Annotated in this window: 51 protein-coding genes; 11 read left to right on the top strand and 40 right to left on the bottom strand. The window is 32.2% G+C overall.

The window, feature by feature from the left end; all coding sequences use genetic code 11:
- Positions 1 to 645: 645 nt before the first annotated feature.
- The 12 genes from G4D72_RS05045 to G4D72_RS04990 form a co-directional block, all read right to left on the bottom strand.
- On the bottom strand, positions 646 to 1,098 hold the full coding sequence (locus G4D72_RS05045; protein ID WP_166076530.1) for a hypothetical protein: 453 nt from the start codon (positions 1,096 to 1,098) through the stop codon (positions 646 to 648).
- A 255-nt stretch (positions 1,099 to 1,353) separates the two neighbouring features.
- Positions 1,354 to 2,196, bottom strand: coding sequence for a hypothetical protein (locus G4D72_RS05040; RefSeq protein ID WP_166076529.1), 843 nt, complete (start codon positions 2,194 to 2,196; stop codon positions 1,354 to 1,356).
- A 10-nt stretch (positions 2,197 to 2,206) separates the two neighbouring features.
- A complete protein-coding gene (locus tag G4D72_RS05035) occupies positions 2,207 to 2,971 on the bottom strand; it encodes a DUF4339 domain-containing protein (protein ID WP_166076528.1) in 765 nt (254 codons plus the stop codon).
- Between the two features lie 76 nt (positions 2,972 to 3,047).
- Positions 3,048 to 3,458 carry a hypothetical protein gene (locus G4D72_RS05030; RefSeq protein WP_207784860.1) on the bottom strand — a complete coding sequence of 137 codons (411 nt, stop codon included), beginning with the start codon at positions 3,456 to 3,458 and terminating at the stop codon, positions 3,048 to 3,050.
- A gap of 146 nt (positions 3,459 to 3,604) precedes the next feature.
- Positions 3,605 to 4,000, bottom strand: coding sequence for a PDDEXK-like family protein (locus G4D72_RS05025; RefSeq protein ID WP_166076527.1), 396 nt, complete (start codon positions 3,998 to 4,000; stop codon positions 3,605 to 3,607).
- A gap of 2 nt (positions 4,001 to 4,002) precedes the next feature.
- Positions 4,003 to 4,482, bottom strand: a complete 480-nt coding sequence (locus tag G4D72_RS05020; RefSeq protein WP_166076526.1) for a hypothetical protein — start codon at positions 4,480 to 4,482, stop codon at positions 4,003 to 4,005.
- A 49-nt stretch (positions 4,483 to 4,531) separates the two neighbouring features.
- A complete protein-coding gene (locus tag G4D72_RS05015; protein ID WP_166076525.1) occupies positions 4,532 to 5,761 on the bottom strand; it encodes an MBL fold metallo-hydrolase in 1,230 nt (409 codons plus the stop codon).
- Between the two features lie 246 nt (positions 5,762 to 6,007).
- Positions 6,008 to 6,157, bottom strand: coding sequence for a hypothetical protein (locus G4D72_RS05010; protein ID WP_166076524.1), 150 nt, complete (start codon positions 6,155 to 6,157; stop codon positions 6,008 to 6,010).
- Positions 6,158 to 6,160: 3 nt separating this feature from the next.
- Positions 6,161 to 6,610 (bottom strand): hypothetical protein, encoded by a 450-nt coding sequence (locus G4D72_RS05005; RefSeq protein ID WP_166076523.1) that lies wholly within the window; start codon positions 6,608 to 6,610, stop codon positions 6,161 to 6,163.
- Positions 6,611 to 6,816: 206 nt separating this feature from the next.
- Positions 6,817 to 8,868: a cytidine/deoxycytidylate deaminase family protein gene (locus G4D72_RS13390; protein ID WP_166076522.1), complete on the bottom strand. Its 2,052-nt coding sequence runs from the start codon at positions 8,866 to 8,868 to the stop codon at positions 6,817 to 6,819.
- Between the two features lie 187 nt (positions 8,869 to 9,055).
- Positions 9,056 to 11,248, bottom strand: a complete 2,193-nt coding sequence (locus G4D72_RS04995; RefSeq protein WP_166076521.1) for a DNA/RNA helicase domain-containing protein — start codon at positions 11,246 to 11,248, stop codon at positions 9,056 to 9,058.
- Positions 11,245 to 11,583 carry a nucleotide pyrophosphohydrolase gene (locus G4D72_RS04990; RefSeq protein ID WP_166076520.1) on the bottom strand — a complete coding sequence of 113 codons (339 nt, stop codon included), beginning with the start codon at positions 11,581 to 11,583 and terminating at the stop codon, positions 11,245 to 11,247. The genes G4D72_RS04995 and G4D72_RS04990 overlap by 4 nt, the downstream gene beginning before the upstream one ends.
- Positions 11,584 to 13,153: 1,570 nt before the next feature.
- On the opposite strand from G4D72_RS04990, the gene G4D72_RS04985 reads away from it, so the two are divergent.
- Together G4D72_RS04985 and hemN are read left to right on the top strand one after the other, a co-directional pair.
- Complete coding sequence (locus tag G4D72_RS04985; protein ID WP_166076519.1) at positions 13,154 to 13,966, top strand: purine-nucleoside phosphorylase; 813 nt, start codon at positions 13,154 to 13,156, stop codon at positions 13,964 to 13,966.
- Between the two features lie 326 nt (positions 13,967 to 14,292).
- Positions 14,293 to 15,654: an oxygen-independent coproporphyrinogen III oxidase gene (hemN, locus tag G4D72_RS04980; protein ID WP_166076518.1), complete on the top strand. Its 1,362-nt coding sequence runs from the start codon at positions 14,293 to 14,295 to the stop codon at positions 15,652 to 15,654.
- Positions 15,655 to 16,013: 359 nt separating this feature from the next.
- On the opposite strand, the gene G4D72_RS04975 is transcribed toward hemN, so the two are convergent.
- The 8 genes from G4D72_RS04975 to G4D72_RS04940 form a co-directional block, all read right to left on the bottom strand.
- A complete protein-coding gene (locus G4D72_RS04975; RefSeq protein WP_166076517.1) occupies positions 16,014 to 16,715 on the bottom strand; it encodes a sulfite exporter TauE/SafE family protein in 702 nt (233 codons plus the stop codon).
- Positions 16,716 to 16,805: 90 nt separating this feature from the next.
- The gene (locus tag G4D72_RS04970) at positions 16,806 to 17,252 is read right to left on the bottom strand and encodes a FixH family protein (RefSeq protein ID WP_166076516.1); all 447 of its coding nucleotides are present in this window, start codon (positions 17,250 to 17,252) and stop codon (positions 16,806 to 16,808) included.
- Positions 17,253 to 17,354: 102 nt separating this feature from the next.
- The gene (gene ccoG / locus G4D72_RS04965; protein ID WP_166076515.1) at positions 17,355 to 18,776 is read right to left on the bottom strand and encodes a cytochrome c oxidase accessory protein CcoG; all 1,422 of its coding nucleotides are present in this window, start codon (positions 18,774 to 18,776) and stop codon (positions 17,355 to 17,357) included.
- 67 nt (positions 18,777 to 18,843) lie between these two features.
- Complete coding sequence (locus tag G4D72_RS04960) at positions 18,844 to 19,782, bottom strand: cbb3-type cytochrome c oxidase N-terminal domain-containing protein (RefSeq protein WP_166076514.1); 939 nt, start codon at positions 19,780 to 19,782, stop codon at positions 18,844 to 18,846.
- A 12-nt stretch (positions 19,783 to 19,794) separates the two neighbouring features.
- Entirely contained in the window at positions 19,795 to 19,965 is a 171-nt protein-coding gene (locus tag G4D72_RS04955) for a CcoQ/FixQ family Cbb3-type cytochrome c oxidase assembly chaperone (RefSeq protein ID WP_166076513.1), read from the bottom strand.
- Between the two features lie 3 nt (positions 19,966 to 19,968).
- Positions 19,969 to 22,146: a cytochrome-c oxidase, cbb3-type subunit I gene (gene ccoN / locus G4D72_RS04950; protein WP_166076512.1), complete on the bottom strand. Its 2,178-nt coding sequence runs from the start codon at positions 22,144 to 22,146 to the stop codon at positions 19,969 to 19,971.
- 13 nt (positions 22,147 to 22,159) lie between these two features.
- Positions 22,160 to 22,321, bottom strand: coding sequence for a cbb3-type cytochrome oxidase assembly protein CcoS (gene ccoS / locus G4D72_RS04945; protein WP_166076511.1), 162 nt, complete (start codon positions 22,319 to 22,321; stop codon positions 22,160 to 22,162).
- A gap of 165 nt (positions 22,322 to 22,486) precedes the next feature.
- Positions 22,487 to 24,874, bottom strand: coding sequence for a heavy metal translocating P-type ATPase (locus tag G4D72_RS04940; RefSeq protein WP_166076753.1), 2,388 nt, complete (start codon positions 24,872 to 24,874; stop codon positions 22,487 to 22,489).
- A 108-nt stretch (positions 24,875 to 24,982) separates the two neighbouring features.
- On the opposite strand from G4D72_RS04940, the gene G4D72_RS04935 reads away from it, so the two are divergent.
- From G4D72_RS04935 to G4D72_RS04925, 3 genes are all read left to right on the top strand, one after another.
- The gene (locus G4D72_RS04935; RefSeq protein WP_166076510.1) at positions 24,983 to 25,660 is read left to right on the top strand and encodes a Crp/Fnr family transcriptional regulator; all 678 of its coding nucleotides are present in this window, start codon (positions 24,983 to 24,985) and stop codon (positions 25,658 to 25,660) included.
- A gap of 201 nt (positions 25,661 to 25,861) precedes the next feature.
- On the top strand, positions 25,862 to 26,320 hold the full coding sequence (locus tag G4D72_RS04930) for an RNA methyltransferase (RefSeq protein WP_166076509.1): 459 nt from the start codon (positions 25,862 to 25,864) through the stop codon (positions 26,318 to 26,320).
- 105 nt (positions 26,321 to 26,425) lie between these two features.
- The gene (locus G4D72_RS04925) at positions 26,426 to 27,283 is read left to right on the top strand and encodes an alpha/beta hydrolase family protein (protein ID WP_166076508.1); all 858 of its coding nucleotides are present in this window, start codon (positions 26,426 to 26,428) and stop codon (positions 27,281 to 27,283) included.
- A 13-nt stretch (positions 27,284 to 27,296) separates the two neighbouring features.
- On the opposite strand, the gene G4D72_RS04920 is transcribed toward G4D72_RS04925, so the two are convergent.
- The 11 genes from G4D72_RS04920 to clpB all read right to left on the bottom strand — a co-directional run bounded on the left by G4D72_RS04920 (position 27,297) and on the right by clpB (position 39,449).
- Positions 27,297 to 28,148, bottom strand: a complete 852-nt coding sequence (locus tag G4D72_RS04920) for an aldose 1-epimerase family protein (protein ID WP_166076507.1) — start codon at positions 28,146 to 28,148, stop codon at positions 27,297 to 27,299.
- 1 nt (position 28,149) lies between these two features.
- Entirely contained in the window at positions 28,150 to 29,709 is a 1,560-nt protein-coding gene (locus G4D72_RS04915) for a hypothetical protein (protein WP_166076506.1), read from the bottom strand.
- Between the two features lie 6 nt (positions 29,710 to 29,715).
- Entirely contained in the window at positions 29,716 to 30,855 is a 1,140-nt protein-coding gene (locus G4D72_RS04910; protein WP_166076504.1) for an ABC transporter ATP-binding protein, read from the bottom strand.
- Between the two features lie 2 nt (positions 30,856 to 30,857).
- The gene (locus G4D72_RS04905) at positions 30,858 to 31,418 is read right to left on the bottom strand and encodes a GNAT family N-acetyltransferase (RefSeq protein ID WP_166076503.1); all 561 of its coding nucleotides are present in this window, start codon (positions 31,416 to 31,418) and stop codon (positions 30,858 to 30,860) included.
- Between the two features lie 542 nt (positions 31,419 to 31,960).
- Entirely contained in the window at positions 31,961 to 33,538 is a 1,578-nt protein-coding gene (locus G4D72_RS04900) for a S41 family peptidase (protein ID WP_166076502.1), read from the bottom strand.
- Positions 33,539 to 33,568: 30 nt separating this feature from the next.
- Positions 33,569 to 34,363 carry a sulfite exporter TauE/SafE family protein gene (locus G4D72_RS04895; protein ID WP_166076501.1) on the bottom strand — a complete coding sequence of 265 codons (795 nt, stop codon included), beginning with the start codon at positions 34,361 to 34,363 and terminating at the stop codon, positions 33,569 to 33,571.
- A gap of 58 nt (positions 34,364 to 34,421) precedes the next feature.
- Entirely contained in the window at positions 34,422 to 34,916 is a 495-nt protein-coding gene (locus G4D72_RS04890) for a DUF4199 domain-containing protein (protein WP_166076500.1), read from the bottom strand.
- A 54-nt stretch (positions 34,917 to 34,970) separates the two neighbouring features.
- Positions 34,971 to 35,306: a tRNA-binding protein gene (locus G4D72_RS04885; protein WP_166076499.1), complete on the bottom strand. Its 336-nt coding sequence runs from the start codon at positions 35,304 to 35,306 to the stop codon at positions 34,971 to 34,973.
- Between the two features lie 225 nt (positions 35,307 to 35,531).
- Positions 35,532 to 35,924, bottom strand: a complete 393-nt coding sequence (locus G4D72_RS04880; protein WP_166076498.1) for a DUF1801 domain-containing protein — start codon at positions 35,922 to 35,924, stop codon at positions 35,532 to 35,534.
- Between the two features lie 10 nt (positions 35,925 to 35,934).
- On the bottom strand, positions 35,935 to 36,768 hold the full coding sequence (locus G4D72_RS04875; RefSeq protein WP_166076497.1) for a hypothetical protein: 834 nt from the start codon (positions 36,766 to 36,768) through the stop codon (positions 35,935 to 35,937).
- Between the two features lie 89 nt (positions 36,769 to 36,857).
- The gene (clpB, locus tag G4D72_RS04870) at positions 36,858 to 39,449 is read right to left on the bottom strand and encodes an ATP-dependent chaperone ClpB (protein WP_166076496.1); all 2,592 of its coding nucleotides are present in this window, start codon (positions 39,447 to 39,449) and stop codon (positions 36,858 to 36,860) included.
- A gap of 163 nt (positions 39,450 to 39,612) precedes the next feature.
- Between clpB and ytxJ the strand changes: the two genes are divergently transcribed.
- The gene (gene ytxJ / locus G4D72_RS04865) at positions 39,613 to 40,011 is read left to right on the top strand and encodes a bacillithiol system redox-active protein YtxJ (RefSeq protein ID WP_166076495.1); all 399 of its coding nucleotides are present in this window, start codon (positions 39,613 to 39,615) and stop codon (positions 40,009 to 40,011) included.
- Positions 40,012 to 40,308: 297 nt separating this feature from the next.
- On the opposite strand, the gene G4D72_RS04860 is transcribed toward ytxJ, so the two are convergent.
- The 4 genes from G4D72_RS04860 to fahA form a co-directional block, all read right to left on the bottom strand.
- A complete protein-coding gene (locus tag G4D72_RS04860) occupies positions 40,309 to 42,591 on the bottom strand; it encodes an N-acetylmuramoyl-L-alanine amidase (RefSeq protein WP_166076494.1) in 2,283 nt (760 codons plus the stop codon).
- Between the two features lie 5 nt (positions 42,592 to 42,596).
- Positions 42,597 to 43,457, bottom strand: a complete 861-nt coding sequence (locus G4D72_RS04855) for a hypothetical protein (RefSeq protein WP_166076493.1) — start codon at positions 43,455 to 43,457, stop codon at positions 42,597 to 42,599.
- 130 nt (positions 43,458 to 43,587) lie between these two features.
- The gene (locus tag G4D72_RS04850; protein WP_166076492.1) at positions 43,588 to 44,769 is read right to left on the bottom strand and encodes a hypothetical protein; all 1,182 of its coding nucleotides are present in this window, start codon (positions 44,767 to 44,769) and stop codon (positions 43,588 to 43,590) included.
- Positions 44,770 to 44,810: 41 nt separating this feature from the next.
- Positions 44,811 to 46,097, bottom strand: a complete 1,287-nt coding sequence (gene fahA, locus G4D72_RS04845) for a fumarylacetoacetase (protein ID WP_166076491.1) — start codon at positions 46,095 to 46,097, stop codon at positions 44,811 to 44,813.
- Between the two features lie 110 nt (positions 46,098 to 46,207).
- On the opposite strand from fahA, the gene glyA reads away from it, so the two are divergent.
- The 3 genes from glyA (at position 46,208) to G4D72_RS04830 (ending at position 49,252) form a co-directional block, all read left to right on the top strand.
- Entirely contained in the window at positions 46,208 to 47,482 is a 1,275-nt protein-coding gene (gene glyA / locus G4D72_RS04840) for a serine hydroxymethyltransferase (RefSeq protein WP_166076490.1), read from the top strand.
- A 256-nt stretch (positions 47,483 to 47,738) separates the two neighbouring features.
- On the top strand, positions 47,739 to 48,332 hold the full coding sequence (gene miaE, locus G4D72_RS04835) for a tRNA-(ms[2]io[6]A)-hydroxylase (RefSeq protein ID WP_166076489.1): 594 nt from the start codon (positions 47,739 to 47,741) through the stop codon (positions 48,330 to 48,332).
- 47 nt (positions 48,333 to 48,379) lie between these two features.
- On the top strand, positions 48,380 to 49,252 hold the full coding sequence (locus tag G4D72_RS04830) for a cation diffusion facilitator family transporter (RefSeq protein ID WP_166076488.1): 873 nt from the start codon (positions 48,380 to 48,382) through the stop codon (positions 49,250 to 49,252).
- A gap of 175 nt (positions 49,253 to 49,427) precedes the next feature.
- Here the strand turns inward: G4D72_RS04830 and G4D72_RS04825 are convergent, their stop codons facing one another.
- Entirely contained in the window at positions 49,428 to 52,853 is a 3,426-nt protein-coding gene (locus tag G4D72_RS04825; RefSeq protein WP_166076487.1) for a methylmalonyl-CoA mutase family protein, read from the bottom strand.
- 172 nt (positions 52,854 to 53,025) lie between these two features.
- On the opposite strand from G4D72_RS04825, the gene G4D72_RS04820 reads away from it, so the two are divergent.
- Entirely contained in the window at positions 53,026 to 53,748 is a 723-nt protein-coding gene (locus G4D72_RS04820) for a DUF4197 domain-containing protein (RefSeq protein WP_166076486.1), read from the top strand.
- A gap of 9 nt (positions 53,749 to 53,757) precedes the next feature.
- The gene (locus G4D72_RS04815) at positions 53,758 to 54,474 is read left to right on the top strand and encodes a DUF4197 domain-containing protein (protein ID WP_166076485.1); all 717 of its coding nucleotides are present in this window, start codon (positions 53,758 to 53,760) and stop codon (positions 54,472 to 54,474) included.
- Between the two features lie 139 nt (positions 54,475 to 54,613).
- Here G4D72_RS04815 and G4D72_RS04810 read toward each other — a convergent pair whose 3' ends face one another.
- The 4 genes from G4D72_RS04810 to pyrF are packed head-to-tail and all read right to left on the bottom strand — an operon-like array spanning position 54,614 to position 57,634.
- Complete coding sequence (locus G4D72_RS04810; protein ID WP_166076484.1) at positions 54,614 to 55,393, bottom strand: alpha/beta fold hydrolase; 780 nt, start codon at positions 55,391 to 55,393, stop codon at positions 54,614 to 54,616.
- 1 nt (position 55,394) lies between these two features.
- Entirely contained in the window at positions 55,395 to 56,225 is an 831-nt protein-coding gene (locus G4D72_RS04805; RefSeq protein ID WP_166076483.1) for an ABC transporter substrate-binding protein, read from the bottom strand.
- A 1-nt stretch (position 56,226) separates the two neighbouring features.
- A complete protein-coding gene (locus tag G4D72_RS04800; protein WP_166076482.1) occupies positions 56,227 to 56,811 on the bottom strand; it encodes a hypothetical protein in 585 nt (194 codons plus the stop codon).
- A gap of 7 nt (positions 56,812 to 56,818) precedes the next feature.
- Complete coding sequence (pyrF, locus tag G4D72_RS04795; protein ID WP_166076481.1) at positions 56,819 to 57,634, bottom strand: orotidine-5'-phosphate decarboxylase; 816 nt, start codon at positions 57,632 to 57,634, stop codon at positions 56,819 to 56,821.
- Positions 57,635 to 57,671 lie beyond the last annotated feature (37 nt).

Raw genomic sequence — 57,671 nt, 5'->3', positions numbered from 1 at the left:
CAAACGTTGTAGATAAACGTTGTGTGTAAACTAGGCGCAATCTTTGTCATGCTGTCCCGAAACTTCGGGATCGATTTAGCATCTAGTTTCAATCACGCGTTCTTTTACACTATAATTAGAACCTGAAACAAGTTCAGGATGACAAACGTTGTAGATAAACGTTGTGTGTAAACTATGTGCAATCTTTGTCATGCTGAACTCGATACAGCATCTAGTTTCAATACTACTTTCTTTTACACTCTAATTAGAACCTGAAACAAGTTCAGGTTGACAAACGTAGTGGATAAACGTTGTGTGTAAACTATGCGCAATCTTTGTCATGCTGAACTAGTTTCAGCATCTAGTTTCAATACTACTTTCTTTTACACTCTAATCAGAACCTGTAACAAGTTCAGGTTGACAAACTTTATAGATAAACGTTGTGTGTAAACTATGCGCAATCTTTGTCATGCTGAACTAGTTTCAGCATCTAGTTTCAATACTACTTTCTTTTACACCCTAATTAGAACCTGAAACAATCCCGAAACTTCGGGATCGATTCAGCATCTCACCATCCACTTCCACATTGCTTGTCATGCTGTCCCGAAACTTTGGGATTGTTTCTGTATCTCACGTAAATCATAATTCGTACCTCGTACTTCCAAATTACTTCATCAGCTTTTTCAACGCTTTAGTTGGTTTTACGCCGTTGCTTTCATTTTTGCAATACGCCACTAAAAGTGCGGCTGTTTTATCATGCACTTCTACCTCTGAAAGTGGTGTATTGGTGTTTTCAAGAACTACTTTACACATTCCTGCTAAATACAAAGCAAATAAATCTTTGTTGTCGCTAACTAAATCGGTCATTTTGGTATCAATGCTAAACGTGTGTTTGCAACCTTCCATCCAACGCATCATAAATTGGGTGGCGTTTAATCGGTTCAATTGGTTTTCTTTAACCGAATTTTCGAATAAGTAATTGACACATTCTAAAACTTTAGGTTCTGCGGATACATACGATTGATCTGATTTTAATTCGTATTTTTCTAAAGCTGAAAAATCTTGTGCAAATAATGTGGTGCACAATACTAAACTTAAGGTAACAAGGATTTTTTTCATGTTGTTTTGGTTTTTGGTTACTAACTAATTTTTAATAATTTGTTTTAATACTACTTTTTGTTGTGCCCTGCTACTTTAACAAGACCTAAATTTTTTTTTCGAAAAGTACTGAAACGTATTTAGGTAAATAATACACTAACCTTTTGTTTTCCATACGCTATTTACCTGTAAAATCCCTCTCCAAATCACCTCTTCACCCTGTCACCTCGACTACCTTTCTCCTCATCTCCAAATCAACTTCCCAACACTTTGCTATTAGTTTTTTTCCACCTCAACGGATGTTGGAATAAAGGTTTTTAAATCTGTCGTTTCATAAGTGATTTCTAAAGAACCTCCACTGGCGCCCATATCGTCTTCTGTAAATCCACGAAACGTTATGATAAAATTTCCATTTGGTCGTTGGCTAAATTGTGCGCCGGAACGGTCTGCAGGAGAACTGTATTCTTTTGCTATTGACTTAATGGCTTTTGTTAATTTCTTAAACTGACTTTTAGTTAATTTAGAATAGCCATTTCCTAAATCGATAAACTCGTTATTTTTGAATAAAACGTAGGTGTAGTGTGAACTTGCACCTGTACCACAACCGCCGTAAATAGTAATAATATTTCTTTTAAAATCTTCAATATACGAGGCACACATTCCAGACGAATTATAAATTAAATAATTAAAACTGTCGGTAAAAGTAGAATCCTTCTCGATGAATAATTTATCCACTTTATTAATTTTATCTCTTAAAGTGAACTCCTCGTATTCGTCTTTTTTGTCTAAATCTTTTACGCTGATGGGTTTTTCGTTTACAACCGTATATTCTGAAAGGTATTTTTTTACAAAATCGTACAATACAGAATTTGGAAGTTTTTGTAGTTCTCCTAATTGTAATTCCGAATTTTCATCTATGTATCTTAACCTTTCAATTTCATTCACCACATACAAATGTTTGTAAAACTCATATTTTTCTATCGGATCTTTAATTGTTTTTCCTATTGCTTCTAATTCTTCCGAATTAAAATTGCTTTTGTAATCTACTGTGTTTGGTGTAGTTTGTGCGAAAACACTAGTTAGGGCAACTAGTAGTAAAAGTGTAAGTGTTTTTTTCATGGGTTTTGGTTTATTTACATTTATAAGGATCAATATCTCCAGCAACTAAATCTTCTAAACTAGAATAACATAAATCTAATTTTTTAGATGTAATAAAATTTATTTTAACATTAACTTCTAAACCTCTATTACTATCTGGTGCAGATAAGGTTTTGTCTTGATGTGCTGGAATATTATTTACTATTAAATACTCTGTTTTAAAAACTGAACCATTTTCTTTTAAGTATTCCACCTGAATTTCACATTCATCAATTTTATAATCTGTATTGTTATATAAAGTAATTTCTAAATTTGTAATACCTCCTAAAGCATCAACTGTATACTCATTTGTTTGAGCATTTACTTTTGATGTAATGGAATTTCTTGCATCTCTTTTTTTATTTTCTTCTGAATTAGAATCATCAACAACAGATGCTGAACTATCTACAACACTATCAATAGATTCAGTTTCAAAATTATCTTCAGATTTTGTTTCGTTCAAACTTGAAAATATGATTAGTCCAATTATTACAATTAAAAAAAATAAAGCAATCTTTTGAATAAAATTTAAACCACTTGATTTTTTAGTAATTATTGGCGGTGGTGCAGTTTTCTTAATGGGTGGCGGTGTAGCATTTAAAATACTTGCTAATTCAGTTACACTACTAGCTTCTACCCAATCTGGGAAACCTTCGCACCAAACAGGAGTGTTTTTAGTAATTCCTTTTGCTTTTAATTCTTCAATTGTAAATGGTCCAATGCTTTCAGAACCATTTTGTAAATAATACTTGTTCATTTTTTAATTATATGATTTTAAAGGTATTAGATATTATCATTTAAAATAAACGTAAAAAAAGTTGTGTAAAATTGATTTAATATATACGACTAACAAATCTCTTTTCTTTATCGCTATTCCATTGTACTTGGTAAGTTTTACCATTTATTTGGTCCAATAGTATAAAATTATAAGTGTTCTCTGTTTTGTAAAGTGTAAACCTTCCTTTTATTTCCTGTTCATCTGAATATAAAAGTGAATATGAATTTAAGATTAGTTCTCCTTGAAAACCATCATCATTAGATATATTGAAATGCACTTGCCACATTTTTCCATTTCTTGTGTCTAATTTAATAAATGTCCACATATTTTGTGTTGGAAATAATTGATAAATAGCATTTTCAGAAATTTGTTTTTGTTCAGAAATATTAGTTTCATTTATTTTGTTTTGACCAAAAGAAACCAACGTAATTAATACTAGTGTAAGTGTAAAAAATCTTGTTTTCATATTAGTTTGTCGTTTAGTTTATATTTTATTTTTTAACAATCAATTCAATTACTCGTTGGCTAAGCACGACTTTACCCAGGTTAAAAGCGTTTCTATTAATTGTTGGTTTACAGAGTATTTTTGCATTATTAATATTTTAATTTTGGCTACTTTATTTTATCCCAGCGACTTTTAAAATCATCATTATTTAAAGAATAACGATTCATGATTGCTCTTGTTCTATATTCTTTAATTAATAATTCGGTTTCATTACTATTACAAATGAAATACTCTGGTTCTGTCATTTTATCTCCATTTAAATTAACAAAAACATAAAAACATCCAGACTTAACCTTTTGTTTTACAATTGGCCAACCAACATTTTTTTGTTTAAATATTGCCTTTACTTGTATAATAAATTGCTTATCATTTTTCTCAGCCAATATATCAATAGCTTTTGCATTACCCATTGTAATACCAACTGTATAACCTCTTCTTAATAGTTCAGCAGCAACAAAATACTCGCCTGAAAGTCCTGTACTACTTGATTGTATTTCAGCCATATTTATAAATTATATGGATCATTTTCTAACGTATGCACTGCTAGCTTATCAATCTTTTCCTCATACCATTTCAGACATAAACCACGATGATTTCCTCTTCTTACTTTTGCTAATGGTAGCTCCATAATATAATCAATAGAATTATCTACTTTCATAATATTAAAAAATTCTGTTCTAGCACTAAATATATCTCTAATGCTACTTATTATTATATCTACTGGCTGATTGTCATCATAAAATTTTTTACAATCTTGAATAATTTTTTTTGTATCAGAAGCTGAGTTTATGTAAATTCTAATTAGATTTTTATTGTTATCCAATCCTTCTAATATTAGTCTAAAATCACCATTAGTAACAGTTGGAGGATAATTCCAATTTGCAACATTTCTAAATCCTTTTGTAGTAATTAGTGTAGCTGCTAATCTATTTAGACTTCCTGTTTTTCCGGTGTTAGGAGCGCCGCCTAGTAATAAGTATTTCATTTTAATTTAATTTAAGATTTTTCTAGTGTCAAATTGTAAGTTACTGACCTTAATAACTTCTTATTCTTATTTTGTATTTTATTTCTTGATATTGGTGATTATGTAATACATTTTTAAATATTGAATTAGTAAGTAAATCCCTCAAAACATATTTATTGGGATGTTTTTTTCTTTTATGTCCATAATTTAAGATGTAACATGGAATATTTGATAATTCATTCGGAAAAAATCTCCAATTATTCCATGAGCCATGGTGTGGTACTTGAAAAAGTAACGTTTTATCAATATAATAAGATGAATAGTAATTATAAAATGGATAGTAATCTTCATCTTTCTTTAAAAAAGAATCACCAGTTAATAACGTACCTGATTTTCTTCTATTAATTGGAAAATGAAAAGAATTACGAATTGAAACTCTAATTCTATTTAAATTTTCATTGGCTATTGGTCCATGAAAAACAGAAAGAGAAGAATAATTTAAATCGCCATTAATATGTTTTCTATAAATGTTTTTTATGTTTGGAATAAATGTTTTATCAAATAATGACGACAGTTTGTTATCTTTTGTTTTATTTAATAATTCTTCTATTTCTCTTTGGAAATTAATTATTTCTGTTGGATTACCAAAGTTTTTCAAGTAAAAAATAAACTCCCAAAACTCATTGTAAATTGAAATTTTAAAAGGTAACGAGTAATATTTTGCCTTTTCAGAAAAAACATAATCTTTACCTTCTTGGATTTTTACTTTACTTTTAAAATCTTTATCCTCTTCTTTCTGGATTAAATCAAATGCTGATTTTAGATTTTCAAAATTAGAATTTTCTGTTGGAGATTTTGGCTCTGGTGCTTTAAAATCAGAATTATTGTCATCTTCATTTTGAATAATCAAAACTTCATTAATTTCAAATTTATCTGTATTTAAAAGATATGAAACAGGATCTTTTAAAAACGAAATATATTCATCACTTGAATCGTAATTAGAAAGTAATGTTAATCTGGTAATTGGTGAATAATATGGAATAATAACTTTTTCACATGTAATTCCAGTTAGGAGTTCACTAAGTCCATTAACATGATCCTCATCAAAATGAGAAATCATTAATAAATCAATTTTTTTAAAAATTCTTTTAAATTTAGTAATAGAGTCAAGTAAGAATTTTCTTGAGCTAACAGTACCACAATCATAAACTATTACAAATTCTTCTTCATTTTTTTTAATTGAGCCGCCATAAAAACATCCTTGCCCAACTGGATAAAATTTGAACTCTCCTTCAATCATATAAGTACTTTTTTTTTAAAGTTATCCCAAACAAATGTGCGTTGTATTTCTGGTATGGCAATATCGCCCGACATTACCCAGGTTAAAACGTTTCTATTAAGTGTTGGGTTATATAGCATTTTTGCAAATTGTATTCTATATATTAAAAGGCTCTAGTTATTATTATTTTAACAAACGCGAAATGAATCTAGCTCGAGGAGAGTCAAAGTCAGGAGACTTTGTGCAGCGGGCTAGTAAATTGTAAAATTATTTTTTAGGTCTCAACCCTGAACCTATTCCTTTCTTAACTTCTTCAGTAAGAGCAATTCTTTTTCTTTCTTCATCTAGCCTTCTTTTCTCTTGCTCTCTCCTAATTCTCTCTTCCTGTTCTTTTTTAATTCTCTCTTCGTCACTCATAATTTAGAAATTTAATTTTGTTATAAATAGTATTATAAAGATCATTCCAGTCATGAAACTTAATAATGAACTAAAATTAAAAAGAGTCGTAAAAAAATCAAAAAACTTCTTAAAACAATCGTACTTCTTATAGTCGCTTTCAAACTCTTTTTTTTCTAATTCCCTAACTTCTTGGATTGAATACATTATATCAAATCTATTTGCATAATAACCTGTAATTTGAGACAACAGATTAATTATTACTGCTATTGCAAAAAAAACACATCCAATGTAAACTTGGGTTTTGTTTATTTCTTTAAAATTTTCAAAAAAACTCATAGAAAGCGCAATGCCACCACTTGATAAGGTTATAATTAATATATCAAATCTTTCCAAAGAATATTTTGCTCTACTTTCAGCAGTCTTTATATATTCATTTAGATTATTAATATGTTTCTTTTTTTTCTTTCCCATTATTAATTTTTCTCAATAATCTTTACTTTTTCTTTTATTGACACATAAAACTCATATACCATAAATATATCTAGCTCTTTTAAACTGTGGTATCTAATTTAGATTTTAGTTTTAGAGCTATAAGGTTGACTATTTTATCAAACTTAAACGAAGTCTGGTGACTTCGCTAGGCGGGATAATCATTTTCTTAACTTACTAAATAGAATTTATAAATTTTCAGCTTCTTCCTCATTATTAACAAATTTTGAAAGTCCTTGTTCTATAATCATTTGAACATCTTCGATTGATTTAATATCTTTAATTTGTTCATATTTTGGATAAATTTTCTTTAAGATATTTTTAAACTGATTTATATTTATGTTTTTATCATTCATTTCTAAAGACATAGTTATTTCATCTTTTTGAGATAAGTATGGCTCGTATAATTTATGATATGAATTTCCAATTGCACCTGAAAAAGGAAATAATATTGGCTTAATCCTACCTCCATGAAGGATTTGGTCAACTGCAATACCTGGATAAGGGTCAATATAAAAAATAATTCTAATTCCTAATTGATATGCTTTTTTTGAACATAGTTCACAAGGACTTGCAGTTGTAAAGAGTATCCCATGTTCAACTCCTAATCCACCAGATTTAGTTAGTTGAAGCATGGCGTTTTCTTCGGCATGTAAAGATCTTGTATGTACTTGATTTGATTCTCCTTCATAATGATTATGAATAGATTTAAAACAAAATGAACAATTTTTACCATTTAGTTCCTCTTTTTTATCATTGTAATCTTGTTCAAAATAATCAATTATTGCCTCTTTAAAATTTGAAACAGCACTATTTTTATACTTATAGTCTGATGTACTTGTAGGATTTCCTTTTTCAAATTCACTATAATGAACGCTATTCGAAATATTATCGTTAAAATAATCCTCTACATTTCTTAAATTACAGGGTGTATGACCTTTTGCAACATCATTCCAACCAATAGATTTTGCTACAAAATTTTTATCTGTAATTACAGCGCCTACCTGTCTTGAAATACAACCTGAATTCAATTTTGCGGTGTATGCTATCTGCATATTTCTTTCACTTGCACTTGGAGTTATCAATCCTGGCTGATAAATTAGTGAAATAAGTTTCATTAATTGTTCTTCTCTAGTCAAAAAAGTGTTCGAAATCTTTTCTTTTTCAATGAAAGTAACACCATTTTCTATTTCAAATAAATCTAAGAAAGTATCTATTTGATCAACTTTCAAATTAAAAATATGATAATCGCTTTTCTGAATACAATTTTCTACGTTTGGTGAAGTAAATATTCCTTTTGAAAAATCTTTGTTTTTATATTCAGTTTCGTCTAAATCAATTAACTTTTCTACTAGTTCATGACGCTCATTATCGTTAGGTATTTTTTTTAGAAATCTTTCGTCTAATCTTTCTCTTGAATTCTCAATAATATCCTTGGTCGCAATCATATAAAATGCAGAATAACGTTCTTTAAAAAAAGTAATCTCTAAAGAATTTCTAAGCGAATCGATTGCAATTTTTGTTGATTTATTTTCTAAATCATTGAATTTTTTTCTTGCCTTTATTATTTTATTTATTAACTCAGCAATCGTATAAACATTATTTGGGTCAGTATTACTGTCAATAGCAGATTTTTTTGACAATCTAATATTACATGAAATAGAATGTAACAAACAAGTTCTTCTAAAATAGTTCCCATCATCTTCTAAAACATGCATAAAATCATTAGTAAATTCAATAAACTCTTCACCAAAAAAAATTTTATTTAACAAAAGTAAACTTTCACTTTTTTTTATTTTTTCGAAACTAACTAACTCATTAATCTCAACTAATAAAGTTTTATACTTTGCAAAAACTTCTTCTAAATCAGTAAACTTTTTTTTAACTAACTCTTTATTATCCTCAGCTTTATTTTCTTTATAATATTTATTTAATAGATTGCTAATTTTTAAGAAATCACTTCCTGTTTTTTTTATAATGTATAATAATAAAACTTTTTTATACTCAATAATATCATATTGTTGCCAATTGTTACCATAGGATAAATAATTCTTTGTAATTTCAAACTTTCTTTTAAAAACTGGGTCAGAAAAACTTTCTGATTCTCTTAGTCCTTTACTTAAATTATTAAAATCTTTACTCAGTAAATCTGATATTTGTGAGCATCCAGAACCAGTTCTACCCGTAAGTCCTATTATTGTAAAATCTGTCCTATTTTTATAAAGTTCTTTTAATTTCATTTTTTCTAACTATTTCCTATAATTATTATTTCATTCTCTATTAACAAATAAAACTCATAAACCATTTAGTTAATTACCTTATCTCTGTTGTTCATTTATTTTTAATCATTTAAAACCTTATCAATCTCCCCCATAATCATATCCGTCTCACTCAACGCTACAATAATCTTTTGATAATGTTATATATCTAAAGTACACACTCAAAAACCCCAATAACCCTCAAACTACTCAAGTCATCTTCTTCTAATACTATTTCACTATACTCTTCATTATGTGTTAGAGGTTTCAAAATAATAGATTTGTGATTCCAAGAATCATTTTCAATATTTTTAATACTTCTATATTCTTTTACTGTATAGCTAGAACCAAAATCTGGGTCTTGTATATTGGTGTGTTCTACTAAAACAATTTTTCCATCTCTTGAGCCGCCTGAATATTTTCTGAATAAGCAAATTGAACCATTTGGTATGATTTTATTCATAGATTCTCCTTTGATTTTACAAGCAAATAAATCATTTGATGGTTTATATTGTTTTGGCAAAGTTGTCCATTCGCAATCAGTTACAGTTTGCAATTCACTGAAATTTCCAGCTGCAACTTTCAAGTCATAAATTGGAATACTATTTACATAAGGAATTACTTCACTTTCTTCTAAAATAATAGTTTCTTGTTGAGCTTTTATTTGAGGTATAAATTGAGAAAAATAATCTCTTAAGTTTTTGTCGCAAGCGTATACATAAGTTCCTTTAATTCCTCTCAGCATTATGGTTTTATATATATTGACAATGAAATCTTTTAATTCTTCAGGGTCAAGAATAGATTGCTTTCCATTAACATCATAATAATTTTCTTTTAGAATTATAATTTGATTAGTAGCTTTATCATAGCTAATCTCATTTCCAAAAATTATTCCAGTATAATTTAAATCATATCCTTGCGTTGTATGAATACATCCCACTTCGTTTATTGAATCTTTAGAATTAACCCAATCAATATTTGTACTATTCCATTTTAATTTTGTACTTCCAATTTGAATATCAAAATCTTGTTTAGAATCCTTTTTGTTTGTCATCCATGGCCAAGAATACCCTGCAACAAGTCTTGCTAAACCAGTTTCGGCATCTCTTGATTTAATCTGATTGACCATTTCATCAATAGAATCAAAAAGAATAAATTCATATTCTTTTGAATTAAAAACATTATCAGATTTATCAAGATTACATCTTAAAAGATTCCCTATATACTTTACATAGTCATTACCTCCTTTTACTCTAAACTGAGATTTTAAATATTCAGTTTTTGAATAACTATTGGCTTTCATTATATCAAAACTTTCCTTTTTAACATCAGATGGTTTTATAGATTGATTTTCATCATAAAAATAAATCGCAGTTTCAGATTGTTTCTTTATCCAATCTAATTCATTACAAGTATGTTTATCTAAATTTAACTTCTCACATACAACATCAAAAGCTCTAAAATAAGCTCCAAGATTTACTCTTCTTCGTAATCGATGTGATTCATCAACCACAACAATATCAAAAGTATCTTTAATAATTTCTGCTGGTCCGATTACCATATTTGCATTAAGTCCTTTGATATTCTTAAAAACTTTCTTCAAAGTAGTTCTAAAAGAAGACATTGGAACAACTAATGCCATTTTTGGATTAGGGTATTTCTTTTTTAACTCAAAAACAATCTCCATGAATTCGAATTCGTCATTTCCAAACTCTTCAAAATTAAAATCCTCATTGGATGTATTTAGTAACTTAAATAGAAAGATTGCTAAAATCGTTTTACCTGTTCCTGCACCACCTTCTATAATAATATTTTTATAAGTATTATCTAACAGGTTTTTCATTATCATCAATAAACTATTCTTTTGTTCGGATGATAGCGTTTTATAAGGTGAGTATTTAAACAAGTCAGAATTATCTATAAAATCAATAGGATGTTTTGCAATTCCAACAGAACGTAAATTATCCCAAATAGATTTAAAAATATCCCAATAAACTTCTTTCTTCTGATAATAATTATGATTTGCCAATCCAACATTTCCATTAATCAATTTGTATTGACCATCACCAGAAATGTATTTTATAAGATTAGATTCAATATCTAATGTTGCAGATTTATTAAACTTTTCACTAGATATTAAATGGACTGCAGATAATTTATTTTTTTTATTGTTTTTTAAATGACTGCTCATCCTTGCATAAGCATCTGTAGTTTCACCTACATAAGCTTCATTTATTGTACCATCGCTTAAAATATAAACTATGGGCCATAAATCTTTTGCATAATGATTACTATTAAACTCATCGAATAAACTTGAATCAAAATCAAATTTTTCAATTGAAAATACTCGATTTTTGATCATAGTTCATCATACTTTTTTGCAGTTCCTTTTGCTTTATAAACTGGGTATTTCTCTGCGTTTATTTTAATTTTTTCTAAAACGATGTCAAATATATCTAAGCCATGTTTTTCAGCTAATAAAAAAGAAAATGAAAGTATATCTGCTAACTCTTCTTTTATTTTTTCTGTTTTCACATTCTCTGCATCTTCACCATTCTTCCATAAGAATACTTCATTTAATTCTGCTGACTCAATAGAAATAGCTAATGCCAAATTTTTTGAATCATGAAACTGTTTCCAATCTCTATCATCTCTAAACTTCGTCAATGCTTTTATAACTTCATTATACTTATCCATATTACTAAATATTTCCCCAAACTTACCAATTTAAAACCTTACCTACAATAGGTAGTTCTACCTGTTTTTGGGTTGTTGGTTGTAGGTAGTTTTATTTGGTTTTTGGTTGGCTATAAATATATGCAAAGTGTCGTTTACAATTTTACGGTTTTCCGTACAAATGTTTACGGTTTTAAAAATTTGTAAAAAAAATTAAAAATGAGGACAATAAAAATTAAAAAAAACCGCCGATACAACTTAAATGCACAAGGCAAAGCAGAGCGCTTTTCCCTACAATCCAACTTATGAGTCTATGTGTTTTGAAGTACGAAGTTAGAAGTTGGAAGTTGGAAGTACGAAACTAGAAACTAGAAGTTAGAAGTTAGAAGTACGATTTAGACTTGGCGTGAGGTATTGAAACGATCCCGAATTTTCTAGACAGTATGACAAAAATGAGGGTAAGATTGTGAAAGTAGTTAGCTTGAGTCCCGAAGCTTCGGGAGAAAAACTAAATGGTAATGGTTAGCCACGAATTTTCGGATTTATCGGATTTAAAATCTTGAAGATTTTATGCTTGGCGACTTTGCTGTTTTGAGTGAGTTCCGTAGTTTCAGGACAGGATGACAAGATTGAGGGTAAGATTGTGGAAGTAGTTGGCTTGAGTCCCGAAGCATCGGGAGACAAACTATAAACAAACTTATGTACACTATTTAGAGCGAAGCGTCTTTACCCTCAATCCAACTTATGTGTCTATGTGTTTTGAAGTACGAAGTTAGAAGAACGAAGTACGAAACTAGAAGAACGAAGTACGAAACTAGAAGTTAGAAACTTGAAATTAGAAGTACGATTTAGGCTTGGCGTGAGGTACTGAAACGAGTTCAGTATGACAAAATTAGGGTAAGATTGTGGAAGTAGTTGGCTTGAGTCTTGAAGCATCGGGAGACAAACTGTAAGCAAACTTATGTGTCTATGTGTTTTGAAGTACGAAGTTAGAAGTTAGAAGTTAGAAGTACGATTTAGGCTTGGCGTGAGGTACTGAAACGAGTTCAGTATGACAAAAATGAGGGTAAGTTTGTGGAAGAAGTTGGTTTGAGTCCCGAAGCATCGGGAGAAAAACTATAAGCAAACTTATGTGTTCTATTTGGAGCAAAGCGTCTTTACCCTCAATCCAACTTATGTGCCTATGTGTTTTGAAGTTAGAAGTACGAAGTTAGAAACTAGAAGTTAGAAGTTAGAAGTACGATTTAGGCTTGGCGTGAGGTACTGAAACGAGTTCAGTATGACAAAAATGAGGGTAAGATTGTGGAAGTAGTTGGCTTGAGTCCCGAAGCATCGGGAGACAAACTGTATGCAATCCAAAATCCTTTTATTCCTTTCCATCTGCATGCAAAAAACTTCGTGACTTTGTGTCTTTGTGGCAAAAAAAATTCTTTTCATCCTTTCCATCTGTGTGCAAAAAAAAACTTCGTGACTTTGTGTCTTCGTGGCAAAAAACTTCGTGTCTTCGTGGCAAATAAAAATGCACATGACAATTATCAGCATTTAACTGCCCTACTCTTCGTATATTTGAATAACATAAAAAAACACAATTATGATCAATCAAATATTAGAAACCTGCGATTTTATAAAAGAGCAAACTAACTTCACTCCAGAATATGGAGTGGTTTTAGGTTCTGGATTAGGTAATTTTTCGGAAGACATTAAAATAAAATTCACACTACCCTACGCTGCAATTCCTAATTTTCCTGTTGCTACAGTTGCTGGACATAGAGGGGCGCTTTTGTTTGGTACCATTGGAACCAAAAAAATTGTGGCCATGCAAGGGCGTTTTCATTATTACGAAGGTTACAACATGAAAGAAGTCACTTTTCCTATTCGGGTAATGAAGGCGTTAGGGGTATCGAAATTAATTGTGTCCAACGCTTCGGGCGGTGTGAATTCAAAGTATAAAGTGGGTTCAATTGTATTGCTTACCAATCACATCAACATGATGCCCGAACATCCTTTAAGAGGTGCAAATGATGAAAGATTAGGGCCACGATTTGTAAACATGAGCGAACCTTACAGCCCTCATATGATTGCAAAAGTTAAAGAAATCGCGACAAACTATAAGGTGGAAGTCCATGAAGGAGTTTATGTTGCACTTCAAGGTCCAACTTATGAGACACTTTCCGAATATAAAATGATTAAAAATATTGGCGGTGATTGTGTTGGAATGAGCACGGTTCCAGAAGTGATTGTAGCCAGACACATGGATATGGAAACTTTCGGAATTTCAGTCATTACCGATATGGGAAATGAAGAAAATATAGAAACCGTTACGCATGAAGAGGTTTTAAAAGCAGCTAAAATGGCAGAACCTAACGTAAGGTTGTTAATTAAAGAATTGATTCGTTTGTATTGATATTTGGAATTTACAATGTAGGCTTTAGTATTTAAGTGAGATACTGAAATAATCCCGATGTTTCGGGATAGTAGGACAATCTGTAGTATTATTTTTAGCCACGAATTTTCGAATTTATCGGATTAAAAAAACTTAAAGATTTTATGCTTAGGGTGAGATACTTTCGAGATAACAAACTGTACGCAATCCAAAATCCTTTCCATCCTTCCCATCTGCGCGCAAAAAAAACTTCGTTACTTTGTGTCTTCGTGGTAAAAAAATACACATGACAATTATCATACTTTAATTTTATCAAACCTCCTAATTTTGGAGTAAATTCTGAAGTTATGATCTCATTAATTCAAAAATACAATGTTCCTGGTCCGAGATATACCAGTTATCCTACGGTTCCGTTTTGGGATGAAGAAAAATTCACAGAGCAACAATGGATACATGATGTAAAAGAAACATTTAAAATTAGCAATCAAACCGATGGCATCAGTTTGTACATTCATTTGCCTTTTTGTGAAAGTTTATGCACGTTTTGTGGCTGTAACAAACGAATTACTAAACGTCATGAAGTCGAATTGCCCTACATTCAAGCAGTAATTAAAGAATGGCGCATGTATTGTAATTTGTTTTCAAGAAAACCAAATATTAAAGAGATTCATTTAGGTGGAGGCACGCCAACTTTCTTTTCAGTCGAGAATTTAACGCTTCTGATTCATGGGATTTTTGAAACGGCTAATAAAGCCACAAATTACATCTTCAGTTTTGAAGGACATCCGAACAATACTACCAAAGAACATTTACAAACTTTATACGATTTAGGATTTAGAAGAGTAAGTTTTGGTGTGCAAGATTATAGTCCGAAAGTGCAAGAAGCCATTCACAGAATGCAATCGTTTCATAATGTTTCGAAAGTGACATTATTGGCAAAAGAAATTGGTTATACTTCCATTGGGCACGATTTAATTTACGGCTTGCCTTTCCAGACTTTAGAAAATGTGGAAGATACTATTCTGAAAACCAAATCTTTATTACCAGATAGAATTTCATTTTACAGTTATGCGCATGTGCCGTGGTTAAAAGGAAACGGACAACGTGGCTTTAACGACGAAGACATTCCGCAAAGCGAGGCCAAACGACAATTGTACGAATTAGGTAAGAAAATGTTACTTGAAATTGGCTATGTAGAAATTGGCATGGATCATTTCGCGTTACCTTCAGATGAAATGTATTTGGCCTTTACAAACAAAACCTTACATCGTAATTTTATGGGCTACACCGCCTCCAAAACGGATGTAATGATAGGTTTAGGCGTATCATCAATTAGCGATAGCTGGAACAGTTTTGCTCAGAACGAGAAGTCTTTAGATGCGTATTATATAAAAATTAATGCAAATACATTACCGGTTTTCAGAGGGCATCATTTAACAAATGAAGATTTAATTATCCGACAACATATCCTAAATTTAATGTGTCATTTTGAAACTTCTTGGGAAAATGAAAGCCAATTTTTTCCAGAAATATACGAGGTTTTAGATAGTCTTTACGAAATGCAACAAGATGGTTTATTAGTCATTCAAGATAAAAAACTAACGGTTACCGATTTAGGAAAAGCTTACGTAAGAAATATTTGCATGGCTTTCGATTTAAGATTGAAAAAAGTCGCACCACAAACGGAATTGTTTTCTATGACGATATGATATTTGGGATTTGGAATTTACGATTTACGAAAAGGACAATGTGGTTAAACATTGCAGAAGTGGTTTGCTTGAGTCCCGGAACTTCGGGAGACAAACTAAATGGTATTTGTTAGCCACGAATTTTCGAATTTTTGGAAATAGAAAATCTTAAAAATTATAAACTTTGCGACTTTGCCTGAGATCCTTTCAGGATGACAAGTTTGAGGGTAAGATTATGGAAGATGATTATGAGATTCCTCCGAAGTCGGAATGACAAACTCTACGCTATCCAAAAACCTTTTAATCTTTTCAATCTGCGTGCAAAAAAGACTTTACGCCTTTGCGCCTTTGTGGCAAGAAAAAAACTTTGCGAGCAATAACTAATGGCAATTCGCTTCCGATTGAATATGTAAATTCATGACACTTGGAGAAATATAAGGAATATTTAAACCGAAACCTCTTAGAACAAATAGAATACCTATACAAATAATCAGTATTGGAATTACTTTTTGAAATTGAGAATAAAATGAAAACTGTGTGGTTTTTAAGAAATTCACCAAAACCATCATAAGTGGAATAGTACCTAATCCGAATAGCGTCATGTACAAGCTTCCTAAAAAAACGTTATTCATGGCCATGGCTCCGAATAGCGCCACATACACCATTCCGCAAGGCAAATACCCATTAAACAAACCAATTAGAAATAAGGACTTATAACTTTTCTTTTTAAATTGGAGTCCTAATTGGGTTTTAACCCTCGAAATGATTTTATAAATGGGTTTAGAGAAATTGTATTGTGCTAATTTTTTTTCAGGAACTATGGCAATTACTATCATCAAAACGCCGACTACTATTGATAATTGTTGTTGCAATCCAGCTAAGAAAAATCCTGCTCCCAAAAATCCGAATAGTACACCTAATGAAGTGTAAGCCGTTACTCGACCCATTTGATAGGTACTAATTTGCAACCATTTTTTCATAGGATTGTTATTATCCACTGGAATCATCATTGCAATTGGTCCACACATGCCCACGCAGTGCAAACTACTAATAAATCCGAAAAGAAGCGCAGAATAAAGCATTGGTTAAGTAAAAAGTAAAAGTGTTTCTATATGACTAACTTAGTTTGTCAAAAACGTTATGAAATCAAATTCCAAATCGTAAATCGTAAATCAAAAATAGACTGTTTCTTTGTTTAGATATGTCAGCTCCTCTACTTTCCAATTTATAGATATTTCCCATAGACCGCCAATCAATTTATGTTTAGGTATGAGCATTATTGGACTTGACAAAGAAATTTTCGTTTCAAAATCCAACTTTTGGTTTGACGGTCTGTATAGGGAAATAGTTCCATTTATGTTTTTATAATCGATAGCTGCAGGAAAAATAATTTGTATGCCTTCTGCTGTTTTTTCAATTTTTAATTTTGTTTTCAATGCGTTGGAAAGGGTTTGACTTTCAATATCACGTTGCACGTTACTTTCTTGTTTGTAGTAATCGTCTGCCACTAATTCGTTATCGTATTTCGAGTTCGATTGTACTAAAAACACAAAAAATAGTATAAAAGTCATAAAACTTCCAAAGCCAATGACTACACCTGTTCCCCAATTGATTTTCATTTTTGTAAATTTTATTTGTTAGTGGTCAAAAATGTTATCGCTTATCATTTGGAATTTGCTTAAGCAAAAAACTTTAGTTAGCGATTTCATGATTTTTTTATTTTAATTAAATGTTCTTGGACCAAGGAAATTTGTAGAAATGGTTTGAATCACTTTATCACCTTGATGCACTTCTATATTTATTTTTGTATTGTCAGTTTCTAATAAAACACCTGGAATTTCAACAAATAAAGTTCCCGTTGCGGCGCTTGCTTTTTCTACGTGAAGGATAGGATTTCCTACCAATTTTAACTTTCCTTCCTTCGGATTGATTAACTTAAACGTGATGTTTTTTAAATTATCGTTCGTTTTATTAATGATTCGATACGTGTACACATTACTAATATTTTTTCCTTTTTCTTCATACAACTGACCTGATAAACGTAATATTTTGGTGTCGACTTCAGTTCGTAATAATATCATAGAAACCATAACTGTGGTTAAAATGACTAAAACCGCAATATATCCTTTCATTCTAGTGGTGAGTTGGAACTTTTCTTTTTTGGTAATTTCCACTTCACTTGCGTAGCGAATTAAACCTTTTGGTAAGTTCACTTTTTCCATCATTACATCGCATTCGTCCATACAAGCCGTGCAGTTCGTACATTCTAATTGCGTACCGTGACGAATATCAATTCCGGTCGGACAAACATTTACACATTGATGGCAATCGATACAATCGCCTAATTTTAAAGCTTGTCGGTCTTCATTTTTTTTAATTTTAGCTCTACCGTTTTCATTCTCACCACGAACATAATCATAGGCCACCACAATCGATTTGTTATCTAAAAGTACGCCTTGCAATCTTCCGTAAGGACAAGCGATGATGCAAACTTGTTCTCTAAACCAGGTAAAAACGAAATAGAAAATACCGGTAAAAATAGAAAGTACAATTAAGGTTTTTACATGACTTAAAGGTCCTTCAACAATCATCGCTTCTAGTGTATCACTTCCAACCAAATAAGCTAAAAACACATTCGCTATGACAAATGAAATGATTAAAAAAAACGTCCATTTTAAGACACGTTTTCTAATTTTTTCTGCATTCCATTCTTGGTTTTCTAATTTGATTTGCGCACCTCTATCGCCATCTATCCAGTATTCAATTCGTCTGAAAACCATTTCCATAAAAATAGTTTGAGGACAAAACCAGCCACAAAAAACACGACCAAATGCTACAGTGAATAAAGTTAAACCTACCACACCCGTTATCATTAAAACCACCACTAAATAAAAATCTTGTGGCCAAAAGGGCATTCCGAAAATATTAAATCTTCGATCTAAAACATTAAATAATAAGAACTGATTGCCGTTAATTTTTATAAACGGACTTGATAGCAAAAGAAGTAATAGCACATAACTCAGTAATTTTCTTCTTTCATAAAACTTACCCTGAGGTTTTTTAGGAAAAATGAATTTTCTTTTTCCTTTTTCGTTTATGGTTCCGATGGAATCTCGGAAACTATCGTCTTCTATATTTGACATCACTTTTTATATTTTGCATTTCTGCTGCAACAAATTTGGATGTAACACCCTTACATCCAAATGATTATTATTTATTTTTTGTTACGGTATCTGTAAGTACTACATCTGCAGTTGGCGTTTTAGCTACTCTATTTTCTTCCCAAACTTCACCTTCAGGAGCTTTTCCATCTGCAGGTTTTGTTCCCTGTAGCGACAATACATAACTGGCCACTTTTTGAATTTCAGTGGGTTTTAAACTCTCTTTCCAAGCCACCATTCCTTTTCCTGGTCGGCCTCCTTCAGAAATTGTTTTGAATAAATTTTTAATTCCACCACCTAAAATCCAACTCGTGTCTGTTAAATTGGGGCCAATTGCTCCACCTCCATTGGCTTTATGACAAAGAACACAGTTAGTTGTAAAAATTGCTTTTCCTTCTGCAAGAGCAGCTTCTTCGGTTAATAGCGTAACTTTATCAACATTCATTAAATCTGGAGCTGTTTTATTGTATGCTGCTATTTCTTTTTCTGCTAAAGTATTGTCTAGTACATATTCTTGATCTTGCGTATAATCTCCCACAATATGAAAACGAACTAAATACACTAAAGCAAATACAATCGTGGCGTAAAACAAACCTGTAAACCAAGGTGGCAAACCATTATCAAGCTCTTTAATACCATCATAATCGTGGTCTAATTGAATGTCTTTTTCCTGCTCTATGGGTTTTAAAGCTGAAATTTTAAACATCCATTTTTTAAACGTCTCGGTTTGAGTAAAGGGTTTAGCACTTTCGATATCAAATTTTACTTTGTCTTCTTCGGATAAAAGATGATAGGAAACACTGTCTAATGCTTTCATTATTACTTCAACGGTAATAAACATGAATATTAAAAACACATGTATTATGGGTACAATCGGGTATTTTAGAAAAGCAGGTCTGTCGCCAGAATCAATAAAATATTCTGTTAAAGCAAAAACCATTGCATAAAAAAATGGAAACCTAACGTATACTGGAATATATTTTCTCATTGTTTTGAATTTTTAGTTTTCGTTAAAAGGTAATTCACTCATAATTTTTACTTGTTCTTTGCTGTATGACAAAGCATAAATTAGATAAGAAACAAAAATGGTAAAGAAAATTACTAGAGATATAATGGGGAATATTTCCACCCCATTGATACCTTCCATGTTGTGTTTGACAAATTTTAACATCTCTTATTTTTTAACTTTAATATCGGTTCCTAAACGTTGTAAGTAAGCAATTAAGGCTACAATTTCTCTGTCTTTCATTTGTACAAATTTTTCACCGGTAAGTTTTGCTTTTTCTTTACTTGCTGCGTAAGATTTAGAGAAATTTGGATCTGTTTCTAAACCTTTTTCAATTTCAAGTGCTTGTTTTTCGATACTTGTAAAAGCATTGGCAATGTCAGCATCTGTATAAGGAACCCCTAAGGTTTTCATGACACTCATTTTTTTCTGAATGTCGTCATGCTTCATTTTTTTATTATCAAACATCCATTTGTACGCTGGCATGATAGAACCCGTAGTTGTGGCTTGTGGATTCCACATGTGACTAAAGTGCCAACTGTGAGGATATTTTCCACCTACTCGCATTAAATCTGGTCCCGTTCTTTTAGAACCCCATAAGAAAGGATGGTCGTAAACATATTCTCCAGATTTAGAATATTCTCCGTAACGTTTTACTTCACTTCTAAACGGACGAACTAATTGTGAGTGGCAGTTGTTACAGCCTTCACGGATATATAAATCTCTTCCTTCTAATTCTAAGGGCGAATAAGGCTTTACACTTGTAATGGTTGCGATATTAGATTTTACAATCAACATAGGTACAATTTGAATTAAACCTCCAATCGAAACGGCAACCACAGTTAAAATAGTAAATTGAACCGGTTTGCGTTCTAACCAAGCGTGCACTTTTTCATTTCTTAATCGGTTTGATGCTAGGGTTGGTAAAGCTGCTGCTTGTGCCTCTTCATCTGCAACTGGTGCACCTGCTTTAACCGTTTTTATTACATTATATACACCCACTAAAACTCCGGCTAAGTATAAAACACCACCCACAGAACGCATCGCATACATAGGCATAATTTCTACAACCGTATCCATAAATTGTCCGTAAACTAATGTTCCGTCTTCATTAAATTGTTTCCACATTAACGATTGCACAAAACCAGCTACATACATGGGTAATGCATATAAAATGATTCCTAAGGTTCCAATCCAGAAATGGAAATTGGCTAATTTTTCAGAATATAATTTTGTTTTCGTAATACGTGGAATAATCCAATAAATCATACCAAAAGTCATGAAACCATTCCAAGCTAAAGCACCAACATGCACGTGTGCCACGATCCAGTCTGTAAAGTGTGCAATAGCATTTACATTTTTAAGAGATAACATAGGCCCTTCGAATGTTGCCATTCCGTAACCTGTTACTCCAACTACGAAGAATTTTAAAACCGCATCTGTTCTTACTTTGTCCCAAGCGCCTCTTAATGTTAATAAGCCATTAATCATACCACCCCATGAAGGTGCAATTAACATGATTGAGAAAACTACTCCTAAGTTTTGTGCCCAATCTGGTAAGGTTGAATACAATAAGTGATGAGGTCCTGCCCAGATGTATAAGAAAATTAACGACCAAAAGTGAATGATTGACAATCTGTATGAATACACTGGTCTGTTCGCTGCTTTTGGTAAGAAATAATACATCAACCCTAAGAAAGGCGTGGTTAAGAAAAACGCAACGGCATTGTGTCCGTACCACCACTGAACTAAGGCATCTTGCACTCCAGCATAAACTGAATAACTTTTCGTTAAAGAAACCGGAATGGCTAAACTGTTAACGATGTGTAATAAAGCCACTGCTACAAATGTGGCGATGTAAAACCAAATGGCTACATAAATATGACGTTCTCTTCTTTTGATAATTGTACCAATCATGTTGATTCCGAAGGCTACCCAAACTATGGCAATTGCAATATCAAAAGGCCATTCTAATTCGGCATATTCTTTTGAAGTGGTAATTCCCATTGGTAATGTAATGGCCGCTCCTAAAATGATCAGTTGCCATCCCCAAAAGTTGACTTGACTTAAAAAGTCGCTATACATTCTGGCTTTTAGTAAACGTTGTAAAGAGTAATACACTCCAGCGAAAACCGCATTTCCAACGAAGGCAAAAATTACTGCATTGGTGTGTAAAGGTCTTAATCTTCCATAACTTAACCACGGAATCCCGTCTGTTAAATTAGGAAACAGATAAAAGAACGCTACTAATAATCCTACTGACATTCCGACTACTCCAAAAAGTAGTGACGCATAAATAAAATTACGAACGATTTTATTATCATAACGAAATTGTTGCATTTCCATAATTACTGATTATTTATTTAGTTTTAGTTTTTTTCAATTCATCGTCAAATAGCATGCGCACAGAAGGGGTGTAATCGTCATCAAATTGTCCGCTTCTTACGGCTAAAATGAAAGTAATTAAAAACACAATGGCTATTATAATGCTAATGGTTATAAGGAAATATATGATACTCATACCTCTATAAGTTTTAAACAAAGTTAGATTAGTGGTGATTCAATAAATATGACATTTGTCATGTAATGGATTTATTTTTATTTACGATTTACGATTTACGATTTATGATTTACGATTTATGATTTACGATTTATGATTTACGATTTACGATTTGGGATTTACGTTTTAGGATTTGATTTTTTTTCCATAAAACTTACTAAAAATAGTTACGAAACTTACGATGGTAATGGCGCTCATAGGCATGATAATCGCAGCAAACAAAGGAGACAGCTTTCCTGTTAAAGCAAAAGTTAATCCGACTGCATTGTATACTAGTGATAGGCCAAAACTCATATATATGGTCTTCATCGCATTTTTAGAATATTGGATGTAATCAAACAGTTTATGAAATTGCGACGCATCCATAATTCCATCACAAGCGGGAGAAAACACATTTACATTTTCAGACAGTGCAATTCCTATATTACTTTGCGCTAAAGCTCCGGCATCGTTTAAACCATCGCCAATCATCATTACATTTTTGCCTTCTTTTTGTAAAGCTTCAATGAATTCTAATTTTTGTTCGGGTTTCTGATTGAAAACTAATTTGGTAGATTCTGGCAAAATGGTTTGTAAAAATGCTCTTTCTCCATCGTTATCACCTGAAAGCACAATCGTTTGAAAATGGTTTCTATTTAATTGATAAAACAAATCGTGTAAACCTTCTCTATACTGGTGATTGAATACAAAATACCCTTTGTACGAATTATCAATTTCAACATGAACTTTGGTGTTTTTATCTTGTTCCAACAAATTCGGATTCTTCATTAAGGGTAACGAACCTATTTTATAAGTAACCTCATCAATTGTAGCCAACATTCCTTTCCCCACAATTTCTTCGTAATTAGAAATTTCAGTTACCTGCGATTGTGGTAAAAATTCATATAATTTTCGACTTAAAGGATGATTAGAATTTCGTACGATACTTTTAATTTTTGCAAATTCAAGTTGTGATAAGGTTTCACCCACATAATCAATATTCGATTTTAGTGAAGAAGTAATCGTTCCTGTTTTATCAAAAACTAACGTGTCTACTTTGGCCATTTGTTCGATTACTTGAGCGTTTTTTAAATACAACTTGTTGTTTCCCATAATTCGTAGCACGTTTCCTAAAGTAAAAGGAGCGGTTAAAGCTAAGGCACATGGACAAGCTACAATCAAAACAGCTGTGAACACATTAAAAGCCATATAGGCATCAATAAACCACCAAAAAATAAGGGAACCGAAAGCTAAAACTAATAAAGCAGGTGTAAAAAACTGACTGACTTTATCTGTAATTGATTTGTGCTTTTGATCTATCTTTTTCTGAAAAACATCGTTGCTCCATAATTGGGTTAAGTAACTTTGTGAAACAGAAAACAAGACTTCCATTTCAATAATTCCACCCATTTGTTTGCCACCTGCAAAGACTTTATCACCCGATTTTTTTTCAATCGGAACGGCTTCACCTGTTACAAAACTATAATCTAAAGCTGTTTTTGGAGAAATTAGAATCCCATCCACAGGAATTAATTCTTGGTTACGAATGATTAGTCGGTCGCCTTTTTCAATATCATAAATCTGACAAGGTGCTTCTTCGCCATTTTGATTGATTTTGGTTACTGCAATAGGAAAATACGATTTATAATCACGTTCAAAAGACAAGAAATCGTAGGTTTTTTGTTGGAATAATTTCCCTAATAACATAAAGAAAACCAAACCCGTTAAACTGTCGAAAAAGCCTTGACCATAATCGAAAGTAATATCAATCACACTTCGTACAAACATTACAATTATTCCTAAAGCAATAGGAATATCAATGTTTAGCATGTTCGATTTGATACTTTTATAAGCAGAAATGTAATACCCACTTGCCGAATACAAAAAAGAAGGTAACGATAAAAAGAAGATTAAGGTTCTAAAGAAATTCCGGTATTTGTTAATCCAAAATTCATCGACTTCAAAATATTCGGGAAACGATAACAGCATGATGTTCCCGAAACAGAAAAAAGCAATTCCTAGTTTATAAATTAAACTTCGGTCGATTTCTTTTTTACCGGTTTCGTAATTTTCTAAACTGATATACGGCTCGTAACCAATAGAAGACAATATGTACACAATTTCTTTAAGCGAAGTAGTTTCAGGATTATAGATAATTCTGACTTTTTTCTGTGTAAAATTGACTTGAGAAGTACTTATTCCCTTTTGAAGTTTTTGTAAATTTTCCAAAATCCAAATGCATGAACTGCAGTGAATATGTGGTATGTACAAGGAAACAATATGTGTTCCATTTTCTTTAAATTCCAATAATTTGGATTGAATTTTCTCATCATCTAAAAAATCATATTTTCCATTAATTTCTACTGGTGTTGCTCCTGGAGCCGATTGAAAATCGTAATAACACGTTAAATCGTTTTGACTAAAAATTTCGTATACTGTTTGGCATCCTACACAGCAGAAACCTTTGGCGTCAAATTGTATTTCTTCCTTTGTAGCATATGTTTTACCACAATGAAAACAATTTTTATTGTCCATAATAATGCTCATTTTACCTTCAACAAAGGTTAAATTTTGTTTATAAGTAAAATATGATATTTGTCATACTATTCGTAAATTTGTACAGATTTCAAATAATTTTACCAGATGAGTAAATGTGAACAATGTATAGTAAGAGAGTTTAGTGCTTTAAAGGCGTTAAACAAAGACGAGTTAATCAGAATGGCTGATTGCAAGACTTCGTACGTTGTAAAAAAAGGAGAAACCATTTTTGATGAAGGTGATTTATTAAATGGGATTTACTGTATTAAAGATGGGATTTGTAAGTTATCCAAGTTAAGCGATAATGGAAAAGACCAAATAGTAAAATTGGTAAAAAAAGGAGAATTATTAGGACAACGTTCCTTAATTAGTGAAGAATCTACGAATTTGAGTGCTGTAGCTGTTGAAGACATGCAAGTTTGCTTTATTCCGAAACAAGAAATATTAAAATTTTTTAATGAGAACAATCAATTTTCATTGAACATGATGAAATCGGTTTGTGGTGATTTAAAAGACGCTGATGACGGAATGGTAAATTTGGCTCAAAAAACTGTAAAACAACGTTTGGCAGAAACACTTTTAAAATTAGAATCCGATTTTGGAACTTTTGAAGATGGAAGTTTAAAAATTCAATTGTCACGTGAAGAAATTGCAGGAATGATTGGTACCGCTACAGAAAGTTGCATCCGATTATTATCTGAATTCAACAAAGAAGGTTGGATTTCTTTACAAGGTAAAAAGATTAGCATCATTCATAAAAAAGAATTACAAAGAATGATTTAGTTTGGTATTGAAGAGCCAAGTAAAAAGTTAAAAGAGCCAGGTGAAAAGAGCCAGGTGAGAAGAGCCAAGTGAAAAGTGGAAAGAGCCAGGTGAAAAGTAAAAAGAGCCAAGTGAAAAGTTAAAAGAGTCAAGTAAAAAGTGTAATTTACGAAATTTAAACCTTTGTGAACTTTGCGGTTAAAAGAACCCATTATTCAAAACATGAACGATAATTTTATAAACGAATTCTTCGGAATCGGCATACAAAACGGAAAAACGCCAGAAAATTTAGGCATGCTTTGGCGTACGGCTCAAAACTTTGGCGCAAGTTTTATTTTTACGATTGGAAAACGTTATGCCAAACAAGCTTGTGATACGCATAATGCTGTAAAAGCGATTCCTTATTTTCATTACGATACTTTTGAAGCTTTTTACGAAAACTTACCAAAAGGCGCCCGATTAGTTGGTGTGGAACTCGACGATACAGCCGTAGCTTTGGAAACTTTTCATCATCCACAACGTTGTGTCTATTTGTTAGGTGCAGAAGACCATGGTATGACCAAAAAAGCCATGGAAAAATGCCATCATTTAGTCAAATTTAAATCGGAGAAAAGTTTAAATGTTTCTATAGCTGGAAGTATTGTTCTATATGATAGAGGTTTGAATAAGCCTAGGATTTAAATCAAACTGAATTCCTGTAGTTCTAAATGACTTACTTTTTTTTTTAATTTACTATACCCATTAAACCTTTACACGTTTTTAGGGTCAAAACCTAAATTTAAAAGTATGAAAACTAAAAGTATCTTATTTACCCTATTTATTTTTACTTTTATGATCTCTTGTGAGAAAGAGAACACAGCTTCCAACAATCAAGAAAGTACTGCCTATCGAAAAACGATGACTGTTTCGTACAACAACTTAGATGTAGATGTGATTGTTGATAAACCCATCCAAAATGAAGTAGATGTATTAGTAGTATTTCATGGAACTGTACTATACGATTCTGAAATACTAAATGCTGCAAATACTATTTTAGATAATTTTAAAAACATTTTGGATAGAAATGACATGATGCTTGTTAGTGTTGCCTATCCTGGTGAAAATTTATTACTTGGTGACACTATAACTTATGCCGAAGCAGCTTTATTATGGGTAAAAAATAACGCTAGTGAACAATTGGGAATTACCATAAATAAAGTTTTTTTAGCAGGTCATTCACAAGGTGGCTATTTAGTTACCCGATTAAATACCATGCATCAAACTAATGGTGTTATTGCAAATGCGCCTGGTCCTTTAAATTTAGTATACAGATGTCAATTAGAAGAAAATGGACAAATTCCAACTGGAGTTACCTGCACTAAATTAAAAAATGTTTACGGCACAACCACTTCCAATCCTAATGCTTATATGCAACGATCATTATTAAACTTTACAAATGGCTTTCAATCAGACATTCTATTTGTGCAAGGTTTAAATGATTCACCTATTCAAATGTATTCTTGGCCAAGTTTTAAAGTAGATATTTTGTCTTGTACTTCTTGTCAAAACAGTTCATTTGTGGAAATTCCTGGTGGCGAACATGCTTCTTTATTTTCGAGTCCTTTAGCTAAAACTGCTTTTAATAATTTTATTGCTTCACATTAATTTTTAAAAAATTTTACTCCAAAATTTCAATGCGTAGGGCTCTCAAAAAATCTTCGCCAGCTGGCAAATGATTGATGCCTTCTTTGTTTTCTAAATTTCCGTTATGAGTTGTTGCATCTGCTAAACCGCACCAAGGTTCAATACATAAAAATGGGGCGTTTTGTTTGGTCCAAATTCCTAAATAGGGGAAATGATCGAAATTTACTTTTAGAACGGCTTGGTCTTTATTTTTTAAAATCACTTCATTTGATTTTAAGTGTTTAAAAACCAAGGCATCTTTTTCGAATAAGGCATAATTTAATGCTATTGTGTGGTTTTCAGTTGCCATCAAAGTGGTGGTTCCGTTAAAACTTTCATTTTCTAAATGATGGGTTTCGAAAACATCTTCTTTATTGAACTGTAAGCTGTAGTCTTCAAAACTACCTTCTATAGCAAAAGCGGGATGCGCGCCAATAGAAAACGGCAACACTTCATCAGATTGATTTCTAACAAAATATTCAATGACTAATTCGTTATCCATTAACGTATATGCAATTAACAATTTGAACGCAAAAGGATACACTTCTCTTGTACTTTCTGAATCGTCTAATTCGAAAATCACTTGATGGTCTGACATTTTATGAATGGAAAACTCCCTATTTCTGGCAAAACCATGACGTGGCAATTCATAGGTTGTATCCTTCCAAGTGTACGAATCGTTTTTTAATCGCCCCACAATTGGAAATAAAATCGGAGAGGTTTTATTCCAATAGGTTTCGTCTACTTGCCAGATGTAGTTTTTGTTGTTTTTTACTAAGGTTTGTAATTCGGCGCCCACAGTATTTAGGGTGGCTGAAAGTTGCGAATTTGAAATTGTTATAATCATATTATTCTTCTGAAATACCTTTCCAGGTTCTTATTGTTTTAGACATAAAATACATTAATAGTATAGATACGAGAAAATTTACGGAAAACATTACATCTACATGATCTTTAAACGCTTTTCTGATTGGATCTACTACGCCATATTGATATACATAAACGTAATCTATATAAAGTTCTTGCATAAAATAGTAAATGAAAGGTAAAAGCATTGGAATGGACCAAATACAAATGTTTAAAATAATTTCTGAAAAGCTTTTTCCTTTTTTCCTTCTGATGATGACAAACAAATACATCCAAAAAATCAAAAAGGTTGAAATGGCAAATAATGGAAATAAAACATCCTCGTTATTAATCAGATTAGCGATAATACCATAAGCGATAGATAAAACGCCAAAAACAACAATAGAAATGAACCATTTTTTAAGGTTAGAAATTCTAAAAGTAAATACAAACACCGCTAACATAAATGCCATGCCGTTAAATATTAATAATTCAGACAATCTAAAATATCGATAAGAATAGGCATTCGAAATGATTCCATATTTATCATGCAATAAATGATGTTCTACATAAAATTTCGAATACTTAATATTATTTTCGTTCACATATTTTTCATTAAAAATGTACTTGTCCTCTTTTCGATAATTGTTTTCATAAGCATCATAGTCGAAATGATTTAAATAATACGCTTTATTGTTTTGTTGTTCCACATGATAAGTATATGGAAAAATGATTTTATAATTGGTAAAGTTAGGAGCTTTAACCACTTGATTGTACCAAGTTGTTGCGTCTAAATTTGTGTGAAGTTCATGTTCTTTTACAATGGCTAAATATGATTGTAAAAACTTTAAGGTTTCCTTTTTATTACTAATAATATTTCTCTTTAGCTTCTTAACATTTGCACTATCTTCTTGATAAGAATTAATTTCAAATTTTCTACTATTTCTATTGATTAGTGAATATTTTAAATATTTTTTATTATCAAAAATCATATCGACTTTATGAAAAATACGATCATTTGAGAGGCATGCATCATGTACGGAATCATTCTTAATAGAATCTTTATAAATCATTCCCATTTTTACAGAATCTAACTCGGTTTGACTAAAAGAACCGTCAATAAAAATATCTGCTAACCCTATAATTTCACATCTTTTCTTTGCTTCTTCATAACTAAAATAACTTCTATTATGAAGCTGTACGCCTATTTTATAAACTATGAAAAAATTAAAAAACAGTATAAAAATTACAACCACTTGAATGAACTCAAAAAATAAGGCATTTTTACTTTTTAAATAAATGGCTTTAAACGAATTGTTTTTAGAATAAAACCAAAACCACAATAATAGTAGTATTGTTGCAATTAAAAATCCGAAACCTAAAACTTCTGAATCATTATCTCCATAATAATATTCACCTGTAAAATCGATAGTTCCATCATAGTAGCCAATCAAAAAATAAATCAGGTTCATGGCAATTCCAATCACCATCATTGGAATAAATTTTGTGTTCCATAGTAATGGATATTTTAGCAATAATTGCTTTTGAATGTTTTGAAACATATGCTTTTATTTTACGAAAAATCTTCGGGTAGAGTTAGTAATATTTCTTAAATAGTTGACTTCAATTTGCTCATGAATAAGTGTTTTCATAAACGTAGCAATTGTGACTTCAATAGGAAAAGTTCCGATTAAAGTACCGCCATTTTGTTCTAATGAAAGCAACTGAAGTTTCGCTAATTTCTCCTTTAAAACACTAATAGATTCTGTAGTTTCAAACTCAACCATAAAGCATTTTTCTTCAGTAGTATCTTCTTTTAAATTGCGTTGTATTCCTTGTTTTAAAAACACCACTTGATTGGACGTTTTTTCGACTTCATACAATTGTTGCGAACTCAACACAATGGCAATTGGTCGGAAAGGCGAATTGGCAATGTTTCTGAAATCGTCTAAAACGGTTTGTTGGGCTAAAATATCTAAATTTGCCAAAGGTTCATCAATCAGTAAGATTTTAGGTTTACGAAGTAACATTCTGGCCAATTCGAAACGCATTTTATATCCTGATGACAAGCCATTCCAATTGTAATTCCTAAATTTTCGAAGGCCTAATCGTGTCACAACTAAATCGACTACCAAGTTATTTTCTTCTGGTTTGTAGCCGTAACAACTCGCCGTAAATTCTAAGTTTTGATACATGCTGCCGCGCCAAGTATCGGTACGTTGTGGAATGTAAACTAATTGGGTTCGTAAATCGTACAAATCGGAGTAGTCAAAATTGTAGTGGATGGTTCCAGAAGTGGGATGCAATTCGCCACAAATACTTCTTAATAAAGTAGTTTTTCCATTACCGTTCTCTCCTACCAAACCAATAATTTCACCCGATTTAATATCTAGATTTATAGGTCCTAAAGCGAAATTTGAATTGTAAACTTTTTTAAGATTGGCAATAGAAATAATAGTTTCCTGAGGTTGGATGGCTTTTGAAGCTAAAGACAACTGCAAATTATTTAGCAAATCTGTCAATTTTTCTTTCACTTCTGGTGAGCTTTCATGGGTATCGTACCAATCTAAAAAATCGTTAGTTTGTTTATAATGCAAAATATCTTCCGTATCTAAAGTAAAGTCGATGATGCGTTTTATAGCTTGCGCATAATTTTCAAACTGCAAAATTTCTTTTACTTCTGCAATTTGTTTTTCAAATACTGTCATAGTTATAGTATAAATTCTTTTTTTAATATTCCGTAATGCACTGAATCCCAAAACTTCCCTTCAAAATACTCATCCTCAAGGAAATGTGCTTCTTTACGGAATCCGTTTTTTAGCAATACTTTTTCTGAACCTGTATTTTTAGGATCAATTACCGCATCAATCGAATGAAATCCAACGGTATGAAATGCATAATTTAGTAGGGTTTTTACTGCTTCGGTTACATACCCTTTGCCTTCCAATTCGGGTAAAATCATATAGCCAATTTCGGTACGATAATTTTCTGGTTGGGTTCTGTAAAAGCCCATAAATCCGATAATAGTATCAGTTCCTTTTAAACAAACGCCCCAATTAATATCTGTGTTGGCATCAATTTTTGCATTCATCATGTGAATCATGGCCAAGGCTTCTTCTTCCTTTTGAAGTAACGTACGAGGAATGTATTTCATGATTTCCGGATTGCTTCTTAGTTTAAACACTTCTGGAGCATCTGAATCTTTGAGTCTTCTGAACAGTAATCGGTCAGATTCTAAGTTTGGAAAAGGATGAAAATTTATGGTTAGCATGATTTTTTACGTGTGAAATGATAACTAGTTTGATTGATGTTGTTGTTTTTGAAACACAGATTTAAGAAATACTATTAATTTACATAATTCTTTAATTTGTGTTGTCACAATTTAATTTAACCGCAAAGCACGCAAAGATTATCGCAAGGTTCGCTAAGGTTTGTATTTATATAATTTCTTTAATCTGTGTTGTCACAATTTAATTTAACCGCAAAGTTCGTTAAGATTTTCGCAAGGCTCGCTAAGGTTTTTATTTTTTAAAATTTAAATCATTTCTTTAATCTGTGTTGACCCAATTTAATTTAACCGCAAAGTTCGCAAAGATATTCGCAAGGCTCGCTAAGGTTTTTATTTTTAGAATTTAAATCATTTCTTTAATCTGTGTTGTCCCATTTAATTTAACCGCAAAGTTCGCAAAGATATTCGCAAGGCTCGCTAAGGTTTTTATTTTTAAAAATTTATACAATTTCTTTAATCTGTGTTGACCCAATTTAATTTAACCGCAAAGTCCGCAAAGATATTCGCAAGGCTCGCTAAGGTTTTTATTTTTTACCAGATTCTTGTAACAAAACATCCACTTCTTTTCCACGTTTGATATCTTCTAAAACCCATTTTAATTCTGGGTCGACCTTATTTTTTCTGTCTTCTACAGTTGGAATAATTTCTTTATCAGGAAAAATCCCTCGTCCTTCCACATCCGTTTTTCCTTTAGCACTTACTAAAGCTAAACCAATTTTTAAATTTACTTTACTGTTGGGCAACACTACTGTTGGCATTTGTGCGGCAACCGTTCCGTTAAAAGCACCACCTGTTTCTTCACCAACAAAAAAGGCACGTTTTGTAGCTTTTAAATTGGAGGAAATTACACTTGAAGCAGAAAAACTTCCGCCGTTAATTAAAACGTAAACTTTACCTTTAAAATTGTTTGGTTTCGGATCTATTGGTTTAGAAAATCGGGTACTCACTAAAAATTTGTCCCCTTCTTTTCTAACTTTAAAATAATTAATGGAATAGAAAAAAGGTGCTCCTAAAATCTTAAAAAATTTAACTACCGGTCCGCCACCTTTAAAATAGTTTAATCGAAGTTTACTTGTTCTAGAAACTACTTCGTAATCATCAATAAACACATAAGGTTCATTAACCAGATATCCGTACAAAGCAAAAATTTCATATAATCTTCCGCCTGGGTTATTTCGTAAATCGATGATTAAATTTTTAGCATTAGCAACGGATAATTTTTCAAATGACTCTTCATAAAAAGCACCAGCATTTCCGTTAGAAAAACCTCTAATAGTCATAATTGCAGTTGTACTATCGTTTTCTACAAACTTTAATTCTCTTGTGAATTGTTTAGTCTCTGCATTATAGCCATATTTACTATTAAATTTAGCTTTTTCTTTCTTTTCTTTTTTAGATAATTTTGCTTTAACCTCTTTAGATTTTGTTCCAAAAGTATCGCGTACCACTACATAAACAGAATCTTTACCTTCGTAGTTAAGTTGCAATTTCAGACTGTCTTGCACTTTCCCTTTATTGATGGTGAAAAAAGTACCAAAATATCTTCCTAAATAATGATTGAAAAAAGTTTGATTGTAACCGTCTGAAGCCACACGTTTCTTGAAGGTTGAAAGTAGTTCATTAGGCGCTTCTCCATTAACTGAAACCACTTGAGTCATTTCTTTAATGTTGTGTCGAGAACGATTTTTAGTGATGAATAATTTGTTTTCTATGTATTCAAAATCGAATTGTGAAAAAGCTGATTTTCCTTTTTTCTTTAATACGTTTTGCTCTTTTTTGGTTCGTTTTTCAAAACTTGGAGTCACACTCAAATGCCCTTGTCCGACCGCTTTTACCACCTGACTTAATTCTTTATAAAAATCTAAACCAGTCATTGGTTGTTGAATAGATTGCTTTAAACTATCAAATTTATAATCTAATTTTTCTTTAGAAATGTACCAATATAACTTTGGATGCATTTGTTTCAATTTTTTATAAGAGAAATCGACATCTTTATGAAGTTGTGCTACCGAAATAGGTTGTGCTAATTTTGCATTGAATTTTTTAGTAGACTGGCAAGAAAATAATATAAAAATACAGGTAAATACTACTATTCTTTTCATGTAAAGTTTGTTTTTTAGAGTTGAACAAATCTAACTAAAAAAAACATCATATCCATAACGGATGATCATTATGCAAACCACAAATAGAAATATTTTTCTAATGAAGGAATTTCCTTTTAAAATAGCCATTCTAGAGCCAATTATACTTCCTAAAACATTTGAAATTGCCATGATTATAGCGATTTCTATGATGTAATTCCCTTGAGAAATAAACACATAAAGTGCTGAAATGTTGGTGACACAATTAATTACTTTTGCATAAGCAGAGGCTTCTAAAAACTCAAAACCTAACAAAGCTACAAATCCTAAGACTAAAAAACTTCCTGTTCCTGGACCTAAAAAACCATCATAAAAACCTATAAGTATTCCTAAAACAATCCCGTAAAAATACTTTTTATTGTCTGATATTTTCTTTGTAGCCAGGGCCCCAAAATCTTTCTTTTTAAAGGTATAAATAGCAATCGCAATCAAAACAAAAAAGATAAAAGGTTTTAAAATATCGACATCGATTCGACTGACTAATTTCGCACCGATAAAAGAAAACACAAATGAAGTTATGGCGGTAACTGCTAATAATTTCCAATTGAATTTGACGCGTTTAGCATATTGAACTGCTGCGATTGAAGTACCTGAAAGTCCGGCAATTTTATTAGTCCCAAATGCGGTTGGCACACTGGTATTGGGAAACAAAATCATAAAAGCTGGAAACTGGATTAAGCCGCCGCCGCCAACAATGGCATCAATAAAACCAGCAAAAAGAGAAGCAAATGCAATAATTATTAAAATTGAAATGTCGTGTTGGACAAAGAGTTCAGGTAAATTCATTTGTAAATAAAAAAAAACCGACTCATTAAAGGTAGTCGGTTTTGCAAAGTTATACTATTTATTTCTTCTTTAAAATTAAAGCACAAATTAAAGAGAAAATAACACCAATAGGAAACATCTCCATGTAAGTTAGCAAAATGACTCCAATTGGTGTTTTATACATGTCTTTATATGCTTCCAATTCGGCTTTTTTTGCTACCAATTCTTCTGGAGGCGTTTCTTTTAAAGCTAAATCAGAATAATGATCCATAAAATTTGGAAAGAAATTATAATAGATAATCAACCAGGTTAACACATAAATAGTAGCAGCAATAAAAACGATTCCTACACCACATAAAAATGCTTTTCCAAATGGAAGTATTCCATTGTTTTCGTTTCTTAATTTTATAATGCCTAATACAATGAAAGTATAAGCTAAGATCATGGTAAACATACCAATAAACATATTTACCGTTTCTTCAGGATTTGACTTCATGTATAAGGCTATGCAAGACATAACTAAAGAAGCAGCCATGCCACCAAAGATTCCATACTTTAAAATAATTTTGTTCATAGTTTTAGTATTTTAAGTTGATTATCAAATATAATGAATTTCATTTAATTGTAATTATCCGATTTTTAAACCATTTTTCATTATGTGATTTGGCGCTACCAAAGAAACTGAATTTTCATCGTCAACGGCACCTAAAATTAAGCATTCACTCATAAAATTTGCAATTTGCTTGGGTGGAAAATTGATTACAGCTACCACTTGTTTCCCTAGTATATCTTCAGGTTGGTAACGTTTTGTGATTTGTGCAGCTGTTTTTTTGATACCCATTTCTCCAAAATCAATTGTGACTTTAAAAGCTTGAATTTTTGCTTCATGGAAAACCTCAGCATGTATGATAGTTCCCACACGCATGTCTATTTTTGCAAAATCTGAAAAGGTAATTTGATTCATATTTTACTTTGTTTTTGTTTTTTTAGCAGCCAATTCGTCAAGTTCAGTATAACACAATTGCTAAACGGCAACTGTTGACACTGATTGTTGAAGTCACTTTTACTTAATGCTAAAGCCTTTTTACTTAGCTCTTTTCACTTTTTACTTTAAACTTGGCTCTTTTCACTTTTTACTTGGCTCTTTTTACTTTTTACTTGGCTCTTTTTACTTTTTACTTGGCTCTTTTCACTTCAATCGCTCTAAAACGCCTTTTCGTTTCACAATGTTTTTATAATCCCATTGAATGACTTTTGATTTTTCAATCCAACGAATTACCTCTTCTTTATTAATTTGAGATGCATTGGTATATCGAATAGAAGCGTCTTTGAATTTCCCGGTTCCAATTTTTAGTTTTTCTTCTTCAAAACTGGCACCACTCCAAAACAGCAATCTCACACTATCTTTTAATTTATCGTAGCCCACAATTGGGTTTCCTTCTAAAAACCAAACTGGATGCGCATGCCAAACTTTATTTTCAGCTTCTGGAAGATGTTCCATTATTATTTCCGACAAAAGACTGCAAATTAGTCCGTCTTCTTCAATTTGATTGTGATTGTATTTTTGAATATCTGGATGCATTATTATAATTTTAATAGCCTCCAAAAACCATTCTCACAGGTAAATTATAATAAATGGCTACATTTTTATCATTGTATTTGGCAGGGCAAAATACAGTTGAAGCTGCAAAACTTTTGAATCCACGATACACCATTAAATCATATTCTAAAATCCCACATGATCTGGTGAATTTATCAAAAACTAAATTCCCTTCATTGTCAATTACAAATTGAATTGCGGTTGAAATATTGGCACTTTCATCGGACTCACCAATATACTTTTGAATGTGTTGGGCAACATTATTTCTTAAGTAATTGGCAAAACAAGTTGTTTCGTCAGTTATACTTAGTCCTAATTTTTTACAAGTATCATGTGTCGGTTGTAATAATTCTTTTGATTCCGTTAATCTTTGGCAAATATCTACAGGTAATACATCTGCTTTCTCAGGCTTCAAAGCGTTGCTAATATTGGTTTTTAGAAGTTTAAATCGGCTGATATAAAATTCATTTATTTTTTTATTAACGAAGTTGAATCTTTTATAAATATGAACTTTATCTTCTTGATATATTTTATCATAATAATTTCTATAAATTAGCCTTTTGGCTTTTTCAAAAGCTTTATACTCTGAAACGGCTTGATCATAATAGGCACTATTTTCTTCATTTGTTATTTCAATTGAACCGTCTTTATTTGGATTGGCTTTTGTTTGGAAAAACATTAAAACTTTTTGTTCTTCTTTTAAATACTCTTGAAAATCAATTTTTAAATCTTCATTTTTAATCAAATCTACTAAGCTATCATTTTTTTGAGACCAAACTGAAAAAGAAAAAAGAAAAAGAAAAAGTTTAAAAATCTTGACCCTCATGTACTATTTATTTTGAAATTGAAAACCAAATATAAAAAAGTCTAGCCATCTTTTGACAACTAGACTTAAAAATTTAATTTTAATGGTTCTTATTCCTGATTTCTAAACACCAGTTGATTATCGAAACAATCCAATAAAACAATGGCATCCGTTTTTATATTTCCTGCCAAGATTTCTTTTGAAAGTTTATTTAAAACTTCTCGTTGAATCACTCTTTTTACTGGTCGAGCTCCAAATTCTGGTTCAAAACCTTTTACGGCTAAATAGTCAATAGCTTCAGGAGTAGCCGACATAGCTATGTGTTGTTGCTCTAACATTTTGAAAACCGATTTCAGTTGTAACCCAACAATCTGTTTGATATTCGCACTTGTTAATGGTGTGAATAGCACAATATCGTCAATTCTATTAATAAATTCTGGTCGAACCGTTTGTTTCAGTAAGTTTAAAACCTCAACTTTAGCCAACTCCATTGCGGTTTCTACACTACCTTTCAAGTTGTCAAATTTCTCCTGAATAAGATGACTTCCGATGTTAGAGGTCATGATGATAATCGTGTTTTTGAAATCCGCTAAACGCCCTTTGTTATCCGTTAATCTGCCTTCATCTAAGACTTGTAATAAAATGTTAAACGTATCAGGATGTGCTTTTTCGATTTCATCTAGTAAAATTACAGAATAAGGTCTGCGTCGCACTGCTTCTGTTAATTGTCCACCTTCATCGTAACCCACATATCCTGGAGGCGCTCCTACTAAACGACTTACACTGTGACGTTCTTGGTATTCACTCATATCAATTCGAGTCATAGCATTTTCATCGTCAAATAAATAATCGGCTAAGGCTTTGGCCAGTTCGGTTTTTCCTACTCCAGTTGTACCTAAGAACAGAAACGTTCCTAAAGGTTTTTTCATGTCTTGTAAACCGGCTCGACTTCTTCTTACAGCATCAGAAATCGCTTCAATCGCTTCCTCTTGTCCTACTACTCTTTTGTGCAATTCATTTTCTAAATTTAGTAATTTTTCGCGTTCACTTTGAAGCATTTTAGTTATGGGAATTCCAGTCCATTTCGCTACAACCTCAGCAATATCTTCTTGCGTAACTTCCTCTTTTATTAACGATTTTTCGTTTTGGTTTTTAGACAATTCAATTTGCAATTCCTCTAATTTCTTTTGCGCTTCGATAATTTTACCATAACGTAATTCGGCTACTTTTCCGTATTCTGCTTCACGTTCCGCACGTTCCGCTTCTAATTTAAAATCTTCAATTTGTTGTTTGTAACTTTGAATGGCATCCACAACATCTTTTTCCGATTTCCATTTGACATAGATTTCATTACGTTGTTCTTTCAGTTCGGATAAATCGATATGTAAGATTTTTAATTTTGATTCGTCTTTTTCTCTTTTAATAGCTTCTATTTCAATTTCTAACTGCATGATTTTACGATCTAAAACATCTAATTCTTCTGGTTTAGAATTGATTTCCATACGCAATCTAGAAGCCGCTTCATCCATTAAATCGATAGCTTTATCTGGCAAGAAACGATTTGTAATATACCGTTGTGACAATTCAACTGCAGCAATTATAGCGTCATCTTTAATTCTAACTTTGTGATGTGTTTCGTATTTTTCTTTAATACCTCTAAGAATTGAAATCGCACTTTCTGTATCGGGTTCGTCTACAGTAACTCTTTGAAAACGACGTTCTAAAGCTTTATCTTTTTCAAAATATTTTTGATACTCGTCTAGAGTTGTAGCTCCAATCGCACGCAATTCGCCTCGAGCTAAAGCTGGTTTTAAAATATTGGCTGCATCCATGGCACCTTCTCCACCACCAGCACCTACTAAAGTATGAATTTCATCTATAAAAAGAATGATATCGCCATCAGCAGAAGTGACTTCTTTTACAACAGCTTTTAAACGTTCTTCGAATTCACCTTTATATTTGGCACCAGCGATAAGCGCACCCATATCTAAAGAATACACTACTTTATCTTTTAAATTTTCGGGCACATCACCATCTACGATTCGGTGTGCTAAACCTTCGGCAATTGCTGTTTTTCCTACACCGGGTTCTCCTACTAACATTGGATTGTTTTTAGTTCTTCGAGTTAGGATTTGCAACACTCTACGAATTTCTTCATCCCGACCAATAACAGGATCTAATTTTCCGCTTTTGGCTAATTCATTTAGATTTTTTCCGTATTTGTTTAAGGCATCATACGTTTCTTCGGCAGAAGATGAAGTAACTCGTTCTCCTTTTCTAAGCTCGGTAATGGCCGCTAATAAATCTTTTTCAGTTACACCTTGATCTTTTAGAATTTGGGCGACCTTACTTTTCGATTTGAAAATAGCTAAAAGAATGTGTTCTAGCGATACAAAATCATCATTCATTTTTTTAGCAATGATTACAGCTTCATTTAAAGTTGACGACGTATTTCTAGACAACATGATGTCGCCACCAGAAACTTTCGGAAAACTCTGAATGGTACTCTCAAGTATTTTTTGGAACAAATCGACATTTACATTGACTTTCTTTAAAATGAATGGCGTAACTGTTGCATCTACTTCTAAAATAGCCTTAAAAATGTGCTCGTTTTCTAGCTGTTGTTGTCCGAAACTTTGTGCAATTTGCTGTGCTAACTGCAAAGCTTCTTGCGATTTAATGGTTAAATTATTTAAGTTCATCTATTTTTGTAATTAAACTAACATTATTATATACAATTGGTATCGTATATTTGCGTAGCAATTGGTCAATATGTGTTCCAAATTAAATTAAACGACAAAATGTCTGTTTTTTGAGTATTTTTACTATGAAAAAACGACAAAATGTCTTAAAAAATGACAAATTATGAGTTTTTTTAAAAATATCTTCGGAGAAAACAAATCTGAAGACAAACAAAGTGAAAACGTGGAAGCTAAATTTTTCACCCTAAACAAGATAGAGCAATTTGATGAAATTGATGCAATTTCTCATACTAAACCCGTTGTGCTTTTTAAACACAGTACACGTTGTATCATCAGCCGAACGGTTTTGAAACAATTTGATAACGATTTTCAGTTTCCAGAAGAAAAAATAGATTGGTATTTGTTAGATTTATTGAATCATAGAGATTTGTCTAATGAAATCGCGAGTAGATATAACGTGGTGCATCAATCGCCACAAATTGTGGTGATTAAAAATGGGAAAGCTGTTTTTAACGAATCGCATGATCGTATTTCTGTGGATGATTTGAAGCAGTTTACTTAGAATTTGGGATTTGGGATTTACGATTTGGGATTTACGATTTGGGATTTACGATTTGGGATTTACGATTTGGGATTTACGATTTGGGATTTACGAAATTTTAATTTGTGATATTTGATTTTGAAATTTTAGTATATATAAAACCTTTCAGAAATGAAAGGTTTTTTTGTTTACATGTAGTTGAACGTTTTAAGCAAATCATTAAAAGTTTCCCGATGGGTTTTACTTCAACCTATTTCACATCAATAAAAAAGCACTTTTGATTTGTCAAAAGTGCTTTTTGTTTTATACAACTATTTGTTATTTCTTGACAATCTGTTTTACAAATTCTTGTCCGTCTACTACTACTCTTATAAAGTAAGTGGCTGCTGGAAATTGCGAAAGATTGATTGTTCGTTCTTTTTCTAAATTGGCTTCTTTTAAAATTCTACCGTTGCTATCCATTACAGCATAATAACTATTTTGAATTTCATTCTTGTTGATGTCTAAATTCAAAATTCCATCTGTTGGATTTGGATAAAAAGTTATAGAAATTGGTTCCTTCACCTCATTTTCTTCTGAGATTTTTGCAGTCGCGCAATTGGTCGCAGTTACCGATAATATACCGTTAGAATTATTTAAACTTCCTGCTGAATTTTTAGCTTTTACTTCATACGTATAAGTAGTACCAGCCGTAATTAAATAGGTATTTAAAAATGACGTTCCAGTTACATCAGAAGCGTATAAATTTCCATTTCTATAAATATCGTAAGAAGTTGCATTCACAGCAGCTGTCCAAGTTACATTAATAGCACTGGTAGTCCCGCTGCAAGTTGGCGTTGCTGATGCGGTAAATGCTCCAGGTGCGCATTGAATAGCAGTTGCAGATAAAGTACCATTTGAGTTGGCAACTGTACCAATATTATTTTTAGCAACCATTGCATACGTGTAAGAAGTTCCTACAGTTACAAACGTATTTAAAAATTGTGTTCCTGTAACATCAGCAGCATATAAACTTCCATTTCTGTATATATCATATGAGGTCGCGTTTGCAGCAGCCGTCCAAGATAAATTCACTCGACTTGTTGTGCCATTACATTCTGCAGTAGCTGAGATCGTAAATGCACCAGGAGCAGCACAATTTAAAGCTACAACCGTTTGGGTTCCGTTTGAATTGTTAGTTTGTGTAGTTGTTGCATTTTTAGCAACTACATAATACGAATAAGTTGTTCCTGAAGTTACAGCAGTATTGGTATATGTAGTACCTGTTAAACTACTTGCGTATAAAACTCCATTTCTGTATACATTATAGGAAGTAGCATTTGCAGAAGCGGTCCAAGTTAATTTGTTTCTTGGTGTTCCAGTACCGCTACATTCTGGAGTAACTGTAATAGTAAAAGCACCGGGAATTGGATTACAATTTGAAGCTATTACTGTTAAGGTACCATTTGAATTAGTAGTTTGTGTTGCTGTAGTGTTTTTAGCTTTAACAGAATAATTATAAGTTGTACCAGCAACAACTGCAGTATTTAAATAAGTTGTTCCTGTAATATTTGCTGCATAAACTACATTATCTCTGTATACATCATAAGATGTGGCATTAGCTGAAGTCGTCCAACTCAAAGCAACTTGTGAAGTTGTTCCGTTACATTGCGGTGTGGCTGTTAAAGTAAAACTTCCTGGTACGGCACAATTTAATGCCACTACAGTTTGCGTTCCGTTAGCATTTGAAGTTTCTGTAGCTGTAGCATTTTTCGCTACTACATAATAAGAATAAGAGGTACCAGAAGTTACTGCTGTATTGGTATAAGTAGTATTGGTTACATTACTGGCATATAAAACTCCATTTCTGTACACATTATAAGCTGTTGCATTTGCCGAAGGCGTCCATGTTAATTTATTTCTTGGTGTGGCAGTGGTACTGCATTCTGGCGTAACCGTTAAAGAAAATGCACCAGGAGCTGGAGAAGCAGCGCAAGTTAAATTCAAATTTGATTTTAACGCATTGAAATAAGACAAAGCAAAAGCATCTCTCCAAGAAGAACTGGTTAATTTTGCGGAATCTGTAGCCGAATCTACAAAACCAATTTCATTTAAACATCCAGTTGCTGCTGAATATCTCAACACTCCTAAATGATAGGCTAAGAAACTATTATCTTCTACACATCGTCTGTTATTCCATGAACCACCGGCAACCATATCGGTTTGAATTTTCTGAGCAAAAGCTATATCTGGCGGTGTGTTGGTATCGTCTTGAGTACAATAAAATGTTTCTGTTCCTGTTCCTCCACCAGCGTTGCAATGAATACTTAATAACCTGTCGGCATTCCAATTGTTTGCCATTTGGCCACGTTGTGTAACAGAAACCCAACTATTCAAATTGGTAGTTCTTGTCATGTGAACCGTCCAAGTGCAACTGTTTTGAATTAAAGTTCTGGTACGTAAACCCACTTCTAAAGACGTTTCAATTTCAATTGCGGTTCTGCCATCAGGATTATCAGAGGTTGTAGCTCCATAACCATGACCAGGATCTATAACTATAATTTGCGACTGTACATTTACTGAAAACAATACTGCCATTACTATTTTAAATATATTTTTCATAAGAATTACATTTTTAGATTAGCGGTATAAATGGCACCTGTTTTGTCATCTGTAAAAAGTATTTTATTTGCCCCCATAAAGCTTGGAAACATTTCTAATAACACTTCAGTGTTTGAAATTTTTTTAGCTTTTACTGTTTTCAGGTTGAAAAGATAAATCTCTGAATTTGTTACGTTATGACCGTCTTCGCTAGTATCTAAAAACCCTAATAAGTTTTGGCTATCTGCAGACCAAGAAGTGGCAAGTCCTGTTCCTATTTTTTGGCCTTTTCCATTTCCATAGGTATCATAAACCAAAATGTCAGCACCTTTATGAACGGCGACTTTTTTTCCATCTGGAGATAAAAGTGCGTTATAGTATTGTCCTTCTTCGGAAGTAATTACCCAACTTCTTTTGGAAATTAAATCTTTTGCTTCGATTTTAAGTGTTGTCATATTCGTATAAACAACAATTTGACTAGTTGCATTTTTTTCTTTTCCATGATAAGACGATACCATATTGCTATCGATTTCAGGCATCAGAGCTGTTACCCTTGTTTTTAAAGAATAACTGTAGACTTTTGAATCAGAAAAAAATTCATTTGCTTCTTTTTGTTTGAAATAAACCATTTCATTATTATGATCCCAAGAATACCCGTAACCACTACCCTCTTTGTCGGAAATTTGAGTGATTTCATTTGTTTTCAGATTTAAAATGTAAGTACCTCTAAAATGATGTCCGGTTACCAAAGCGAACTTACCATTAGGAGAAACTACAGGGTTGGTGTAAAATCCATCGACATCTACACGTTTCATTTTTTCCATTTTTTGAGAAAAAACAGAATGACTGTTTGCCAAAAGCAAAGCGATTAATACAATTTTTTTCATGCTTTTTTTTTTAAGATTAATTTAACAAAAATAGCATAATTTATTAAAAATCAAATTAGTGCAAAAAAAAGAACAAAAAAAAGCGCATTTGAAAATCAAATACGCTTTTTATGTTTTATGTTGTTGCTTCTTACCTTCTGAATCTATTTCCTGTGATGATTGCTTTTAATTTAGCTTTTAAATCTTCACCTGAATCGTAAACCATTTGTTCGTTGGTAGGAAATGGCACTGCTCTTCTGTCAAAATATTGAAAATACGAATCATCGCATGCGCGTTTGTCACCATTAAAGTTGGCGTAAATATAATCGAAAACAAATTCACTTGATAAAGGATATGCATCAATTAATTGTTTCGTATTTAGATCATGATACTCTACTTTAGCAGTAGTTTGTACCGATTTAAACTGAGTAAATTCGTAAATACTAGCTGTTACAGTTTTCAAATTATCCACCATTACCACATTACCTTTCTCGTCTTTAACCTGGTTTCCATTTGCATCTAAAAGAGGCTTAGTACCATCTTTTATTTGTTTTTCTTTTACAAATTGTTTTTCTCGGACTTGTTCTGGAGAAATTTTTATTTCTCTAAAATTCACAATCATGGCAAAATCATAAGTGATATTGTTTTGTTTTTTGTTGTGATAAACTGTCCATTTGTCATTGATACCGTAAGTACTAAAATCTAACATGTCCTCTTGTAAACGAACTGGAATTACCATTTGGGTATCGTTTTTGGTAGAAACTAAAACAAAATCAGTACCTTTAAATTGTGCTTGATCCATTAAGTCACGTACATCTTTATAATTAGGATTTAACCTATCTAAATAAACTAAATCATCAAAAGCCTCTCGAATGACTAACTTATTTCTTGAAGTAAGTAATTTTTTTGCATTATCATATAAATAAGCGGATAAATCAGCTTTACTAGCGATCAATTCATTAGAGTAATCATTGAAAGGAAAAATAGCATTTCTATTTTCTTTGATTAATTTTAAAGGTAAAACACCTCTAATTCTATCTTGACGGTTGTGCAATTGCGTGTATAAATTGAAGATTTTCTCTAAATTCGCAGGATTTTTTTCTTTGATTAACAACGACAATTCATTTAAATCACGTTCTTTAGCTTTAGCAAAAGCCTCCTCTAAAAGATACACGTAATCTTGATTTCCTTTCGCGTTTTTATTAATCCTTAAACCCTCTAGAGCTCGGTTAATAGCGCCATCATAATCTCCGTTACTTAACATGCTTTGTGTATTTCTTACACCACAAGAAACTAAAAATAAGGCGATAAAAAGTGTTGTAATTTTCTTCATATTCTTTTATTTTTTTTAGTTAAGACAATGACTTGCCAAAATTAAAATTTCATTTCTATGGCAGGTAATAATTTACTCGAAACTTCACCAAAACCAATTCTTACCTGATCATTTTGACAATATCCTCTTATAATTACAGTATCATTATCGTTAATAAATTTACGTTCAGAACCGTCATTCATTTTTAAAGGTTTTTGTCCACCCCATGACAATTCCAACATGGATCCGAAAGAATCTGGTGTAGGTCCGGAAATCGTTCCACTTCCCATCATATCGCCTGAATTCACTCTACACCCATTAATGGTATGATGTGCCAATTGTTGACTCATCGTCCAGTACATGTATTTAAAGTTTGAATTAGAAACTATAGTTTCTTCAGCATTTTCTGGTTGAATGGCTACTTGTAAATTGATATCGTAGGCGTGTTTACCAGTTTGTCTTAAATATGGTAAAGGTTCCGGATCTTGAACAGGTGATTCACATTTGAATGGTAATAAAGCATCTAAAGTTACAATCCAAGGTGAAATTGACGAAGCAAAATTCTTAGCTAAAAAAGGTCCTAACGGAACGTATTCCCATTTTTGAATGTCTCTTGCAGACCAATCATTGAATAAAACCATTCCGAAAATACATTCTTCCGCATTTTCTACTGAAACAGGTTCACCCATAATATTAGCATCTGTAGTAATAAAAGCCGTTTCTAATTCGAAATCTACTAATCTAGAAGGTCCGAAAACAGGTTGCGTTTCTCCATTTGGTAACGTTTGTCCGTAAGGTCTATGAACTGGAATACCACTTGGAACAATGGTTGAGCTTCTTCCATGATATCCTACAGGAATGTGCAACCAGTTTGGCAACAAAGCATTTTCTGGATCACGAAACATTTTTCCAACGTTTGTGGCGTGTTCTTTACTAGAATAGAAGTCGGTATAATCTCCAATTTGAACAGGCAAAAGCATTTCTACATCTGAAATATTGAAAATTACGATATTTTTATGCGATTCGTTATCTCTTAATTTGGGATTGGTATCTAAAAATATATCCGATAACCTATTTCTTACCAAGCGCCAAGTTTTTCTTCCGTCAGAAATAAAATCATTAAGTGTATCTTGCATGAACATATCGTCCGTCAATTCAATACCTTCAAAATACCCTAATTGTTGTAAAGCCCCCATATCGATGGCATAATCACCAATCCTTGTTCCGATAGTAATTACATCCTCTTTAGTAATAAAAACACCAAAAGGAATATTCTGAATTGGGAAATCACTATCTTTTTTAATCTCTAACCAAGATTTTCTACTTGGATCGTTGGCAAAATTTGGCATATCTATATGTTAAGTTTTTTGTTAATTATTGAGTAATCAAAATTAAACTATCCATTCAATTTACCAAACATTTTTTGTATTTTTGACAAAATTTAAATTTAATCATACAAATGCAACGCGACGAACTTATTTTTGACTTGATTTTAGACGAGCAAGACAGACAAATTCATGGAATTGAATTAATTGCTTCAGAAAACTTTGTAAGTGACCAAGTAATGGAAGCTGCTGGTTCATGTTTAACCAATAAATATGCAGAAGGATATCCTGGAAAAAGATATTATGGAGGCTGTGAAGTAGTAGATGTAGTAGAACAAGTTGCTATAGATAGAGTAAAAGAATTATTTGGCGCTGAATATGCCAACGTGCAACCACACTCGGGTTCTCAAGCTAATACTGCTGTTTTTGCTGCGTGTTTAAAACCTGGAGATAAAATTTTAGGATTCGATTTATCTCACGGTGGCCATTTAACTCATGGATCTCCTGTTAATTTTTCTGGTAAATTATACACACCTAGTTTTTATGGTGTAGATCAAGAAACCGGTTTATTGAACTACGATAAAATCCAAGAAATTGCAACCAAAGAACAACCAAAAATGATTATTGCTGGTGCTTCTGCGTATTCTCGTGATATGGATTTCAAACGTTTCCGTGAAATTGCAGATTCAGTGGGTGCCTTATTATTAGCGGATATTTCTCATCCTGCAGGATTAATTGCTAAAGGATTATTGAATGATCCAATTCCACATTGCCATATTGTGACAACAACTACACATAAAACCTTACGTGGACCACGTGGTGGATTGATCATGATGGGTAAAGATTTTCCAAATCCATGGGGATTAACTACTCCAAAAGGTGAAATCAGAATGATGAGTCATGTTTTAGACATGTCGGTTTTCCCTGGAAATCAAGGCGGACCCTTAATGCACATCATCGCTGCCAAAGCAGTAGCATTTGGTGAATGTTTAACTGATGAATTTTTCCGTTATGCCTTACAAGTTCAAAAAAATGCAAAAGCTATGGCGGAAGCGTTTAACAAAAGAGGTTATCATTTAATTTCAGGTGGTACAGATAATCACATGATGTTAATTGACTTACGCAATAAAAACATTTCTGGAAAAGAAGCGGAAAACGCATTAGTGAAAGCAGAAATAACTGTAAATAAAAATATGGTTCCTTTTGACGACAAATCACCATTTGTAACGTCTGGAATTCGTGTTGGAACTCCAGCTATTACCACTCGTGGTTTAGTGGAAGAAGACATGGAAACTATTGTAGCTTTAATTGATAAAGTAATAATGAACCATACCAACGAAGATATTTTAGAAGAAGTTGCGGAAGAAGTTAACGAATTAATGGGCGAAAGAGCCATGTTTGTTTTTTAATTTAGCTTAAAAGTGTAACAGTTTATAAATTTAAAAGGTATTACGTAAAATTGTTAAAAAGTATTGAGGTTAAAAAGTTAAAGATTTAGCGATAAATAATTTATTTAATGTTTTTAAACACTCAAAATCTTGAAACAATTTTCACATAATACCTTTTATCAATTGCATGCAAAATTTAAGTTGAAATTTACAATTCATAACCTTTTAAACCATACCTTTTACACCCTTAAACTTATAAACTCTTAAATATAAGATTATGTCCGTTTTACGATTGCAATTACCAACCGATCCACGTTGGGCTAATATAGTAGAAGAAAACCTTGAAGATATTTTAAGTGATCATGCTTGGTGCGAACAAAAAGCCGCTACTAATGCCATCATGTTAATTATCAATAATGCAGAAAAAGAAGATTTAGTTACAGAAATGACCGCAATTTCAATTGAAGAAATGCAGCATTTTCAAATGGTTCATGACATCATCAAAGCTAGAGGCTACGAATTTTTACGAGAAAGAAAAGACGATTATGTAAATGAGTTGGCCAAATTCATGAAAAAATCTTCAGACGGAAGTCGAGAATGTGGCTTAATTGAACGCCTACTTTTTGCTGCCATGATTGAAGCCAGAAGTTGTGAACGATTTAAAGTTCTTTCTGAAAATTTGAAAGATGAAGAATTGGCCAAATTTTATCGTGAACTAATGGAAAGTGAAGCCGCACATTACACCACTTTTATCAACTTAGCTAGAAAATACGCTGAAACTATTGATGTAGAAAAACGCTGGAAAGCTTGGCTTACATACGAGGCCAGTGTAATAGCCAAATATGGTGAAGGTGTTACTGTGCATGGATGATAAGACCTATAAAAAACTACTGCAGCTATTAATTAGAAGCCACAAAAATGACCCACGAACAAACCGCCATAAAGGCTACATATTTTAGCATAATAGGAAACACTTGTTTGGCCTTAATAAAAGGTTTGGCTGGATTTTTCGGAAATTCTTATGCTTTAGTGGCAGATGCCATTGAATCGACAACAGATATTTTCGCTTCATTTTTAGTGTTATTTGGCATAAAATATTCGAACCGACCTGCAGATGATAATCATCCGTATGGTCACGGAAGAGCTGAGCCTTTAATTACCTTTTTAGTAGTTGTTTTTTTAATTACTTCGGCAACTATTATTGCTGTTGAAAGCATACAAAATATTGGTACACCACACGATTTACCGAAACCATGGACATTAATTATTTTAGCCGTAATTATTGGTTGGAAAGAATATTCTTTTCAAATGGTAATGAAAAAAAGCATCATTACTAATAGCTCATCCTTAGAAGCTGATGCATGGCACCACAGAAGTGACGCTATAACATCAATTGCCGCTTTTGTTGGAATTTCAATAGCTTTATTTTTAGGAAAAGGGTACGAATCAGCTGATGATTGGGCCGCTTTATTTGCTTCTCTTTTTATTCTTTACAACAGTTATCAGATTTTCAGACCTGCATTGGGCGAAATTATGGACGAACATCGTTATGAGGATTTAGTGGAAAACATTCGTAAAGAATCGCTAAAAGTAGAAGGAATACTAGGCACAGAAAAATGTTTCATTAGAAAAGCAGGAATGAAATATCATGTAGATTTACACGCCATTGTCGATGCAACAATTTCTGTTAAAGAAGGCCATGATTTAGCCCATAAATTAAAAGATACGTTAAGAAGTCAAATTCTAGAATTAGGTCATGTTTTAATTCATGTTGAACCCAATGAAGAATAACAAAAAAACTCCTAATTTTAGATGAAATTGGGAGTTTTTTTGTTCTTTGTGACCTCGTCTGGATTCAAACAAAAAACCTTCCATTTCTGAAAGGTTTTTTATTAACTAAAATTTAAAATTCGGTAAATCCCAAATCGTAAATCGTAAATCGTAAATCGTAAATCGCAAATTAAACTTACATATTACGTCTGTACTGCCCACCAACTTCAAACAAAGCTGCAGTAATTTGACCTAACGAACAAACTTTAGTAGCATCCATTAACTTCTCGAAAATGTTTTCGTTTTTAATTGCCGCTTCTTGTAAAGTATGTAAGTGCTGACTCACTAAATCAGCATTCGCTTGTTGTAAATTCGTTAGCATTTCAATTTGATACGCTTTTTCTTCTTCTGTTGCGCGAATTACTTCCGCAGGAATTACTGTTGGCGAACCTTTTGAACTTAAGAAGGTATTTACACCAATAATTGGGAATTCACCGGTATGTTTTAAGGTTTCATAATACAAACTTTCTTCTTGAATTTTAGAACGTTGGTACATCGTTTCCATCGCTCCTAACACACCGCCACGTTCTGTAATTCTGTCGAACTCTTGTAAAACCGCTTCTTCTACTAAATCCGTTAATTCTTCGATGATGAAAGAACCTTGAATTGGATTTTCGTTTTTCGCTAAACCTAATTCTTTATTAATAATCAACTGAATTGCCATCGCTCTACGCACTGATTCTTCGGTTGGAGTGGTAATCGCTTCATCATAAGCATTCGTATGTAACGAGTTACAGTTGTCGTAAATCGCGTACAAGGCTTGTAATGTGGTACGAATGTCGTTGAAGTCAATTTCTTGAGCATGTAACGAACGTCCAGAAGTTTGAATGTGGTACTTCAACATTTGCGCTCTTTCGTTCGCTCCGTATTTGTTTTTTAAAGCTTTCGCCCAAATTTTACGAGCTACGCGACCAATTACCGCATATTCTGGGTCAATTCCGTTAGAGAAAAAGAACGATAAGTTCGGTCCGAAATCGTTGATATTCATACCACGACTTAGATAATATTCCACGTAAGTGAAACCATTTGCCAATGTGAAAGCCAACTGCGTAATAGGATTCGCTCCAGCTTCCGCGATATGATATCCAGAAATAGAAACCGAGTAGAAATTACGAACGTTTTCTTTAATGAAATATTCTTGCACGTCACCCATTAAACGTAAAGCAAATTCTGTAGAGAAAATACACGTATTTTGTGCTTGATCTTCTTTTAAAATATCCGCTTGAACCGTTCCACGAACTTGTGCTAAGGTTTTAATTTTGATATCAGTATAAACCTCTAAAGGTAAAACTTGATCACCAGTTACTCCTAAAAGCATCAATCCTAAACCATTATTTCCTTCTGGTAATTCTCCTTGATAAGAAGGACGAGTGATACCTTTTTTCTTATAAATCTCAGCAATTTTTGCTTCAACTTCTGCTTGTAAACCATTTTCTATGATATATTTTTCACAATTTTGGTCAATCGCCGCATTCATGAAAAACCCTAATAACATAGGAGCTGGTCCGTTGATGGTCATCGAAACTGAAGTTGCAGGGTGACTTAAATCGAAACCAGAATATAATTTCTTCGCGTCATCTAAACAGCAAATAGAAACTCCGGCATTTCCAATTTTTCCATAAATATCAGGACGCACGTGTGGGTCATTTCCGTAAAGTGTTACCGAGTCGAAAGCAGTTGATAAACGCTTTGCTGGTAATCCTGCACTTACATAATGAAAACGTTTGTTCGTTCTTTCTGGTCCACCTTCACCGGCAAACATTCTTGATGGATCTTCTCCTTCACGTTTAAATGGATATAATCCAGAAGCGAATGGAAATTCTCCAGGAACATTTTCTTGTAAATTCCATTTTAAAATATCACCCCAAGCTTGGTATTTTGGAAGTGCAACTTTTGGAATTTGAGAATGTGAAAGCGATTCGGTATGTGTAGCAATTTTAATTTCTTTATCACGAACTTTAAAACTGTAAATTGGGTTTTTGTATTTGTTTACTTTTTCATCCCAAGTTAAAATGATTTCCCAATTATAAGGATCTAAATTCATTTTTACTCGGTCGAATTCTTTAGTCAATAATAAAATGAAATCTTTATTATCAGCAGTAAGTTGTAAAGAACTTTCAACAATTCCAGCTTTATCTAGTTGAGGTAAATTTCCGTTTACGGATTCCACAGTTTTGAAAATTCCGTATAATTTTTGTGCGACTTCAACTTGTGTGAAAGCGGTTTCATCATATTTTCTATTATTTTCTGCAATTTCAGATAAGTAACGCGTTCTATGAGGTGGAATTACGAAGATTTTCTCGCTCATTTCACGAGTAATTTCGAATGTAGATTGCAATTCGGAATTGGTTTTTTCTACAATTTTATCCATGATAGATTTGTACAACGTATTCATTCCAGGATCGTTAAACTGCGAAGCAATTGTACCGAAAACTGGCATTTCATCTGGATTGACATCCCATAAATTATGATTGCGTTGGTATTGTTTTTTTACATCACGAATCGCATCTAAAGCACCACGTTTGTCAAATTTATTTAAAGCTACTAAATCAGCGAAATCTAACATGTCGATTTTCTCTAATTGCGTAGCCGCTCCGAATTCTGGCGTCATTACATATAAAGACACATCAGAATGGTCCATAATTTCGGTATCCGATTGTCCGATTCCAGAAGTTTCTAAGATGATGATATCATAATTTGCGGCTTTTACTACTTCAATCGCATCAGCCACATATTTAGATAAGGCTAAGTTCGATTGACGCGTTGCTAACGAACGCATGAAAACTCTAGAATTGTTAATCGCGTTCATACGGATTCTGTCTCCTAATAAAGCGCCACCTGTTTTTCTTTTTGATGGATCAACCGAAATTAAACCGATAGTTTTATCTGGGAAATCTATTAAAAAACGACGCACGATTTCGTCTACTAAAGACGATTTTCCTGCACCACCAGTTCCTGTAATTCCTAAAACTGGCGTTTTACTATCTTTATTTTTCTCTCTAATTTTATCTAAAATTGGCTTCGCTATTTCAGGGAAGTTTTCTGCAGAAGATATAATTCTTGCAATAGCACGAGGATTTTTATTTTCTAATTCAGCTACTTCATCAGTAATTACATCACCAACCGCATAATCTGAACGTTGTACTAAATCGTTAATCATACCTTGTAAACCCATGGCACGACCATCATCTGGAGAATAAATTTTAGTAATTCCGTACGCATGTAATTCTTCAATTTCAGATGGCAGAATCACACCACCACCACCACCAAATATTTTGATATGACCTGCTCCTTTTTCCTTTAGCAAATCGTACATGTATTTGAAGTATTCGTTATGACCCCCTTGATAAGAAGTCATTGCAATGGCATTCGCATCTTCTTGAATGGCTGTGTTTACAACTTCTTCCACACTTCTATCGTGTCCAAGATGTATGACTTCCACACCAGTGGCTTGAATAATTCTACGCATAATGTTAATCGCGGCATCATGTCCATCGAAAAGTGATGCTGCTGTAACAATTCTTACTTTATTAATAGGAATATAAGGTATTTGTGGTTCCATTTTTAAATTTTGTTCGATTTTAAGGGTGCAATTTACGAATTTAATAATTTTTTATTCTAATAAAATGTAGTAAAAAATCAACAAATTATTAAAAGAAAGTATCTTTGTGATAGATTTTTAATTAACGGCATAAATTTTGTTTCCATTTTGTACAACCATAAAATTTAAAAACATGAAAAAAATTATTTTCCTATTAGTTTGTATCCCTTTTTTTAGTCACGCGCAATTAAAAAATGCTATTAAAAAAGCTACAACGAAAGTCACCACAAAAACAGCTGCCGTATCCACTATAGAAATTGCTAATGGTTTGAAAGAAGCCTTAGATAATGGTGTAAAAAAGCAAGTAACTAAACTCACAGCTGTTGATGGTTTTTATAAAAATGAATTGGTTAAAATTTTACTTCCAGAAGAGTTACAAAAAGTAGATAAAAGACTACGTCAAATTGGATTAGGAAGTTTAGCAGATGAAGGAATATTGCTATTGAACAGAGCGGCTGAAGATGCGGTGAAACAATCGACTCCAATATTTATCGATGCGATTAAAAACATGAGTTTTTTAGATGCCAAAAACATTTTGTTAGGCAGTGAAAATGCTGCAACTACTTATTTACAAACCTCAACAAATAAAGCACTTTATGACAAATTCAACCCCATCATAAAAACTTCTTTAGCCAATGTTGGTGCAGATGCGGTTTGGAAGAAAATTATAGAGAAATACAACGCCATTCCTTTGGTAACCAAAATTAATCCAGATTTAACTGATTATACTACCAATAAAGCCTTAGAAGGAGTATTTAAAATGATTACCGTTGAAGAAAAAAACATAAGAAGTGGTATCGATGCTAGAACCTCTGCGCTTCTTAAAAAAGTTTTTGCTTTACAAGACAAAAAATAAATAACAACTATGAAAAAAATAGTTTTATCACTGGCGCTGTTCTCTTTAGTTAGTTGTGCAGAAATGCAACAAGTTTTAGACCAATTGCCACAACAAACTGGAATTTTGAGTCAAGCTGAAATGGGTAACGGATTAAAAGAAGCGTTGCAAAACGGTATTACCAAACAAGTTTCGAAACTAACAGCTACAGACGGATTTTTTAGAAATGAGGCTGTGAAAATTGTATTGCCAGAAGAATTACAAAAAGTAGATACTAAATTACGTCAAATAGGATTGAACAAATTAGCGGATGATGGTTTGAGAATTTTAAACAGAGCTGCTGAAGATGCTGTAAAAGAAGCGACACCAATTTTTGTGGATGCGGTAAAACAAATGACTTTTACTGATGCTAAAAATATTTTGTTGGGAAATGAAAATGCTGCTACAAATTATTTACAAACTACAACTTCAAGTGCATTGTATGAAAAATTTAATCCTGTGATTAAAAGTTCGTTTGCAAAAGTAGGCGCGGATAAAATTTGGACACAAATCATCACAAAATACAACAGCATTCCATTAGTAAAAAAAGTAAATCCTGATTTGACGGATTATACCACAAACAAAGCGATGGAAGGCGTTTTTAAAATGATTGCTTTGGAAGAAAAAGACATTCGAACCAATTTTTCAGCAAGAACTTCCGATGTATTAAAAAAAGTTTTCGCTTTACAAGACAAAAAACAAATTTAACATCCATAACACAAGTATAACATAACCTTAACAAAAATAACTATTTATATTTCAGATATTTGTAACTTAATAAATAGGTTTTGTTAAGGTTAGTTTTTAGTTAAAGAACAACTGAAATTTAGGTTTCAGTTGTTTTTTTTTATGTCGACTTTTGATTTTTCAAATAAGCAATCACTTCAGTATTGAAAACTTCCCATTTTTCTACATTTACTACATGTCCGCAATTTTCAATTACTAATAATTTCGAAGATTTATAATGACTTTCAACCACTTTTCGAACAGAAGGCAAAAACATATAATCTTCATCTCCCATAACATACAAAGTGGGAACTTGTAATTCTACTTGACGAAACCATTTTAGTACTGGATTAATTTCAGCCGTTAATTTAAACCATTTGATAAACTCTTTTTGGTAGAGTTTTTTAGCTTCATTTATAAATAAAAGTCGAGATTGTTTATGATTTTTATTCGGCATAATTACAAAAGCAAAAAAACGGTACAAAACCAAATAAGGTAAAACATATTTGAAAATATTACCCAATCGCATTAAAATTTGTGAACGAAAATTCATTTTTAAAATCGCGCCACCCATAATCATACTTTGGACTCTATTTTCATACATTTCTGCAAATTGCCTAATAACAATAGTGCCTAACGAAATACCAATAAAATGTGATTTCTCAATTTTTAAATGATTTAAAACTTCTAAAACATCGTTAGCTATCGCTTTAAAGGTGTATTTTTTAGAGATTTTTTCTTTAGAATTTCCGTGACCTCTTAAGTCAAGGAGTAAAACATTAAAATGCTTTTTAAACTCTTTAATTTGTTTGAACCAGATTGACGAGCTGCCGCCAGCACCATGAACAAAAGTAACCCATTCGGTTGTAGAAGTATTTTCGTATGTGGTGTAGGCTATCATTTTATTTGTAAATGTATAGTTTTTCTTGTAATAAAGTAAAATAATCGAAGGCTTTTACTAATCTTGTTCCGTACCATGAAAACATTTCACCATCTACGAAAATTGTTTTTGCATGATGAGTGTGTCGCCCCAATTCGAAAGCATGTTCATCTTTAAACGGGAAAGGTTCAGAAGATAAAAATACAAAATCTGGATCGCCTTGAATACGCATTTTGTTGATGACCACTTCTGGATATCTGCCTTCGTATTTCGGATTGTTATCGTAAATATTTTCTAAACCATTGAGTTTAAGCATTTCATTTATGAAAGTATCGCCAGCGGCTACCATATAAGGATTCGCCCAAATAAAATACGCTACTTTTTGTTTGGCATTTTCTTCAAATTTGGCGGCTACTACTTCTTTAAACTTTTCATAACCAAAGTTGATTTTATCGATCCATTTTTGGGCATTGGTTCTTTTATTGAAAACATTTCCGAAATCTTCAATCATTTTGTTATTATCGGCAATCGTAATGATATCTGTGACCCAAACCGGACAAATATCTTTCAATTGTGCTACAATTTCTTTCGTGTTCTCTTCTTTATTCGCAATTATAATATCGGGTTGAAGTGCTTTTATTTTATCGTATTTGATGTTTTTCGTACCGCCAATAATTTCTTTGGTCGATTTAAAATGAAACGGATGGACACAAAATTTAGTAATCCCAACAATACTATCTTCCAAACCTAAATCGTATAATAATTCGGTTTGAGAAGGTACTAAAGAAATAATTCTCTTTGGTGTATTTTCGAAAGTGTGAGTTGTACCAAGTTGGTCGGTGAATTGTTTCATGTTAAGGCAAATATGGAATTTCTGATTGTTTAAAATTATAGTATTCTGATATAATTTTTGCTTGAAGATCTGTAAGCAACATTGTATTTAAATCATTTCCAGAATACAAAAGATAAAATTGCTCTTTTATTCCGTTATCCACTAAAAGCTTATTTACTTTTTTAAAAAAATTTCTAGGCGCAGTATCCCAAAATGAATAGTCTTCTAATTCATTTTTAGTAAAAAGCTTAATTTTTTCGTTATTGATGATAATTTCAAAGGAACTTTCAAAATCTTCTTGAATTTTAACCTCTAAATGATACTTTCTTTTTGCTAAAATTTTATTTAATTCAGGAATAAAAAAATCAAAATTTAATTCTGCTAATTCTTCGGCATCAATAGCTGCTATTCTATGATTATGAGCATTATAAATATTAAACGAATCAACCACTTCAGCTCTTAGTGAATCCATTTTATCGGCATCTGCAAATTCTAAAAAATTGTTTGCAATTAACCTTTCGCCAAAAACTTTATTTTTAGCAATGTCTTTTTTTTGAGAAAATGAAAAAAAACTTAAAAAAATAAAAATGACAAAAACCCTATTCATATAAATATTAAACATTTAAAATTTCTTCCATCTCAACTTGCAACTTCAGGGCTTCTTCCCTAGCCTTCTGTGCAAAATCGGTACCGTTTGAGGCGTAAATAATTCCTCGTGAAGAATTGATTAACAATCCAACGTTTGGATTCATTCCATATTTACACACTTCAGCTAAACTTCCACCTTGAGCGCCAACTCCTGGAACAAGTAAAAAACTTTCTGGGACAATTTTTCTAATTTCAGAAAAGTATTCTGCTTTTGTGGCTCCCACTACATACATTAAATTTTGACTATTTTTCCAATTTTTAGAGGTTTCCAAAACAGTTTTATATACTTCTTGTCCATTTGCTTCTAACGTTTGAAAATCGAAAGCACCTTCATTAGACGTTAAAGCTAGCATAATCGTGTGTTTATTTTCAAAAGCTAAAAATGGTTCTACTGAATCTTTTCCCATGTAAGGAGCAACAGTTACTGAATCGAAATTTAAATCTTCGAAAAACGCTTTGGCATACCTAGTTGAAGTATTTCCGATATCACCACGTTTGGCATCCGCAATGGTAAAAATCTCAGGATACTTATCGTTGATATATTGAATCGTTTTTTCCAAAGACTGCCAACCTTTTATCCCATAAGCCTCATAAAAAGCTGTATTGGGTTTATAAGAAACACATAAATCGTGTGTAGCATCAATTATAGCTTTATTAAATTCGAAAATAGGATCTTCTGTAGCTAATAAATGTGATGGAATTTTGGTTAAATCGACATCTAAACCAATACATAAAAACGATTTTTTTTGTTGAATTTGCTCTGTAAGTTGCCTTGTAGTCATGTAAAATTGTGTTGTTTGGCAAATTTACAAAATTAAT

This window comes from Flavobacterium difficile (assembly GCF_011392115.1).
Classification (GTDB): domain Bacteria; phylum Bacteroidota; class Bacteroidia; order Flavobacteriales; family Flavobacteriaceae; genus Flavobacterium; species Flavobacterium difficile.
The sequence above is the reverse complement of the archived record's forward strand: the minus strand, read 5'-3'. Positions and strand labels throughout refer to the sequence as shown.

Excerpts from the sequence above, each read along its gene's own strand:
- G4D72_RS05045 (WP_166076530.1), bottom strand. The coding sequence starts at position 1,098 with ATGAAAAAAATCCTTGTTACCTTAAGTTTAGTATTGTGCACCACATTA.
- G4D72_RS05040 (WP_166076529.1), bottom strand. The coding sequence starts at position 2,196 with ATGAAAAAAACACTTACACTTTTACTACTAGTTGCCCTAACTAGTGTT.
- G4D72_RS05035 (WP_166076528.1), bottom strand. The coding sequence starts at position 2,971 with ATGAACAAGTATTATTTACAAAATGGTTCTGAAAGCATTGGACCATTT.
- G4D72_RS05030 (WP_207784860.1), bottom strand. The coding sequence starts at position 3,458 with ATGAAAACAAGATTTTTTACACTTACACTAGTATTAATTACGTTGGTT.
- G4D72_RS05025 (WP_166076527.1), bottom strand. The coding sequence starts at position 4,000 with ATGGCTGAAATACAATCAAGTAGTACAGGACTTTCAGGCGAGTATTTT.
- G4D72_RS05020 (WP_166076526.1), bottom strand. The coding sequence starts at position 4,482 with ATGAAATACTTATTACTAGGCGGCGCTCCTAACACCGGAAAAACAGGA.
- G4D72_RS05015 (WP_166076525.1), bottom strand. The coding sequence starts at position 5,761 with ATGATTGAAGGAGAGTTCAAATTTTATCCAGTTGGGCAAGGATGTTTT.
- G4D72_RS05010 (WP_166076524.1), bottom strand. The coding sequence starts at position 6,157 with ATGAGTGACGAAGAGAGAATTAAAAAAGAACAGGAAGAGAGAATTAGG.
- G4D72_RS05005 (WP_166076523.1), bottom strand. The coding sequence starts at position 6,610 with ATGGGAAAGAAAAAAAAGAAACATATTAATAATCTAAATGAATATATA.
- G4D72_RS13390 (WP_166076522.1), bottom strand. The coding sequence starts at position 8,868 with ATGAAATTAAAAGAACTTTATAAAAATAGGACAGATTTTACAATAATA.
- G4D72_RS04995 (WP_166076521.1), bottom strand. The coding sequence starts at position 11,248 with ATGATCAAAAATCGAGTATTTTCAATTGAAAAATTTGATTTTGATTCA.
- G4D72_RS04990 (WP_166076520.1), bottom strand. The coding sequence starts at position 11,583 with ATGGATAAGTATAATGAAGTTATAAAAGCATTGACGAAGTTTAGAGAT.
- G4D72_RS04985 (WP_166076519.1), top strand. The coding sequence starts at position 13,154 with ATGATCAATCAAATATTAGAAACCTGCGATTTTATAAAAGAGCAAACT.
- hemN (WP_166076518.1), top strand. The coding sequence starts at position 14,293 with ATGATCTCATTAATTCAAAAATACAATGTTCCTGGTCCGAGATATACC.
- G4D72_RS04975 (WP_166076517.1), bottom strand. The coding sequence starts at position 16,715 with ATGCTTTATTCTGCGCTTCTTTTCGGATTTATTAGTAGTTTGCACTGC.
- G4D72_RS04970 (WP_166076516.1), bottom strand. The coding sequence starts at position 17,252 with ATGAAAATCAATTGGGGAACAGGTGTAGTCATTGGCTTTGGAAGTTTT.
- ccoG (WP_166076515.1), bottom strand. The coding sequence starts at position 18,776 with ATGTCAAATATAGAAGACGATAGTTTCCGAGATTCCATCGGAACCATA.
- G4D72_RS04960 (WP_166076514.1), bottom strand. The coding sequence starts at position 19,782 with ATGAGAAAATATATTCCAGTATACGTTAGGTTTCCATTTTTTTATGCA.
- G4D72_RS04955 (WP_166076513.1), bottom strand. The coding sequence starts at position 19,965 with ATGTTAAAATTTGTCAAACACAACATGGAAGGTATCAATGGGGTGGAA.
- ccoN (WP_166076512.1), bottom strand. The coding sequence starts at position 22,146 with ATGGAAATGCAACAATTTCGTTATGATAATAAAATCGTTCGTAATTTT.
- ccoS (WP_166076511.1), bottom strand. The coding sequence starts at position 22,321 with ATGAGTATCATATATTTCCTTATAACCATTAGCATTATAATAGCCATT.
- G4D72_RS04940 (WP_166076753.1), bottom strand. The coding sequence starts at position 24,874 with ATGGACAATAAAAATTGTTTTCATTGTGGTAAAACATATGCTACAAAG.
- G4D72_RS04935 (WP_166076510.1), top strand. The coding sequence starts at position 24,983 with ATGAGTAAATGTGAACAATGTATAGTAAGAGAGTTTAGTGCTTTAAAG.
- G4D72_RS04930 (WP_166076509.1), top strand. The coding sequence starts at position 25,862 with ATGAACGATAATTTTATAAACGAATTCTTCGGAATCGGCATACAAAAC.
- G4D72_RS04925 (WP_166076508.1), top strand. The coding sequence starts at position 26,426 with ATGAAAACTAAAAGTATCTTATTTACCCTATTTATTTTTACTTTTATG.
- G4D72_RS04920 (WP_166076507.1), bottom strand. The coding sequence starts at position 28,148 with ATGATTATAACAATTTCAAATTCGCAACTTTCAGCCACCCTAAATACT.
- G4D72_RS04915 (WP_166076506.1), bottom strand. The coding sequence starts at position 29,709 with ATGTTTCAAAACATTCAAAAGCAATTATTGCTAAAATATCCATTACTA.
- G4D72_RS04910 (WP_166076504.1), bottom strand. The coding sequence starts at position 30,855 with ATGACAGTATTTGAAAAACAAATTGCAGAAGTAAAAGAAATTTTGCAG.
- G4D72_RS04905 (WP_166076503.1), bottom strand. The coding sequence starts at position 31,418 with ATGCTAACCATAAATTTTCATCCTTTTCCAAACTTAGAATCTGACCGA.
- G4D72_RS04900 (WP_166076502.1), bottom strand. The coding sequence starts at position 33,538 with ATGAAAAGAATAGTAGTATTTACCTGTATTTTTATATTATTTTCTTGC.
- G4D72_RS04895 (WP_166076501.1), bottom strand. The coding sequence starts at position 34,363 with ATGAATTTACCTGAACTCTTTGTCCAACACGACATTTCAATTTTAATA.
- G4D72_RS04890 (WP_166076500.1), bottom strand. The coding sequence starts at position 34,916 with ATGAACAAAATTATTTTAAAGTATGGAATCTTTGGTGGCATGGCTGCT.
- G4D72_RS04885 (WP_166076499.1), bottom strand. The coding sequence starts at position 35,306 with ATGAATCAAATTACCTTTTCAGATTTTGCAAAAATAGACATGCGTGTG.
- G4D72_RS04880 (WP_166076498.1), bottom strand. The coding sequence starts at position 35,924 with ATGCATCCAGATATTCAAAAATACAATCACAATCAAATTGAAGAAGAC.
- G4D72_RS04875 (WP_166076497.1), bottom strand. The coding sequence starts at position 36,768 with ATGAGGGTCAAGATTTTTAAACTTTTTCTTTTTCTTTTTTCTTTTTCA.
- clpB (WP_166076496.1), bottom strand. The coding sequence starts at position 39,449 with ATGAACTTAAATAATTTAACCATTAAATCGCAAGAAGCTTTGCAGTTA.
- ytxJ (WP_166076495.1), top strand. The coding sequence starts at position 39,613 with ATGAGTTTTTTTAAAAATATCTTCGGAGAAAACAAATCTGAAGACAAA.
- G4D72_RS04860 (WP_166076494.1), bottom strand. The coding sequence starts at position 42,591 with ATGAAAAATATATTTAAAATAGTAATGGCAGTATTGTTTTCAGTAAAT.
- G4D72_RS04855 (WP_166076493.1), bottom strand. The coding sequence starts at position 43,457 with ATGAAAAAAATTGTATTAATCGCTTTGCTTTTGGCAAACAGTCATTCT.
- G4D72_RS04850 (WP_166076492.1), bottom strand. The coding sequence starts at position 44,769 with ATGAAGAAAATTACAACACTTTTTATCGCCTTATTTTTAGTTTCTTGT.
- fahA (WP_166076491.1), bottom strand. The coding sequence starts at position 46,097 with ATGCCAAATTTTGCCAACGATCCAAGTAGAAAATCTTGGTTAGAGATT.
- glyA (WP_166076490.1), top strand. The coding sequence starts at position 46,208 with ATGCAACGCGACGAACTTATTTTTGACTTGATTTTAGACGAGCAAGAC.
- miaE (WP_166076489.1), top strand. The coding sequence starts at position 47,739 with ATGTCCGTTTTACGATTGCAATTACCAACCGATCCACGTTGGGCTAAT.
- G4D72_RS04830 (WP_166076488.1), top strand. The coding sequence starts at position 48,380 with ATGACCCACGAACAAACCGCCATAAAGGCTACATATTTTAGCATAATA.
- G4D72_RS04825 (WP_166076487.1), bottom strand. The coding sequence starts at position 52,853 with ATGGAACCACAAATACCTTATATTCCTATTAATAAAGTAAGAATTGTT.
- G4D72_RS04820 (WP_166076486.1), top strand. The coding sequence starts at position 53,026 with ATGAAAAAAATTATTTTCCTATTAGTTTGTATCCCTTTTTTTAGTCAC.
- G4D72_RS04815 (WP_166076485.1), top strand. The coding sequence starts at position 53,758 with ATGAAAAAAATAGTTTTATCACTGGCGCTGTTCTCTTTAGTTAGTTGT.
- G4D72_RS04810 (WP_166076484.1), bottom strand. The coding sequence starts at position 55,393 with ATGATAGCCTACACCACATACGAAAATACTTCTACAACCGAATGGGTT.
- G4D72_RS04805 (WP_166076483.1), bottom strand. The coding sequence starts at position 56,225 with ATGAAACAATTCACCGACCAACTTGGTACAACTCACACTTTCGAAAAT.
- G4D72_RS04800 (WP_166076482.1), bottom strand. The coding sequence starts at position 56,811 with ATGAATAGGGTTTTTGTCATTTTTATTTTTTTAAGTTTTTTTTCATTT.
- pyrF (WP_166076481.1), bottom strand. The coding sequence starts at position 57,634 with ATGACTACAAGGCAACTTACAGAGCAAATTCAACAAAAAAAATCGTTT.